The following is a 56920-nucleotide window of genomic DNA, read 5'->3' on the forward strand; positions in this document are numbered from 1 at the left end:
ACGGCAGAGGCTCTGCTTTACGGCGTGCTCCTGCTGCAGAAGAAGATCCGGCGCACCGGCACGATCGAGCGGTAAGGGTTAAGGACAAGACATATGAGCGAAGCCCTCACTGAGCTGTCGTCCTATATCTCGGAAGCGCGTGGCAACCTGGTTGCCGCGTCGCAGCTGAAGTTCGGCGAATTGACCCTGACGACGACGGGTGAAAACCTGATCGCGCTGCTGACGTTCCTGCGTGATGATGCCAAGTGCGGCTTCGTCAACATGATCGACATCTGCGGCGTCGACTGGCCGCAGCGCGAGCTGCGGTTCGATGTCGTCTATCACCTTCTGTCTCCGAAGCAGAACCTGCGCATCCGCATCAAGGTCGCGACCGACGAAGACACGCCGGTCCCCTCGGCCTGCGCCGTTTATCCGGGCGCCGACTGGTTCGAGCGCGAGACCTGGGACATGTATGGCGTTCTCTTCACCGGCCATCCGGATCTGCGCCGCATCCTGACCGACTACGGTTTCGAAGGACATCCGCTGCGCAAGGACTTCCCGACGACAGGTTTCGTCGAGGTTCGCTATGACGATGCCGCCAAGCGAGTCGTTTACGAGCCGGTGGAACTGAAGCAGGAATTCCGCAACTTTGACTTCATGTCGCCATGGGAAGGCACGGATTATGTGCTGCCGGGCGATGAGAAGGCGAAGCAGTGAGTAGTGATTAGTCGGTAGTGAATAGTCACAGGATGGCCAAGTGACGAACGGGAAAATAAGTTCCTATCGTGATTTGAAAGTCTGGCAGTTCGCCATCGATTTATCGGTTGTTTGTTACGAGGTGACGAGAACCTTCCCGCGGGAAGAGATTTATGGACTAACGAGCCAGATCCGGCGCTCGTCTGCTTCCGTGGCAGCCAATATTGCGGAAGGATACGGCAGGGAAAATCGAGGATCGTTCGCCCAGTTTCTCAAGATCGCGCAGGGCTCGTTGAAAGAGTTGGAGACGCATTTGATTATCGCCGGGAGGGTCGGTCTTTTAGACACTTCTGCGCTGAACCGAATGCTCGGCCAATGTGATGAAACGGGAAAGATGCTGGGTGCGCTTATTCGGAGCGTCCAGCGCAGAAAAGCTGATGGGTAGCGAGAGATGAAAACTAATCACTGCTCACTATTCACTAATCACTCTAATCGAGTTGATCGCCATGACAGAACATAACGTCCGCAACTTCAACATCAATTTCGGACCGCAGCATCCGGCGGCGCACGGCGTTCTTCGTCTTGTCCTGGAGCTTGACGGCGAAATTGTGGAGCGTGTTGATCCGCATATCGGCCTGCTGCATCGCGGCACCGAGAAGCTGATCGAGACCAAGACCTATCTGCAGGCCGTTCCCTATTTCGACCGTCTCGACTACGTCGCGCCGATGAACCAGGAACATGCTTTCGCGCTGTCCGTCGAAAAGCTGCTCGGCATCGATATTCCGATCCGCGGCCAGCTGATCCGCGTTCTCTACTCGGAAATCGGCCGTATCCTTTCACATCTCCTGAACGTCACGACGCAGGCGATGGACGTCGGCGCGCTGACGCCGCCGCTCTGGGGCTTCGAAGAGCGCGAAAAGCTGATGGTGTTCTATGAGCGTGCCTGCGGCGCGCGCATGCACGCTGCCTATTTCCGTCCGGGCGGCGTCCACCAGGATCTGCCGGAAGATCTCGTCGAGGATATCGGCAAGTGGTGCGACCAGTTCCCGGGCAAGCTCGATGACATCGATGATCTGCTCACCGGCAACCGCATCTTCAAGCAGCGTAACGTCGATATCGGCGTCGTCTCGCTGGAAGATTGCTGGGCTTGGGGTTTCTCGGGCGTCATGGTGCGCGGTTCGGGTGCTGCCTGGGACCTGCGCCGTTCGCAGCCCTACGAATGCTATTCCGATCTCGAATTCGATATCCCGATCGGCAAGAACGGCGACTGCTACGACCGCTACCTGATCCGCATGATCGAAATGCGCGAATCGGTCCGCATCATGAAGCAGTGCGTCAATCGCCTGCTTTCCGACGCGAAGACTGGTCCGTTCTCCTCCATCGACGGCAAGGTCGTGCCGCCGAAGCGTGGACAGATGAAGCGCTCGATGGAAGCGCTGATCCACCACTTCAAGCTCTACACCGAAGGCTATCACGTCCCGGCCGGCGAAGTGTACGCCGCTGTCGAAGCGCCGAAGGGCGAGTTCGGCGTCTACGTGGTCTCCGATGGCAGCAACAAGCCGTACCGCTGCAAGATCCGCGCCCCGGGCTATGCCCACCTTCAGGCGATGGACTTCATGTGCCGCGGTCACCAGCTGGCCGACGTTGCAGCCGTTCTCGGCTCGCTCGACATCGTCTTTGGTGAGGTTGACCGCTGATGAAGCTCACCGTGCTCTCGGTCGCCGCATTCCTCGTTGCCGCCTCGGCTTTCGCCCAGGACAACAACACGCAGGGATTCGGCCCGAAGCTCGGCGCTGATGAAGTAACGCCGCCAAGCGGTCGGGCCACGATGGGGGAGCTCTTGTCCAAGGGCTACCAGATCAAGGCTGCGGTACCGAATGGCAAGAAATTCGTAGTGTTTTTGCAGAAAGACCAGTCGGCCTACGCATGCGAGATGCAGTCATTGACCGCTTCGCAGTGTGGGACCCTAAACTGACAAGGCGTGAGGAAGAATGTCCGTTCGTCGACTAGCCGAAGATCAATTCCAGCCTGCCGCATTCGCCTTCAATGACGAAAACGCGGTCTGGGCGGATAAGACGATCCAGAAATATCCCGCAGGCCGTCAGCAGTCCGCGGTCATTCCGCTGCTGATGCGAGCGCAGGAGCAGGACGGTTGGGTCACGCGCGCGGCGATCGAGAAGGTCGCCGACATGCTTGACATGGCCTATATCCGTGTCCTCGAGGTCGCGACCTTCTACACGCAGTTCCAGCTGGGTCCCGTCGGTACGCGCGCTCACGTGCAGGTTTGCGGCACCACGCCCTGCATGCTGCGCGGTTCGGAAAAGCTGATGGGCGTCTGCCGCAGCAAGATCCACCAGCACCCGTTCGAGCGCAACGCCGAGGGCACGCTGTCCTGGGAAGAGGTCGAGTGTCTCGGGGCCTGCGTCAACGCGCCGATGATCATGATCGGCAAGGACACCTACGAGGATCTCACGCCTGAGCGTCTCGAAGAGATCATCGACACCTTCAACGCCGGCAACGGCGCCAGCATCACGCCTGGTCCGCAGATCGATCGTCACTTCTCGTCGCCGGAAGGTGGCCCGACGTCGCTTCTGACCGAAGAGCCGAAGGCGAAGGCAAAGACCTCTGCGAAGAAGGCCGATGCCGATGCCGTCAGCGTTCCGCCGTCGGAAGCCGCGCGTCCGAAGAGCACCGATGCAGAGACCAATGCCGCGCTGAAGACGCCTGTCACGGCGCCGAAGGCTGCTGCGAAGAACGCCGCCGCTGAAGCTGCACTCGCTGCCGCTGAAAAGCCTGCCAAGGCTGCCGCTGCTCCGGCCGCTGCCAAGCCGTCCCTGGAAGACAAGAACCGTCCGGCCGGCATCGCAAAGCCTGCTGCGCCTGACGATCTGAAACTGATCTCCGGCGTTGGTCCGAAGATCGAAGCTATTTTGAACGAACTCGGCATCTTCACCTTCGCGCAAGTCGGCGCGTGGAAGAAGGCTGAACGCGAATGGGTCGATGGATACTTGAATTTCAAGGGCCGCATCGAGCGCGACGACTGGGTCAAGCAGGCCAAGGCGCTCGCCAAGGGCGGTGAAGCGGAATATATCAAGGTCTTCGGCAAGAAGCCGCGGTAAGAGGTGAAGCATGTTACAAGATAAAGACCGCATCTTTACCAATATCTACGGCCTCAAGGACAAGTCCCTGAAGGGCGCGATGAGCCGCGGCCACTGGGATGGTACCAAGCAGATCCTCGAGAAGGGCCGCGACTGGATCATCAATGAGATGAAGGCTTCCGGCCTTCGCGGACGTGGCGGCGCAGGCTTCCCGACCGGCCTCAAGTGGTCCTTCATGCCGAAGGAATCCGACGGCCGTCCGCACTATCTCGTCGTCAACGCCGACGAATCGGAACCAGGCACCTGCAAAGACCGCGATATCATGCGCCACGATCCGCATACGCTGATCGAAGGCTGCGTTATCGCGAGCTTCGCCATGGGTGCCAACGCCGCCTATATCTACGTGCGCGGCGAATACATCCGTGAGCGTGAAGCCCTCCAGGCGGCGATCGACGAATGCTACGACGCCGGTCTGCTCGGCAAGAGCAACAAGCTCGGCTACCCGATGGACATCTACGTCCACCACGGCGCTGGCGCCTATATCTGCGGCGAAGAAACCGCGCTGCTCGAAAGCCTGGAAGGCAAGAAAGGTCAGCCGCGCCTGAAGCCGCCGTTCCCGGCGAACATGGGTCTCTACGGCTGCCCGACGACCGTCAACAACGTCGAATCGATCGCCGTTGCGCCGACCATCCTGCGCCGTGGCGCCGGCTGGTTCTCCTCGATCGGCCGTCCGAACAATGTCGGCACCAAGCTGTTCATGCTCTCGGGCCACGTCAACAAGCCGTGCACCGTTGAAGAAGAGATGGGCATCACCTTCCGTGAGCTCGTCGATCGCCACGCCGGCGGCATCCGCGGCGGCTGGGACAACCTGCTCGCCGTCATTCCGGGCGGCGCATCGTGCCCGATCGTGCCCGCCAAGGACATCATCGACTGCCCGATGGACTTCGACGGCCTTCGCGCCGTCGGCTCGTCCTTCGGTACGGCCGCCGCGATCGTCATGGACAAGTCCACCGACGTCATCAAGGCGATCGCCCGTATCTCTGCCTTCTTCAAGCATGAGAGCTGCGGCCAGTGCACGCCGTGCCGCGAAGGCACCGGCTGGATGTGGCGCGTCATGGAGCGCATGGCCAAGGGCAACGCCCAGAAGCGCGAAATCGACATGCTGTTCCAGGTCACTAAGCAGATCGAAGGCCACACCATCTGTGCGCTTGGCGACGCTGCTGCATGGCCGGTCCAGGGTCTGATCCGCAATTTCCGTCCGGAAATCGAAGCGCGTATCGATCAGTACACTGCAAGTGCCATGGATCACGGCGCTGTTCTGGAAGCCGCGGAGTAAGCGATGACGAAGGCATCGGGCAGAGAAGACAAGCAGGGGGCGGCCGATTTCTCGGCTGACTTTGGCCGTCTTGCTGCCGAGATGCTGAAAAATGCCAAGGCAATGCCGATCCACCCGCTGATGGCCCATCCGGCCGCGGCGATGGCAGCAGCGACCGCCGTCGGCATCGGTTTTTCGACGCAGATGGCCGGCGCCTTCTTCGGAGCGCTGCAGGGCGCCTTCGAGGCGACCAGCCGGATTGCCGAGGCGCTCGACGAAACGCCGCCGCAGGCCGCAAAGCCCGAGGTGCGCATCAAGCCGGAAAACATCCGTCCGGCGGCCGTGCGCAAGGCGAAGCTCTCGATCGTCGCGGCCGAGGAGCCCAAGGCTCTGGTTGCGAAAAAGCCGGTCAGCCGTGCGAAGAAGGCTGACGACCTGAAGCTGATTTCGGGCATCGGTCCGAAGCTGGAGCAGGTTCTGAACGCCAGGGGCATCCGCACGTTCGCGGCGATTGCCGCCTGGAGCGACGCGGAAGCGGCAGGCGTTGATGCCGATCTCGGCTTCGACGGCCGGATCGCCCGCGACGACTGGCGCGGCCAGGCAAAGGTGCTCGCGGCGAAGGGCCGCAAGCGAAGCTGAAATTTTCCGGCTGACCCAAGCGGCCGGAGGGAATAGGGCAGGCATGGCGGGGCAGGGGCCTCGTTCACGGCAGGCCGATCGGGTCTCGGGTTCCCCGGGGCCGGGGAAAGACAATTTGGGCGACGCCGATGCCTGCGGGGACGAAATCCCGCCTGGCAGCGGTCATGTTGCAGAATAGGTTTGTTTGCCGCCATCCGGCGAACGGGAAACAGGACTTGAGTGACGATGGCAAAACTGAAGATTGACGGCAACGAGATCGAGGTCCCGGATCACTACACGCTCATCCAGGCGTGTGAGGAAGCCGGCGCTGAAGTTCCGCGCTTCTGCTTCCATGAGCGGCTGTCGGTCGCCGGCAATTGCCGCATGTGCCTCGTCGAGGTGAAGGGTGGCCCGCCGAAGCCGCAGGCTTCCTGCGCCATGGGTGTTCGCGATATCCGCGGCGGCCCGAATGGCGAACTGCCTGAAGTTTTCACCAACACGCCGATGGTCAAGAAGGCCCGCGAAGGCGTGATGGAATTCCTGCTGATCAACCATCCGCTGGATTGCCCGATCTGCGACCAGGGCGGCGAATGCGATCTGCAGGACCAGGCGATGGCCTTCGGTATCGACACCTCGCGCTATCAGGAAGACAAGCGCGCCGTCGAAGACAAGTATATCGGCCCGCTCGTCAAGACGGTCATGAACCGCTGCATCCACTGCACGCGCTGCGTCCGCTTCACCACGGAAGTTGCCGGTATCTCCGAGCTCGGCCTGATCGGCCGCGGCGAAGATGCTGAAATCACCACCTATCTCGAGCAGGCGATGACCTCGGAGCTGCAGGGCAACGTTGTTGACCTCTGCCCGGTCGGCGCGCTGACCTCCAAGCCTTTCGCCTTCACGGCCCGTCCGTGGGAACTGAACAAGACTGAATCGATCGACGTCATGGACGCGCTCGGCTCGGCGATCCGCGTCGATACCCGTGGCCGCGAAGTCATGCGCGTCATGCCGCGCGTCAACGACCAGATCAACGAAGAGTGGATCTCCGACAAGAGCCGCTTCATCTGGGACGGCCTGAAGACGCAGCGCCTCGATCGTCCTTACGTCCGCAAGAGCGGCCGCCTGCAGCCGGCAACCTGGGCCGAAGCCTTCGGCGCCATCAAGACGGCAGTGGCTGGCACGACCGGCGAGAAGATCGGCGCGATTGCCGGCGACCTCTCCACAGTCGAAGAAATGTACGCGCTGCAGGAACTGGTAAAGTCGCTCGGTTCCGAGAACCTCGACTGTCGCCAGGATGGGGCGGCACTTGATCCGTCGCTCGGCCGCGCAAGCTACCTCTTCAACCCGACCATCCAGGGCATCGAAGAAGCCGACGCGCTGCTGATCATCGGCGCCAACCCGCGCTTCGAAGCGGCCGTTCTCAACGCCCGCATCCGCAAGCGCTGGCGCCGCGGCGGTTTCCCGATCGGTGTTATCGGCGAAGCCGGCGACATGCGCTACGATTACGAATATCTCGGCGCTGGCCCGGATACGCTGAAGGATTTGGTCGATGGCAACCACGCCTTCGCCAAGGTTCTCGCTGATGCCAAGAAGCCGCTGATCATTATCGGCCAGGGCGCGCTCTCGCGTGTTGATGGTGCCGGCGTTCTCGCCAGCGCTGCCAAGCTCGCAGGCACGGTCGGCGCCGTTGCCGACGGCTGGAACGGTTTTGCGGTCCTGCACACGGCAGCGGCCCGCGTCGGCGGCCTCGACCTCGGCTTCGTGCCGGGCGCCAAAGGCGTCAACGCTGCGGACATGCTGTCCTCCATGGACGTGCTCTTCCTGCTGGGCGCAGACGAACTTGATTTCACCAAGAAGGCCGCGAAGTTCACGGTCTATATCGGCTCGCATGGCGACCAGGGCGCGCATAACGCCGACGTCATCCTTCCGGCTGCTGCCTATACCGAAAAGTCCGGTACCTGGGTCAACACCGAAGGCCGCGTCCAGATGGGCAACCGCGCCGGTTTCGCACCGGGCGATGCCCGCGAAGACTGGGCGATCCTGCGTGCACTTTCCGACGTGCTCGGCAAGAAGCTTCCCTTTGATTCGCTTGGCGAATTGCGCGGCAAGCTCTATGCGGCATTCCCGCATTTCGCAGCCATCGATGAGATCGCCGAAAGCGACAGCGCCAAAATTGCCGCAGTTGCGAAAAAAGCCGGGAAGATGAACAAATCCGGGTTTGCTTCACCGGTCAAAGACTTCTATTTGACGAACCCGATCGCGCGCGCCTCGGCTGTCATGGCCGAGTGCTCGGCATTGGCCCGCAACAACTTCAAAGTCGCGGCAGAGTAAGGGCAGGGGACTATGGAATCGTTTGTTTCAACTTATGTCTTGCCTGGCCTCATCATGGTCGGTCAGTCGCTGCTCATGCTTGTCTGCCTGCTGGTCTTCATCGCATACATCCTGCTTGCCGACCGTAAGATCTGGGCTGCCGTTCAGCTGCGCCGTGGACCCAATGTGGTTGGTCCCTTCGGTCTTTTCCAGTCCTTCGCCGACCTTTTGAAGTTTGTCTTCAAGGAGCCGGTCATTCCGGCCGGCGCCAACAAGGTCGTCTTCCTGCTGGCCCCGCTGGTCACCGTGCTTCTGGCGCTGTCGACTTGGGCGGTCGTGCCGGTTGCCAACGGCTGGGTCATCGCCAACATCAATGTCGGCATTCTCTACATTCTGGCGATCTCGTCGCTCGAAGTGTACGGCATCATCATGGGCGGCTGGGCTTCGAACTCGAAGTACCCGTTCCTCGGCGCGCTCCGCTCTGCAGCACAGATGGTCTCATATGAAGTCTCGATCGGCTTCGTCATTGTCACCGTTCTTCTCTGCGTGGGTTCGCTGAACCTGACGGATATCGTCATGTCGCAGCAGACCGGTCTCGGCACCAAGCTCGGCCTGCCCAGCTCGTTCCTCGACTGGCACTGGCTGTCGTTGTTCCCGATGTTCATCATCTTCTTCATTTCGGCGCTTGCTGAAACCAACCGTCCGCCTTTCGACCTTCCGGAAGCGGAATCGGAACTGGTTGCCGGCTTCATGGTCGAATATGGCTCCTCGCCATATATGATGTTCATGCTCGGCGAATATGCTGCCATCTGCCTGATGTGCTCGCTGACGACGATCCTGTTCCTCGGCGGCTGGCTGCCTCCGGTCGATTTCTGGCTGATCAATTGGGTCCCGGGCATCATCTGGTTCATGCTGAAGTCGTGCTTCGTGTTCTTCATGTTCGCGATGGTCAAGGCTTTCGTGCCGCGCTACCGCTATGACCAGCTGATGCGCCTCGGCTGGAAGGTCTTCCTTCCGCTGTCGCTCGCCATGGTCGTCATTGTTGCATTCGTGCTGAAGCTGATGGGATGGGCGTGATCATGTCCTTCCTCGGTTCCAGCAAATTTGGAGGTTGAAGATGGCCAGCTTGTCCAACGCCGTCAGCTCGCTGTTCCTCAAGGAATTCGTCGGCGCATTCTTTCTGTCGATGCGCTACTTCTTCAAGCAGAAGGCGACGATCAACTACCCGTTCGAAAAGGGTCCGGTCTCTCCGCGTTTCCGCGGCGAACACGCACTGCGCCGTTATCCGAACGGTGAAGAGCGCTGCATCGCCTGCAAGCTCTGCGAAGCGATCTGTCCCGCTCAGGCGATCACCATCGAAGCCGGCCCGCGCCGCAATGACGGCACGCGCCGCACGGTGCGTTACGACATCGACATGGTGAAGTGCATCTATTGCGGCTTCTGCCAGGAAGCTTGCCCTGTCGATGCGATCGTCGAAGGCCCGAATTTCGAATTCGCCACGGAGACCCGCGAAGAGCTTTACTTCGACAAGCAGCGGCTTCTCGACAATGGCGACCGGTGGGAACGTGAAATCGCGCGCAACATCGCGATCGACGCTCCTTACCGTTGATTGAAATTTGAAATGCCGCAGGGCTGGCGTTTGCCGCCCGCGGTCAACATGCACCGGAGCTTTGCCGGCCCTTCAGGGGCGACGAAGCTTCATCGGGCAGGGAAACTCCCGGCTGCCCGGGGGAAGATGAAAAAGGCACCAACATGGGTCTGCAGGCTCTATTTTTCTATCTTTTCGCCTTCGTCGCGATAGCGTCGGCGTTCATGGTCATCTGGGCAAAGAACCCGGTTCACTCGGTTCTGTTCCTGATCCTGACCTTCTTTAACGCCGCGGGCCTCTTCCTGCTGCTCGGCGCCGAGTTCCTGGCGATGATCCTGCTCGTCGTCTATGTCGGCGCAGTGGCGGTTCTCTTCCTCTTCGTGGTCATGATGCTCGACATCGACTTCACGGAGCTGCGTGCGGGCGTTCTCGAATATGCGCCAATCGGCGCGCTGATCGGCCTGATCCTCGCAGCCGAGCTGATCGTCGTCGTCGGCGGCAGCGTGATCTCGCCCGAGATCGCCAAGACCGTCGCCATGCCGATCCCGGCGCTGACGGAACGCACCAATACGGCGGCGCTCGGCGACGTGCTCTATACGAATTACGTCTACTTCTTCCAGATCGCCGGGCTGGTGCTTCTGGTCGCCATGATCGGCGCGATCGTGCTGACGCTCAAGCATCGCACCAATATCCGCCGCCAGAATATTTCCCAGCAGGTTGCCCGCACGCCGGCGACCGCCGTCGAGGTGGTCACCGTCAAGCCGGGGCAGGGTGTCTAAGGACAGGTATAAGGAACAAAGAACATGGTCATCGGTCTTTCCCACTACCTGACGGTCAGCGCCATCCTCTTCACGCTCGGCGTCTTCGGCATCTTCCTGAACCGCAAGAACATCATCGTCATACTGATGTCGATCGAACTCATTCTGCTTGCGGTCAACATCAACATGGTCGCCTTCTCGTCGTTCCTCAACGACATCGTCGGCCAGGTCTTCGCACTTTTCATTCTGACCGTTGCGGCTGCAGAAGCGGCGATCGGTCTTGCAATTCTCGTTGTCTTCTACCGTAACCGCGGTTCGATCGCGGTCGAAGACGTCAATATGATGAAGGGCTGAGCGGCTCATGTTCCTCTATAAGGCTATCGTCTTTCTTCCCTTGATCGGCGCGATCATTGCCGGCCTTTTCGGCCGCGCGATCGGCGCCAAGGCATCGGAATACGTCACCAGCGGCCTGATGATCATCACCGCCGCTCTCTCCTGGTATGTGTTCTTCATGGTGGCGCTCGGCCATCCGGAAGGCGCCATCAAGGTGGAAGTGCTGCGCTGGATCCAGTCCGGCGGCATCGACGTCTCCTGGTCGCTGCGCATCGACACGCTCACCTCCGTCATGCTGATCGTCGTCAACACGGTCTCGACGCTGGTGCACATCTACTCGATCGGATACATGCATCATGATCCGCATCGCCCGCGCTTCTTCGCCTATCTGTCGCTCTTCACCTTTGCCATGCTGATGCTGGTGACCTCCGACAACCTGCTGCAGATGTTCTTCGGCTGGGAAGGCGTGGGTCTGGCCTCCTATCTCCTGATCGGTTTCTGGTTCAAGAAGCCGTCCGCTTCGGCTGCCGCGATGAAGGCTTTCATCGTCAACCGCGTCGGCGACTTCGGCTTCGTGCTCGGTATTGCCGGTGTCTTCGTGCTGTTCGGCGCCATCAACTTCGACACGATCTTCGCCAACGCTGCGAACTTCGCGCCGCATGAAGGTGCTGAAGCTGCCAGCGAAGTGGTTCTGAACCTCTTCGGCATGCAGCTCGACAAGACGCATGCGCTGACGGCCGTCTGCCTGCTGCTGTTCATGGGTGCCATGGGTAAGTCGGCGCAGTTCCTGCTCCACACCTGGCTGCCGGACGCCATGGAAGGCCCGACCCCGGTTTCGGCGCTCATTCACGCCGCAACCATGGTCACCGCCGGCGTCTTCCTCGTCGCCCGCATGTCGCCGCTGTTCGAGCTGTCGCATGATGCCCTGACCGTCGTCACCATCATCGGTGCGATCACCGCCTTCTTCGCGGCAACGGTCGGCCTCGTCCAGAACGACATCAAGCGCGTCATCGCCTATTCCACCTGCTCGCAGCTCGGCTACATGTTCGTGGCTCTCGGAGTGGGGGCTTACGGCGCCGCAATCTTCCACCTTTTCACGCACGCCTTCTTCAAGGCTCTGCTGTTCCTTTGCGCCGGTTCGGTCATCCACGCCGTCGATGGCGAACAGGACATGCGTTACATGGGCGGCCTGCGTCCGCACATCAAGGTAACGTTCTGGATGATGATGATCGGCACGCTCGCCATCACCGGCGTCGGCATTCCGTTCACGCCGTTCGGCTTTGCAGGCTTCTTCTCGAAGGACGTCATCATCGAAGCTGCCTACGCGTCGCATTCGCCGGCCGCAGGCTTTGCCTTCACGATGCTCGTCATCGCCGCGCTGTTCACCAGCTTCTATTCCTGGCGCCTGATCTTCATGACCTTCTTCGGCAAGCCGCGCGCTTCCCACGAAGTCATGCATCACGTCCATGAATCGCCGCAGGTCATGCTGGTGCCGCTCTATATCCTCGCGATCGGCGCCGTCTTCGCAGGCTTCCTCTTCGAGGGCCGCTTCTACGGCGAAGAATATGCCGAATTCTGGAAGGGCGCGCTGTTCACCTCCAAGGAGAATGAACTGCTGGAACACTTCCATCACGTTCCGGCCCTGGTGGCTCTGAGCCCCTTCATCGCCATGGTCGTCGGTTTCGTGATTGCCTGGTACATGTACATCAAGTCGCCTTCGACGCCGCGGGTTCTCGCCCAGCAGCATCGCGTGCTCTACCAGTTCCTCTTGAACAAGTGGTACTTCGACGAGCTCTACGACTTCCTCTTCGTCCGCTCCGCCAAGGCTCTTGGCAAGTTCCTGTGGCAGAAGGGTGATGTCGGCGTCATCGATACCTATGGTCCGAACGGCATTGCCGCCCGCGTCGTCGATGTGACGAACCGCGTGGTCCGCCTGCAGACCGGTTACCTCTATCACTACGCCTTCGCGATGCTGATCGGCATTGCAGCGCTCGTTACCTGGATGATGCTCGGGAGTTCCTTCTGATGACCGATTGGCCTATTCTTACAACGGTCACCTTCCTACCGCTGGTCGGCGTGGTGCTTCTGCTCTTGATGAATGAAAACGGCCCGAACGGCCGCCGGAACGTGCTCAACATCGCGTTGTTCACGACCATCGTCACGTTCCTGCTGTCGCTTCTGATCTGGATCGGCTTCGATAACGCCAATCCGGGCTTCCAGATGATCGAGAAGCATGCCTGGCTCGGCACCGGCATCGGCTACCATGTCGGTATCGACGGCATCTCGATGCTGTTCGTCATCCTGTCGACCTTCCTCATGCCCTTCTGCGTGCTGGCCAGCTGGCTCTCGGTCGAGAAGCGCCTGAAGGAATACATGATCGCCTTCCTCATCCTCGAAGTGATGATGGTCGGTGTCTTCGTGTCGCTCGATATCGTGCTGTTCTACGTGTTCTTCGAAGCAGGCCTGATCCCGATGTTCCTGATCATCGGCGTCTGGGGCGGCGCGAACCGCGTTTACGCAAGCTACAAGTTCTTCCTCTACACGCTGCTCGGCTCGGTGCTGATGCTGCTTGCCATCATGGCAATGTACTGGCAGGCCGGCACGACCGATATTTCGGCGCTGCTCGCCTACAAGTTCCCGCCGCAGATGCAGACGTGGTTATGGCTGGCCTTCTTTGCCTCCTTCGCGGTGAAGATGCCGATGTGGCCCGTCCACACCTGGCTTCCCGATGCGCACGTTCAGGCCCCGACGGCTGGCTCCGTCATCCTGGCAGGCGTGCTCCTGAAGCTCGGCGGCTACGGGCTCATCCGCTTCTCGCTCGGCATGTTCCCGGTGGCGTCCGACTTCTTCGCGCCGATGGTCTTTGCCTTGTCGGTGATCGCCATCATCTACACCTCGCTGGTGGCGATGATGCAGGACGACATCAAGAAGCTGATCGCCTACTCGTCGGTGGCGCACATGGGCTATGTCACCATGGGCATCTTTGCCGCCAACATGCAGGGCGTTCAGGGCTCGATCTTCCAGATGCTGTCGCACGGCATCGTCTCCGGCGCGCTCTTCCTCTGCGTCGGCGTTGTCTACGACCGCACCCATACCCGCGAGATCGCGGCCTATGGCGGCCTCGTCAACAACATGCCGAAATACGCGGTAGCGATGATGGTTTTCACCATGGCCAATGTCGGTCTTCCCGGCACCTCCGGCTTCATCGGTGAATTCCTGACCCTGATCGGCGTCTTCCGTGCCAACACCTGGGTTGCGCTGTTTGCTGCCACCGGTGTCATCCTTTCGGCCGCCTATGCTCTGTGGCTCTATCGCCGCGTGATCTTCGGCGCGCTGGAGAAGGAAAAGCTGAAGGCGCTTCTCGATCTTTCGCCGCGTGAGCAGCTTCTGCTCTACCCGCTGATTGCGCTGACCATCCTCTTCGGTGTCTATCCGGCACCGGTCTTCGATGCGACGGCCGCTTCAGTGGATCTGCTGGTGAATAACTATACGGCCGCCGTACACGCAGCGCAGAACGTTGCGCTGTCGATGAATTGATGACGGGACTATTTGGACATGACCGCTGAAACCATTCTTGCAAGTCTGCATCTCGCCGCGCCGGAGTTGATCCTCGCGGTAGGCGCCCTTGTCCTTCTGATGATCGGCGTCTTTGCGGGCGAGCGTTCCGGGCGCATGGTGAGCGTGCTCGCCATGATCCTGTTTGCCGCCTCGGCGCTCTGGCTGATCTTCATCCCGTCCACGGGCCTTGCCTTCGGCGGTGTGTATCAGGCGGACGGCTTCTCCCGCTTCATGAAGGTTACTGCGCTGACCGGCTCCTTCGTGGCGCTGTTCATGTCGCTCGGCCTTGCCAAGGAAAACCAGCTCGACAAGTTCGAGTTCCCGGTTCTCCTCGTGCTCTGCACGCTCGGCATCATGCTGATGATCTCGGCAAACGACCTGATCGCTCTCTATCTCGGCCTCGAGCTGCAGTCGCTGGCGATCTATGTCGTCGCTGCGATCAACCGCGACAGCGTCAAGTCGACTGAAGCCGGCCTGAAGTATTTCGTCCTCGGCGCGCTCTCCTCGGGCATGCTGCTCTACGGCATGTCGCTCGTCTACGGCTTCACCGGCCACACGCATTTCGCCGACATCGCCCAGGCGCTGAATGTCGAAGGTGCGCGTTCGCTGGGCTTGATCTTCGGTCTGGTCTTCATCCTCGCCGGTATCGCCTTCAAGATCTCGGCCGTGCCGTTCCACATGTGGACACCTGACGTTTATGAGGGTGCACCTACCCCGGTCACGGCCTTCCTGGCCAGCGCGCCGAAGGTTGCCGCCATGGCGATGATGACCCGCATCGTCATCACCGCCTTCCAGCCGATCATGGCGGACTGGCAGCAGGTCGTCGTCTTCATCTCGATCGCCTCGATGCTGCTCGGTTCCTTCGCCGCTATCGGCCAGAAGAACATCAAGCGACTGATGGCCTATTCGTCGATCGGTCACATGGGCTATGCGCTGGTCGGCCTCGCAGCCGGCAACCAGACGGGCGTCTCCGGCGTCATGCTCTATATGGTCATCTACATGGTCATGACGCTCGGCTCCTTCGCGATCATCATGTCGATGCGCCGCAAGGATGGCACCGTCGTCGAAGGTATCGATGATCTCGCAGGTCTCTCCAGCACCAACCCGTTCATGGCGACCGTGCTGACGATCCTGATGTTCTCGCTGGCCGGCATTCCGCCGATGGCAGGCTTCTTCGCGAAGTACTTCGTCTTCGTCGCCGCCATAGAAGCCAAGCTCTATGCGCTGGCGATCATCGGCGTTCTGGCTTCGGTCGTTGGCGCTTACTACTACCTGCGCGTCATCAAGCTGATGTGGTTCGATGAAGCCAAGGGTGAGTTTGCCCGCGTCTCCGGCGCTCTCAAGCTGGTCTACGGTCTCTCCGGTCTGTTCGTTCTCGCCTATGTTCTCATCGGCGGTCCGATCGGCGGTGCGGCTGAGCTCGCGGCAGCGACGCTGTTCTGATGGTGTCTCCCATGCGCCGCCGGATATCGCTCGGCGATTTCCGGCATGAAGCGCTGCCGGAGACCCCGTCGACCAATACGGAATGCCTTGCCCGGGCTCGGGCAGGGGACAGCGGCTTCCTCTGGGTGACCGCCGTCAGGCAGACAGGCGGCCGCGGCCGCCGTGGACGCCCCTGGGTTTCCGAACCCGGCAATCTCTACGCCTCTCTTCTTCTTATCGATCCGGCGCCGATGGAGCGCATGGGCTCCCTGCCGCTGGCGATTGCGGTTGCCGTGCATCAGGCCGTTCGCATGGTGCTGCCGCCAGCCGCCGAGCCGCTCGAAGTCAAGTGGCCGAACGACATCCTGATCGGCCGCAAGAAGACCTGCGGCATCCTCGTCGAGGGCGAGCAGCTGCCGGATGGCCGCTATGCGCTGGTGATCGGCATCGGCATCAATGTTTCCGTCATGCCTGATAATCCGATGTATCCGGTGACCTGCATCAGGGAGCAGGGTGGCAGGGCTTCCCCTGAGGAATTGTTTGCGCATCTCTATGCCTCGATGGCCGAAGTTCTGGATATCTGGAACGAGGGCCGCGGCATCCGGGAGATTACCGCACGCTGGCGCGATGTCGCCTGCGGCATTGGCGAGAAGATTACGGTGAATTTGCCGGACAGGTCGATTTCCGGCCAATTCGCCGGAATTGATGATAATGGGCTGTTGATGCTCGATACCGGCGCAGGCAGGATACTGCAGATCGCTGCCGGTGATGTTTTCTTTGGATAGTAGGACCTAATGGCGAAACAGGACGAACTGGTATTTCTTCCGCTGGGCGGCGTCGGCGAGATCGGCATGAATCTCGCGCTGTACGGCTACGGCCCCGCGGATCATCGCCAGTGGATCATGGTCGATTGCGGCGTGACCTTCCCGGGTCCCGATCTGCCGGGTGTCGATCTGGTGCTCCCCGATATCCGCTTTCTCGCCAAGGAGCGAAAGAGCCTCAGGGCCATCATCATCACCCATGCCCACGAAGACCACTACGGTGCACTGGCCGATCTCTGGCCGGGCCTGAACGTCCCGGTCTACGCCTCGCCGTTCACGGCCGGGCTTCTCGAAGCCAAGCGCAATTTCGAGAAGGACGCGATCGGCGAAGTGCCGGTGACGATCTTCAAGGCGGGCGATACGATCAATGTCGGCCCCTTCAGCATCGAAGGCGTCGCCGTCAACCACTCGATCCCCGAGCCGATGTCGCTGATGATCCGCACGCCGCTCGGCAATGTCATCCATACCGGCGACTGGAAGATCGACCACGAGCCGTCGCTCGGGCCGTTGACCGACGAGACCCGCTTCCGCCAACTCGGCGACGAAGGCGTCCTGGCGCTGATGTGCGATTCCACCAACGCGCTGCGCGATGGTGTCTCGCCATCCGAAAAGGATGTTTCCGCCAGCCTGCGCAAGATCATCGAGAATGCCGAAGGACGCGTGGCGATTACCACTTTCTCCTCGAATGTCGGCCGTATCCGCACCGTCGCCGAGGCAGCCGAGGCCGCCGGCCGCGAGATCCTGCTGCTCGGCAGTTCGCTGAAGCGTGTCGTCGATGTCTCCCGCGAGCTGGGCCTGATGGAAGGCATCAAGCCGTTCATCGCCGAAGACGAATACGGCTATATCCCGCGTGACAAGGTCGTGGTGATCCTGACCGGCAGCCAGGGCGAGCCGCGTGCCGCTCTCGCCAAGCTGTCGCGGGACGAGATGCGCAACGTGGCGCTTGCCGCCGGCGACATCGTGGTCTTCTCCTCGCGCGCCATTCCCGGCAACGAGAAAGCCATTCAGGACATCAAGAACGGCCTCGTCGAGCAGGGCATTCACATCATCACCGACAGTGAAGCGCTGGTTCACGTTTCCGGCCATCCGCGCCGCAACGAACTGCAGAAGATGTACCAGCTGGTGCGGCCGAAGATTCTCGTGCCTGTGCACGGCGAGGCGACGCATCTGACGGCGCATAAGGAACTTGCCGAACAGTCGGGCATCGCCAGCGTTCCCCGTGTGCGCAACGGCGACGTGCTGCGCCTGGCGCCGGGTCCGGCCCAGGTCATCGATGAAGCCCCGCATGGCCGGATCTACAAGGACGGCTCACTGATCGGCGATTTCGAGGAAATGGGCATCGGCGATCGCAAGAAGCTCTCCTATGTCGGCCATGTCGCCGTCAACGTGCTGCTGGACAGCCGCTTCGACATCATCGGCGAGCCGGATGTCGTGGCGATCGGCCTGCCTGTTTACGACGACGAAGGTGATGAACTCGAGGATACGCTTTATGACGCTGTCGTCGGCGCCATCGAGAGCATTCCGCGCGCCCGTCGCAAGGATCTGGACATGGTGCAGGAGGCCGCGCGCCGCGCTGTGCGCTCGGCGGCAAACCATGCCTGGGGCAAGAAGCCGGTTGTGACTGTCTTCCTCAGCAAGGTCTGACCTTATGCTCGGCCGCGTCAATCACATCGCGCTTGCCGTCCCCGATCTCGCTGCGGCGAGCGCCAGCTATCGTGATACCCTGGGTGCCAGGGTATCACAGCCGCAGGCCCTGCCTGACCACGGCGTCACCGTCGTCTTCGTCGAGCTCGAGAACACCAAAGTCGAACTGCTGGAGCCGCTCGGCGATGCCTCGCCGATTGCAGCCTTCCTCGAAAAGAACCCTGCCGGCGGCATGCACCATATCTGCTACGAGGTGGCGGATATCATTGCTGCCCGTGATCAGTTGCTGACATCAGGGGCTAGGGTGCTGGGCAACGGCGAACCGAAAACCGGCGCCCATGACAAGCCGGTTCTGTTCTTGCACCCCAAGGATTTCTTCGGGACGCTGATCGAGCTGGAGCAGGTCTGACCGCCACTCGAAGCACAACCCGATATTCATATTGAATATTTACCTAGGGTTGCTATTCCTCTCGAAGGTGGAGGAACGCAAATGTCGGTCAGATCAATAGGGATCGCCTGTGCTATTTGTCCAGCCGTGCCTGCCGGCGCCCATGCGCAAGCGGCGGTCGATGGCAATGCCCTTACCGCGAGGGCGAGGCATCAGCTCGAATGCTCCGCAGTCTTTCGTCTTCTGGTCGAGGCCTATCCCAGGAACTGGCAAACCCGCCAGCGCGAGCGTATGTATGACGCATTCTTGGTGTTGAGCAGCGCAGGCGAACAAAATCTCGTGCGCGCAGGTCAGCCCAAGCCTGCCGCGGAGGCGATCGTGCAGGCCCGTGTCGATGAGCTGATCAGGCAATTGGAAGACGGCATGCCACCGGAACAGTTCAGCGCGGCCTTGAAGGACTGCACGAGACTCCGTAGTGAGACGCTTCGCGACTGATAGGGCCCGCTGCGGCAGAGTGACCTATTCCCCAGCTGAGCGCGCGGCGTGATTTGAGCTTCGCGCCAATCCACTCTATAAGGCGCGGCGTTGCGATGGTCGCAACGCGATTTGGAACCCACCATGCTGCAGATTTTCTTACAGGGCTTCGCCGTCTATTTCATCGTCTGGTGGATCACGCTTTTCGCCGTCCTGCCGATCGGTCTGCGCACGCAGGCGGATGACAACGAGATCGTGCTCGGCACCATTCCAAGTGCGCCGACACGCTTCCGCGCGCTCTTCGTATTCTCGACGACGACGGTGGTTTCAGCGATCGTCTATGGCGCGTGGTATTTCTCGTCGACCTACTTCGGCTGGGGGTTCGACGCCCTGCCGCAGATCGGCCCAGCCTTCAACATCGAATAGGGCTTTTGCTCAATCTTTGAGCATATGCGTTAGTTCTCTCGAAAATGCCGTCATACGGCTGTCATCAAGATGATGCAAAGAGCTCACGCGGCGGCAAGAGCATCTGCCGCGACGTCAATTCTCTGATGTTTACGTTAGGGAAGGGGCTGAAAAACCAAAAAAAAACAAGGCTAAAAGCCTTGTTTTAAGTATCGCGTGATCCGTAACCGTTACCGGGGCTGCGACAAGCGCGCCTAAGATCTGATCCTCCCAAGACTTGACCGCGAGTTGGCAAGAATTTATCTCCTTGCCTGTTTTGTGAGCTGAAACTAGCTCAAAGAATGGGCTTTGTCACCAGCTTTTTTTGCATTTTTGCTACAGTCGGGTAAAAAATTCCTGTTGACAAGATTTTGATGCAAGCCCTTATAAACACGCGATTTTTTCTGCATTCGCATTTTCCGGACGTTAACTTGCGTCTGCGGAAGGCTGCTTGCGTATCGCGCGGGTTTCTTTCCGGCTGCGAAGCAGATATGAACGCTGCCACTGTTAACGATTGCCGTCGATTCCGCGATTGATGTGGAATCCCAACTGCTCTGGAATCCGTCATGCGTCTGTCCCGCTACTTCCTGCCCATCCTGAAGGAAAACCCCAAGGAGGCGGAAATCGTCTCCCACCGGCTGATGCTGCGCGCCGGCATGATCCGCCAGCAGTCGCAGGGCATCTATTCCTGGCTGCCGCTCGGCAAGCGCGTCCTCGACAAGGTCAACAATATCATCCGCGAGGAGCAGAACCGCTCCGGCGCCATCGAGCTGTCGATGCCGACGCTGCAGTCTGCCGAGCTCTGGCAGGAAAGCGGCCGCTACGACGCCTATGGCAAGGAAATGCTGCGCATCAAGGACCGCCAGGACCGTCCGATGCTCTACGGCCCGACCAACGAAGAGATGGTCACCGACATCTTCCGGTCCTACGTCAAGTCCTACAAGGACCTGCCGCTGAACCTCTATCATATCCAGCTGAAGTTCCGCGACGAGATCCGTCCGCGTTTCGGCACCATGCGCTCGCGCGAGTTCATGATGAAGGATGCCTATTCCTTCGACCTGACGCGCGAAGGCGCCGAGCACTCCTATAAGAAGATGTTCGCCGCCTACCTGCGCACCTTCGATCGTCTCGGCCTGCGCGCCATTCCGATGCGTGCCGATACCGGCCCGATCGGCGGCGATCTCAGCCACGAATTCATCATCCTGGCCGACACCGGCGAATCCGAAGTCTACAGCCACAAGGACTTCGTGAATTTCGACATCCCCTCTGTCGATACCGATTTCGACGACGTCGCCGGTTTGGATGCGATCTTCAAGAAGTGGACGTCGGTCTACGCCGCCACCTCGGAAATGCATGACGAAGCCGCTTTCGACGCCATTCCCGAGAGCGACAGGCTTTCGGCGCGCGGCATCGAAGTCGGTCATATCTTCTATTTCGGCACGAAATATTCCGACCCGATGGGCGCCAAGGTGCAGGGACCTGACGGCAAGGAACACAATGTTCACATGGGTTCTTACGGGATCGGTCCGACACGCCTTGTTCCCGCCATCATCGAAGCATCGCATGATGAGAACGGAATCATCTGGCCGGCCTCCGTCGCGCCGTTCGATGCGATCGTGATCAACATGAAGGCCGGCGACGCCGCTTGCGACAGCGCCTGCGAAAAGATCTATGCCGCGCTCTCCAAGGCCGGCAAGGACGTCCTTTATGACGATACCGACGATCGCGCCGGAACGAAATTCGCGACGGCAGACCTGATCGGTGTTCCGGTTCAGATCATTGCCGGCCCGCGTGCGGTCGCGAACGGCGAAGTCGAAGTCAAGGACCGCAAGACGGGCGCCCGCGAAACGATGACGATCGACGCGGCGATCAACAAGCTCTTGGGCTGATATCGGAGGCGAAATGGCAGACGCAGCAGTGGACCAGCGGGGTTCCAAATCCGGTTTCGGTTCGGCGAGTAAGCCATTTTCCACCTTCGAACGCATGGTCGCCTGGCGCTATCTGCGCGCCCGGCGAAAGGAAGCCTTCATTTCGGTGATCGCCGGCTTCTCCTTCGTCGGCATCATGCTCGGCGTCGCGACGCTGATCATCGTCATGGCCGTGATGAACGGGTTCCGCACCGAGCTGATCTCGCGCATTCTCGGCATCAATGGCCATATGATCGTCCAGCCGGTCGATGCGCCGTTCACCGACTATGCGGCGCTGACGGAGAAATTCGCCGCCGTGCCCGGTATCCGCATGGCTCTGCCGCTGGTCGAGGGCCAGACGCTGGCGTCAGGCCAGGGTGGGGCGGGCAGCGGCGCGCTGGTGCGCGGTATTCGCTCCGAAGACCTGACCAAGCTGAAAACCGTCTCCGACAACATTAAGTCCGGCGATCTCGTCGGCTTCATGTCCGGGCAGGGCGTGTTGATCGGCTCCGGCATGGCCAACCAGCTGGGGCTGCAGGCAGGCGACACGATCACGCTGATTTCGCCGGAAGGCGATGTGACGCCGATGGGCGTCAATCCGCGCGTCAAGTCCTACACCATATCGGGTATCTTCGAGATCGGCATGTCGGAATATGATTCCGCCATCATCTACATGCCGCTCGAGGAGGCGCAGCTCTATTTCAATTCGGAAGGGCTGGTGCAGTCGATCGAGCTCTTCGCCAATAATCCCGATGATATCGACAATCTGAGGCCGAAGGTGGAGGATGCCGCTGGCCGCCAGATCGCCATCACCGACTGGCGCCAGCGCAACCAGACCTTCTTCTCCGCGCTACAGGTCGAGCGCAATGTCATGTTCATGATCCTGACGCTGATCGTTCTGGTCGCGGCGCTGAACATCATCTCCGGCCTGATCATGCTGGTGAAGGACAAGGGCAGCGATATCGCCATCCTGCGCACCATGGGCGCCAGCTCCGGTGCGATCATGCGCATCTTCTTCATGACCGGCGCCGCAATCGGTATCGTCGGCACGCTGGCAGGCGTTCTGCTCGGCGTTGTCGTCTGCATCAATATCGAGTCGATCCGCCAGTTCTTCTCCTGGATCACCGGCACCATTCTCTTCAATCCGCAGCTCTATTTCCTGAGCCAGCTGCCGGCCGAGATGAGCGTCAGCGAGACGACCTCTGTCGTGATCATGGCGCTGACGCTGTCCTTCCTTGCGACCATCTTCCCGGCCTGGCGCGCCTCGCGCCTCGATCCGGTGCAAGCGCTACGTTACGAATAAGGAATGCTGAACTCCATGAAACGCAATGTCGTTCTCAAGCTTTCCGGCGTCGAGCGTCACTACGGGCAGGGCGATACGGTGCTCTCGATTTTGAAGGGCGCGGATTTCACGCTGCATAGCGGCGAAATCGTCGCGCTTGTCGCGCCCTCGGGTACCGGCAAGTCGACGCTGCTGCATCTGGCGGGTCTGCTGGAGCACCCTGATGACGGCGAGGTCAGCATCAACGGTCATGCCTGCAACGGGCTCTCCGACGACAAGCGAACCGCGATCCGCCGCAGCGAGATCGGCTTCGTCTATCAGTTTCATCACCTGCTGCCGGAATTCTCGGCGCAGGAAAACATCATGATGCCGCAGATGATATCAGGCCTGGCGCGCAAGGAAGCTGCCGTGCGCGCCCAGCAGCTCCTCGAATACATGCGCATCGGCCATCGCGGCGCCCATCGCCCGGGCGAGCTCTCCGGCGGCGAGCAGCAGCGCGTGGCGATCGCCCGCGCTGTTGCCAATGCGCCGTCGCTGCTTCTCGCCGACGAGCCGACCGGCAATCTCGATCCGGAAACCGCCAACTACGTCTTCGACGCGCTGGAAGCGCTGGTTCGCCAGTCCGGTCTCGCGGCACTGATCGCCACCCACAATCACGATCTCGCCGCGCGCATGGACCGCCGCGTGACGATCACCGACGGCAAGGTCGTCGAGTTCTAAAGGCGGATCAGACCGCCGCGATAATCGAGCTCGTAAGCGCGCCGTTCTTCAACGACAATCATCTCCATGCCGCGGAAATGGCCGCAATCACCCTCGCTTCGGTCGATATACAGGCCGAACTCGTGCTCATATTCCATGCCGCCGAGAAAGCGTTTTTCACCGCCATAAAGCGCCGAGAGTGCTGCCTTGATCACGGCCCCGGCGCGGCTGCCGTCGATCAGCCGCGGCTCGATGATGTGGCCGAAGTAGTTCATCGCCCAGACGGGCTCGCCGTTCAGCCAGACGGTTTCCTGGCCGGCGAAATCGGTGCCGCCGAAATAGCTGTCGAGATAGCGCCATTCGCCGCGCTCATAGCCGATATCCTGCGATCCCGACCGGCAGGCCGCTATCTTTGCTCCGCCGCCGACATAGGTCTGCGATTTTGCCTCGACGATGAAGTCGTTCAAGAAAGTGAGATACATGCCGCGCCTCCTGCGATATGTCTCGCAGACGCAACGATATTTGTAAAGAACAAAAAGAGAACAAGCGTCAGTTGCCGCAGATCGACTGGCCGGTTTCGTCCTTCCAGTCGGTAATGGCGATAACGCGCGGCTCCGATGTCTGATCCTTGCCTCCTTTCTGCAATTTGCCCGTCAGCGCATTGTAGTCGCAGGTGCCACCGGCATCCGGGTCGAGCGTGTCGTAATCGCTGTAGGTATAGCCGGCGACGACGAACTGGCCGTTGCGATAGGCGAGCGTCAGCGTCTGCTCCCAGCGGTCCCGGCCGATGGCGCTGTTCTGCGAATGGACGGCGATCGACGATTTTCCGGCGGCCTTGATCGACGGCTCCTGGCCGTAGATCCCGTCCACAGCCGTGCTGCCCCAGATCTTGCCGGGTGCGCTGGCAGCGAGCCGCAGCAGATCGTGGTCGTCGCGCAGATAGATGTAGATGCCGAGCTGATCGTCTTCGGCATCCGCCGCGGCCTCGGCAAGCACTGCCAGATCGGGCTTCCCATCGCCGTTCCAATCGCCCACGGCCGCATCGACGATGCGGGCGGGGCCGGTGTCTGCGGCAATAGCGGCCTGGGCCGAAAGCAGGGCGGCGGCAAGGATTGTGAGGCGCATGTTTCTCTCCTGTTCCGCGTTAACCAAACAGAAAACAATTCTGTTGACAACGGAACAATAGCGGAACAAACTAAAAACATAACGAGTAAAGGAGAGCCAAATGACTGACATGATCCGTGACGTCGCAGCATTCACCTCCATCGCAATGTTTGTTGCCAGCTTCTCTCTGATCCTGATGGCGATGTAATTTTTCAGGGGACCGCATGGCTGCCATGCGGTTCCGGGCAGGGACTTCTTCTGGACATCTCCACGGCCAGGACCGACAATGGCACCGATTCATACGGGCGATTGAAGGGACGTGTCATGGCGGATGCAGAGGGCGGATTTATCGGCGGGACGCCGGGTTTCGTTCATCTGCGCGTACACTCGGCCTATTCGCTGCTCGAGGGTGCGCTGCCGCTGAAGAAGATCCTCTACAAGGCTTCGGGCGACAGCCAGCCGGCGATTGCCATCACCGATACCAACAATCTCTTCGTCGCCCTCGAATTCGCCCAGAAGGCGATGGACGAGGGGCTGCAGCCGATCATTGGCTGCCAGATCTCCGTTGATATGGAAGACGGGCTCGAAGTTGAAAAGCGCGGCGGCCAGCAGATGATGGGCAAACTGCCTGCGATCGTCGTGCTGGCCGCAACAGCTGCCGGTTACGAGCGCCTCGTCGATCTGGTGAGCCGCGCCTATCTCGGCGGTGAAGACAACCAGGCGGTCCACGTCCGCGCCTCCTGGCTGGAGGAGGCCGGCACCGAGGGTCTGATCGCGCTCACCGGTTCGCTTGGCGGCCCCATCGATATGGCTCTCAAGCAGGGGCATATGGCGCCGGCTGTGTCGCGCCTGTCGCGTCTCAAGGCGCTGTTCGGCGACCGGCTCTATGTCGAGCTGCAGCGCCACGGCACCTATGACAAGCGCCACGAGCAGAAGATGATCGGCCTTGCCTATGAGCACGATCTGCCGCTGGTAGCGACCAACGAGGCCTTCTTCCCGGCGCGGGACGATTATGACGCGCATGACGCCCTGATGGCCGTGGCGCACAACGCCATCGTCTCCGACGACAGCCGCTTCCGACTGACTCCGGATCACTATCTGAAGAGCCGGGCGGAGATGGCCAAGCTGTTTGCCGATCTGCCGGAGGCGCTGGAAAGCACGCTGGAGATCGCAAGACGCTGCTCCTTCGTGCTGCAAACCCGCAAGCCGATCCTGCCGCGCTTTACCGGCGCCAGCGACGACGCCGACGAGGCCGATCGCGCCGAATCCGGAGAGCTGCGCCGCCAGGCCGTGGAAGGCCTCGACATGCGTCTGGCGACGCTCGGCATGTCGCCGGGCTATGAGGAAAAGGACTATCGCGACCGGCTCGAATTCGAGCTCAGCGTCATCGAAAAGATGAAGTTCCCCGGCTACTTCCTGATCGTTGCCGACTTCATCAAATGGGCCAAGCTGCAGGACATCCCGGTCGGCCCGGGCCGCGGTTCCGGTGCGGGCTCGCTGGTTGCCTACGCCCTGACGATTACCGACGTCGATCCGCTGCGCTTCTCGCTGCTGTTCGAACGCTTCCTCAATCCCGATCGCGTGTCGATGCCCGACTTCGATATCGACTTCTGCCAGGATCGCCGCGAAGAGGTGATCCGCTACGTGCAGAAGAAATACGGCCGCGAGCAGGTGGCGCAGATCATCACCTTCGGTTCGCTGCAGGCGCGCGCCGCCCTTCGAGACGTCGGCCGCGTGCTCGAAATGCCCTATGGCCAGGTCGACAAGATCTGCAAGTTGGTGCCGAACAACCCGGCCAATCCGACGCCGCTGTCGAAGGCGATCGAGGAAGAGCCGAAGCTGCAGGAAGAGGCGGCCAAGGAACCTGTCGTCGCCCGTCTGCTCGACATCGCCCAGAAGATCGAAGGCCTCTACCGCCATGCCTCGACCCATGCCGCCGGTATCGTCATCGGCGACCGTCCGCTGTCGAAGCTGGTGCCGATGTATCGCGATCCGCGCTCAGACATGCCCGTCACCCAGTTCAACATGAAGTGGGTGGAACAGGCCGGCCTGGTGAAGTTCGACTTCCTCGGCCTGAAGACGCTGACCGTTCTGAAGGTCGCCGTCGATTTCGTCGCCAAGCGCGGCATCAAGGTCGATCTGGCCTCGATCCCGCTCGATGACAAGAAGACCTACGAGATGCTGGCGCGCGGCGAAACGGTCGGCGTGTTCCAGGTGGAAAGTGCCGGCATGCGCAAGGCGCTGATCGGCATGAAACCCGACTGCATCGAGGACATCATCGCGCTGGTGGCGCTCTACCGCCCGGGCCCGATGGAAAACATCCCGACCTACAACGCCCGCAAGCACGGCGAGGAAGAGGTCGAGTCGATCCATCCGACCATCGACTACCTGCTGAAGGAAACCCAGGGCGTTATCGTCTACCAGGAGCAGGTCATGCAGATCGCTCAGGTGCTCTCCGGCTACTCGCTGGGTGAAGCCGACCTTCTGCGCCGCGCCATGGGTAAGAAGATCAAGGCCGAGATGGACCAGCAGCGCGAGCGCTTCGTCAGCGGCGCCGTCAAGAATGGCGTGTCGAAGCCGCAGGCCGACAACATTTTCGAACTGCTCGCCAAGTTTGCCAATTACGGCTTCAACAAGTCGCATGCCGCCGCCTACGCCATCGTCTCGTACCAGACGGCCTATATGAAGGCGCATTATCCGGTCGAGTTCCTCGCCGCCTCGATGACGCTCGATATGTCGAACACCGACAAGGTCAACGACTTCCGTCAGGATGCCAAGCGCCTGGGCATCGACGTGATCGCGCCCTCGGTCCAGACGTCGTTCCGGCATTTCGAGACGGGCGAGGAGCGGATCTATTACGCGCTGGCAGCGCTCAAGGGCGTCGGCGAAAATGCTGTCGAACACATCGTCTCGGTGCGCGGCGACAAGCCCTTTTCCAGTATCGAGGATTTCTGCCTGCGCATCGATCCGCGCCAGGTGAACCGCCGCGTGCTCGAAAGCCTGATCTATGCCGGCGCCTTCGACTGCTTCAATCTCGATCGGGCGCAGCTTTCGGCTGGTCTCGATCGCGTGCTCGGCTATGCGCAGCGCGCCCAGGAAAACAAGCTGAGCGGCCAGTCCGATATCTTCGGTGGCGCGCTGTCGTCGGGCCCGGAAAAGATCGCCCTGCCGCCCTATTCGCCCTGGCTTGCTTCGGAGCGGCTGCTGAAGGAATTCCAGGTTCTCGGTTTCTATCTGACGGCACATCCGCTCGACAGCTACAACAGCCTGCTGGACAAGATGCGCGTGCAGACTTTTGCGGATTTCTCGGCAGCCGTCAGGCAGGGGGCGGCCAATGGCCGTCTGGCCGGTACCGTGATTTCCAAGCAGGAGCGCAAGACGCGCACCGGCAACAAGATGGGCATCATCGTCTTCTCGGATTCGTCTGGCCAATACGAAGCCGTGCTGTTTTCCGAGATGCTGAACCAGTATCGCGATATCCTGGAATCCGGAAAATCCTTCGTCATCACCGCCACCGGCGAAGAGCGCCCCGAGGGTATCGGGCTGCGGATCCAGACCATCCAGTCGCTGGAAGAAAAGTCGCTGCAGATGCAGAAGACGCTGCGCGTCTATGTCCGCGATTCCGGCCCGCTGAAGGCGGTTGCCGCCCACCTGAATGCCAAGGGCGAGGGGCTGGTGTCCTTCATCGTCATCAAGGAGGATGGCAAGCGCGAGGTCGAGGTGGCGCTGCAGCAGAAATACCGCATCACGCCGGAGATCGCCGCGGCGCTGCGCGCAGCACCCGGCATTGTCGATGTCGAGCTCGTCTAGCGCGTTACGGTGATGAAGTCGGTTCCGGCGCCGGTCTCCGGGCCGAGGCCGGTATCGGAAATCGTCATCGTCGAACCGGCGGCCAGCATCATGTCCACCTTGCGCCTGGTGTCGTCGGGGATCTGGATCCGCGACAGCGCGTTGGTGATCGGGCTGCCCATGATGATCGAGCCTTCCTGCGTCTTGATGCCGAGGCGCTTCATCGTCTGGGACGGCAGGTTGTTATCAAGCGTCAGGCCCAGCCAGTCTGCCGTGCCGTTTTCCTGATCCACCTTGTGCAGCGTGAAGAAATGCGTTCCGAGCGCCAGTTCCGGGTTCTCGATGGTAACGGGAGCCTCGAAGACAGGCTTGAAATCCTGGCGGATCATCAGCACGCCGTTCGGCGGCTCGCCTTTGCCTACCGCTGCGTAAACTTCCCTAAGGAGAGTATCGCTGGTGAGCGTTCGGTCGCCCTTGAACGCAGTCGGGCGCAAGGCCTTGAAAGCATTGATCGCCTGCACCGTCGAGGGGCCGAGCAAACCATCCGGATTGCCGGCATTGAAGCCTAGCTGGTTGAGGAAGGTCTGGATGTCGATGATCGTTTCCCGCTGGGCGCGGCGGGTGATCAGGATGCGGATCGGCTCGAGGTTCTCAGCGGGCGCTGCCGTTGGCGGGATCAGCGATGCAGACACGGTGTTCATGGCCAGCTGCACTGGCTCGCCATCGGTGCTGCCGATCGATGGGCGTAGCTGGACGTCGGAAAGCAGCAATGCCGGTTCCGGCGCATTCGGGCGGAACAGCGACGGGTGGTCGATCAGTTCAGGCACGACGGCCGCGTTGCTGATGATGACGGGGACGCTGAGATCCGTCATCTTGTAGAGCTCTTTGGCGAAGGCGGCGGGCATGCGCACGCAGCCATGCGAGGCCGGATAGCGCGGCACCGAATTCGACTCGTGCAGCGCGATGCCGGACCATGTCAGCCGCTGCATCCATGGCATCGGTGCTGCCGAATAGAGATTGGACTCGTGATATTTCTTCTTCTCGAGCACCGAGAAGATGCCGCTCGGCGTCGTGTGGCCAGGCTTGCCGGTCGAGACTTTCGAGGTCGCCACGACCTCGGTGCCGTCATAGACCGCAAGCGATTGCTTGTCCTTGGAGACGATGATTTGCAGCGTCCTGGCATCCGCTGCCAGAGCAGGGTTCACCAGTGCGGTTGCCGACAGCAAGCCGAGGCCGAAAACAAAACGCGAGAACATGTTACCCAACCAATACGCAATACTCGAGGGGAACAATATTCAACGAAGTTTAAGGAAGGCTTGATCGCGAGCCTCCGGGGTGGACGTCACGCACTCGTGATCAAGCGACCGCTTATTGTAGTGGGCGCGAATGTATGCAAATCTCGACGCCGTGGCGGTTGGGGAGCCCGGCTATGCACGTCGATATTGTGTCTGCGTTCGACGAACTCGAGAAATTGCAGGGCGACTGGGAGGCGGTCTATGACGCCGATCCGGAATCGAACTATTTCATGTCCTGGAACTGGATGCGGCGCTATTTGCAAACGCGCGCCAACTGGCATGTCCTGGCGGCAAAGCGCACGGAAGCGGATGAGCATTACATCGCATTCCTGCCACTGCAGATCCGCCTGGATTTCGAGCCGGGGAAGGGTTTCTTCAATGCCATACATATGGCGGGCATGCCCTTCTCCGTTTACAGTGGCATTCTTTCCCGCCCCGAATGGTCCGACGAGGCGATGGCGGCTTTCGCAGCCAGTCTGCAGACCTTCAACTGGCGCCGGTTCAATCTCGATGAGATCTATCTGTCGGACCAGCGTCTTTCCGCACTGATCGGCAGTTTTCCGCGCCAGGAATTTGTACCGGCCAAGGTCGTCCGGGCTGACCATATCACCGATGCCGGCGAGAGCATCGATCACGACGCCTATGTGTATATTCCGTTGGCGGATGACTTCGAGACATTCCTCAGTACCCGCCTCAGCTCCAAGGCGCGCCGCAACGCCCGGGTCGCCCTGCGCGATTTGGCGAGCGGCAAGCATGGGCTGCACGTCACGCATACGACCGCCGAGACATTCGAGCAGAATCTCGAGACCTTCTATGCGATGTGGAATGCGCAATGGGGCGTGCGTCAGCCGGATTATGCCGCCGGGATCATTGCTGGTTGCCGCAAGATGCTGCCCGGTTCGCTTGATGACGGATCGCTTCTGGTGCCTGTGCTTTGGGAGGGCGACAGGCCTGTCGCCATGCAGGTCCTCTATCTCGATCACAAGAAGAAGACGATGATCTGCTTCATCGGCAGCCGGGATAGCAACGCGGCCTCTCACAGCCCGGGCTTCACGCTGCATTGTTATTGCCTGCGCTGGGCAATCGAGAACGGCTACCGGAACTACGATTTCGGTACCGGAGATTTTGCCTACAAGTTCACTTTCGGCGGCGAACAGCAGCTGGTGGAGCGTCGCAGGGTGATGACGGTCTCCGAGCGCAATATCGGCGATCGTCTCGACCCACGCTCGCTGGACGCGGCCTGTTACCGCGCCGCCCAGATGGCAGCGAAAGGCGATATCGAAAATGCCGATCTCTGCTGCCGCCAGATCCTCGCCACCGATCCTTCTCATTCCCAGGCGCTGGCGCTGGCTGAAAGCCTCGAAGCGGCACGGCGCCGGCCTGCTGCGGATGTCGAGCTGGAGGCGCTGATGCGCACCGCGATCGCAGATCACCGTGAGGGCGCCCTGGCGCGCGCCGAATCCGGCTATCGCCGCATCATCGAAGCGGTGCCCGGGCACTTTGCGGCCCTGCATCAGCTGGCGCTCGTGCTGTTGCAGCAGGGCCGCCTCGATGCCGCAAAGTCGTCGATCCTTGAGGCGCTGGCCGCCGGGCCTGGCAATGCGGCGGCCCATTGCACCTGCGGCAATATCCTTGCCGCTCTGTCCGAGGATGCTGCGGCTATCGCCAGCTATGAGCGCGCCATCGCCCTCTCGCCGTCCTATGCCGCGGCCTTTAACAATCGCGGCAATGTTCTGCGCCGGATGGGCCGGTTGGAGGATGCGGCGGAAAGCTATTCGCGAGCCCTCGAACTGGCGCCCGATCACGCACAGGCGGCGCTGAACAAGGCGGCCGTGCTGGCGCAGATCAACGCGATGGCCGTCGCCTAACGGTCGCGCTTGCCGCTGCCGAACGTGTAACCGGTCTCGACGGTGTTCTTGCCGAACTTTTCGCGCAGCTTGTCCATCGCCGCTTCGGCGGCCGCGCGGCGGGTCGATTGCTCGTCGATCAGATCGGGCGGATCGGCGCGGCCGGGATCGCAAAGATCGGTGACGCCGATGCCGAGCAGCCGAAACTTAGTGCCGTCGGTCTCCCGTTCAAGCAGCTCAACGCCGGTGCGGAAGATCCGGTCGGCAAGCTGCGTCGGGTCTTCCAGCCGCCTGTTGCGCGTCCGTAGCTTGAAATCCGCCGTCTTCATCTTCAGCACGACGGTATGGCCGGCGATGTCATCCTTCTTCAGCCGCCAGGACACCTTCTCGGAGAGGTTCCGCAGGATCGGCACGAGATCCTCGTGACGGGAAATGTCTTCGAAGAAGGTGGTTTCCGACGAGACGCTTTTCGCTGCCTCGTTGAGATGCACCTCGCGGTCGTCGACGCCGCGGGAGAGCCGCGCGAGGCGCTGGCCCATGCTGCCATAGCGGCGCATCAGGTCCGTCTCTTCCATCTGCTGCAGCTGACCGATCGTCCGGATGCCATCGGATTCGAGCGTGGCCGCGAATGCCTTGCCGACGCCCCAGATGGTCGTCACCGGGCGCGGCGCCAGGAACTCGACAGCCTCTTCACGCCCGATGACCGAAAAGCCGCGGGGCTTCTGCAGGTCGGAAGCAACCTTGGCGAGGAACTTGCAGTAGGAAAGCCCGACCGACACGCTGATGCCGATCTCCTTCTCCACCCGCCGTACGAATTTCGCCAGCGTCCGGGCAGGGGGATCGTTGTGCAGGCGCTCGGTGCCGCCGAGTTCCAGGAAGGCTTCGTCGATCGACAGCGGCTGCACCAGCGGCGTCAGCTCCTGCATCATCGACCTGACCTCGCGGCCGACCCTGACATATTTCTCCATGTCGGGCCGGATGACGATCGCCTGCGGGCAGGCTTCCAGGGCCTTGAACATCGGCATGGCGGAGCGCACGCCATGAATGCGGGCGATATAGCAGGCGGTGGAAACCACGCCGCGCTTGCCGCCGCCGATGATCACCGGCTTGTCGGCGAGTTCGGGATTGTCGCGCTTTTCGACTGCCGCATAGAAGGCGTCGCAGTCGATATGCGCCAGCGTCAGGCCATAGAGCTCCTTGTGCCGGACAAGCCGCGGGCTTCCGCAGCTGACGCAACGGCGCGTCTCCGCCTTCTGCTCGGCAAGGCAGTCGCGACAGAAGCCGGGTGTCTTGTCAGGTGCAGCTAAAGTCATCACGGGAACAAATATTGAACATCGCGACATTACGCTCTAAGTTCTTGAGTCTCAAGACAGAGGAGCGCCGTGGCGTTGGATAACAAACGGCATTTTGGGGCCGTTGGATCGATGAAGACAGCGGATCAGCCGCGGCCACTGCCGCCGGAGGCGCCAAAGTGTTCGCCGATATGAACAGATGCCTCCTCCCAGCCCTTCACCCGGGCGATGCCTTCCATGGCCGAAGGGGCAAAGCGATGAACGTCCGACTCCGGCATCAGATGCAGCAGCAGGCAATCCTCGACATGGTCATGGACCGAATGAAGGTTGCGCACCATGTCGTCGATGAACACGACAGGCACATCGCGGGTGCCGTGCAGCGCCTTGACGATCGGCCCCTTGGGCTGCAGCGAGGCGAGCAGCGGGTAATGCAGCTCGAAGCGGTCGAGCAATCTGCGGCGCTGGTCGCGATAGACGGGCGGCATGGCCGTCAGGAGCACGATGTCGGCGGTGCCGGAAAGGCGCGCCAGAGTTTCTTCGGCAAGCAGAAGCGGCGCCTGCCACTCTTCCTGCCGCTCGAAAAAGGTTTCGATCAGCCGGCTGACCGTGCCTTCGTCAGCCGCTGTCCCGTCCGGCGTTTCGATGTTTCCGTGCAGCTTGAACGACCGCGGCACCAGCCGGTAGCCCTCGCTCTCAAGAAAGCGCTCGAACGGCACGATGAATTGCAGCACGACGTCATCGACGTCGCAGACGATCAGCGGCCGGTCGGCGAGCCGCACATGCGATGTGTCGAGGTGCTCGATCTCGGCCACGGTCAATACTGGCCCGAATCGAGACCGGGCGACGAGAAATGCTGCCAGGCAGCCGTCAGCGCCTCGGGTGGCGTGCCGCTCGCCTGGCAAAAAGCCAGGGCCGTCGGCTCATGCTGCATGACGAAGTCGAGCATGCCGGAAAGGAAGGCCGTATCGTTGATCGCGTTGCGCACCTGGGCCGGTTCAATGCCGGTCAGAGCAAGAAAACGCGAAAACATGTCGGGTTCATTTGCAAGCCAGCCGAGTACGGCGATCGCCGTTTCATACGGATCCCTGGCCAGTTGTTTAGAGGTCTTGAAGTTGCTTTGCATTTCGCTGGGTAAGTTACCTTTTTTTCAACCAAATACCGGTAGCTTGCCGCTATCGGTTTCGTCGAGCCGCGCGTTCGCAGGTCGCTTCTTGTCAAGCGGACATTTGCAGGGACGGAACATAGGAACGAGCTTGCCATGCCCAAACAGGTGATGATTGTAGAAGATAATGAGCTCAACATGAAGCTCTTTCGCGACCTGATCGAGGCCTCGGGATATACGACCATCCAGACCCGGAACGGCATGGAAGCGCTTGATCTTGCTCGAAAACACCGTCCGGATCTGATCCTCATGGACATTCAGCTGCCGGAAGTTTCCGGTCTCGAGGTGACCAAGTGGCTGAAAGAGGATGACGAACTACATGTCATTCCCGTCATCGCCGTCACGGCCTTTGCCATGAAGGGCGACGAGGAACGGATTCGTCAGGGCGGTTGCGAGGCCTATGTCTCAAAACCGATCTCGGTTCCCAAATTCATCGAAACGATCAAGACCTATCTCGGCGATGCTTAGTGCATCGGAAAGAAGCTCATGACTGCGCGCATTCTGGTTGTTGACGATATTCCGGCGAACGTGAAGCTGCTCGAAGCGCGGCTCGTCGCCGAGTATTTCGACGTGCTGACCGCTGCCGATGGCTATGAGGCGCTGGCGATCTGTGATCGCAACCAGGTCGATATCATTCTTCTCGATGTCATGATGCCGGGTCTCAACGGCTTCGAGGTCTGTGAGCGCCTGAAGGCCAATCCGAAGACCTCGCATATTCCGGTCGTCATGGTCACCGCGCTCGATCAGCCGGCCGACCGCGTGCGCGGACTGAAGGCTGGCGCCGACGACTTTCTGACCAAGCCGGTCAACGACCTGCAGTTGATCTCGCGGGTCAAAAGCCTGCTACGCCTGAAGACGCTGAGCGACGAACTGCGCATCCGCGCCGAAACGGCGCAGACCATGGGCATGGACGATCTGCTGCGGGCAGGCGAGGGACGGGCCGAGGACGCAGGCCAGATCCTGCTTGTCGATGGCCGCGCCAATTCGCAGGAACGCATCATCAAGACGCTGAAGCCGATCGCCGATGTGACGGCGATCTCCGATCCGCAGGCGGCTCTCTTCGAAGCGGCGGAAAACGCGTTCGAGCTGGTGATCGTCAATACCAATTTCGACGACTACGATCCGCTGCGGCTTTGCTCGCAGTTCCGCTCACTGGAGCGCACGCGCTTCCTCCCGATCCTGATCATCACCGAGCAGGGCGCCGACGACATGGTCATCCGGGCGCTGGATCTCGGCGTCAACGACTACATCATCCGTCCGCTCGATCCGAACGAGCTTGTCGCCCGCAGCCTGACGCAGATCCGCCGCAAGCGCTTCAACGACCGTCTGCGCGCCAGCGTCAAGCACACGATCGAGCTCGCGGTTACCGACGCACTGACTGGGCTGAATAACCGCCGCTATCTCGACAATCACCTGAACGTGCTCTTCAACCGCTCGATGGCGCGGGGTAAGCCGCTCTCGGTGCTGATCACCGACATCGATCGATTCAAGCAGGTCAACGATACCTACGGGCATGATGCCGGCGACGAAGTCCTGAAGGAGTTTGCCAACCGCATCCGTTCGACCGTGCGCGGCGCCGATCTCGCCTGCCGCTATGGCGGCGAGGAATTCGTCGTCGTCATGCCCGATACTTCTCCGGAGGTCGCGGCAGCCGTGGCGGAGCGCCTGCGGGCCTCGATCGAAGACAATGGCTTCACGTTGAAATCGGCAGGCGAGGAGCTGAAGGTCACGGCCTCGTTCGGCATCGCTTCGCGCCAATCGAGCGTATTGACGCCTGATCAGCTGATGAAGCAGGCTGATCTCGCGCTTTACGAAGCCAAGAACACCGGCCGCAACCGAGTCGTCGCCGCGGCGGCCTGACGATACCGGGCCTGTTTAGCGGGTGGTTTTCCCAGTTTTCCACCGGCAGCAGTGAAAGATTAACAAATTTTAATGATGTCGCTGCCATATCGCAGGCTGTTTTTCAACTAAGACCCCAAAAATGGAGAGCCGATACAATCGTCCAATTTGAGGGGGATTTGTGTTCGTTTTAACGAATAGAATCGTTATCAAAAGTCAGCGTCAAGCATAAATGGTTTTGCGCCAAGAGTTGTGGTGATGTTACTATTCGCGTGAGCGTAAATCGGCTACCTAACGTAACGGAAGTGCGCGATAATTGTACTGATATATATTTCCGGTGTTCTTTGATCGCGTTTTTCTTCATCAAGTAAAGAAACGTGATTCGTTCATTTCGCACCTGCCCCAAAATTGGACTTTTAACCATAGGGACAAGCTCACAAATCTAATCATTAAGAATTTGTTGATTTTCTTTCATTTTCGGGCAAATTATCGAGCCATAAGAAAAGCGCTCCCGAACATGGGATGCCGAGATACCCCATGATGCTCAGGTCCGCCGCATCTCCTGGGTCGTGGGGTCGGTCGGCTAGTTCGCAACTTTAAGCGGTTCCTCGTGCCGCGTTGCTTGCTGGCCGACCCCCTTTCGTAAAAACACCGCCCTTGCCGATAAATCGGTAGGGCGGTGTTTTTGTTTGCGCTAACATTTATCGTGACGGTAGACCGGAAAACGAAAAAGGCGCGCAGCCGTTGGGCGCGCGCCTTTTTCAAAACCCAGGGATCAAGAATTACTTGATCTTGGTTTCCTTGAACTCGACATGCTTCTTAGCAATCGGGTCGTACTTGGTCTTGGTCATCTTGTCGGTCATCGTACGGCTGTTCTTCGTCGTGACGTAGAAGAAGCCGGTGTCGGCCGTCGACAGCAGCTTGATCTTGATTGTGGTAGCCTTAGCCATGGTCGTCCTGCCTTTAATAAAATGAATGCCGTGGCAAGCCGGATGGGCTCCACGGCAAATTCTGGCGCGAAAATACGAATCTCGCCCGAAATGTCAACCTCGCTTTCGAATGAAAAGCAGTCTTATGCCTGAAAGCAGGGCATAAATGCCGAAGAAGCCGGCGATTGCCCAGGCAAATCCGTTATTGCCGGCAACATCGATCGCCGCACCGATCACCTGCGGACCAGCAACGGTGCCAACGGCATAACAGAAGACGAAGGCGGCATTGGCGGCGGCGAGGTCGGAGCCCGTCAGCCGCGAGCCGAGATGGTTGAGCCCGACCGTGTACAGACCGGCCACACAGCCGCCCCAGAAGAGCAGGACGCCTGCCATGAGTACCCAGCTATGCACGAGCAGCGGCAGCATCAGTGAGCCGATACAGCCCATGAAAGCCATAGCTGCGAGCAGGGGGCGCTTGTCCTTCATCTTGTCGGACAGCAGGCCGACGGGAATCTGGAAGATCACGTTGCCGATGCCCATCACCGTCAGCAGCAGGGCAGCCTGCGATTCGGTAAAGGCGGCGCGGGTCGCGTAGATCGGAAACAGCGCCAGGCCGCCGGCTTCGACAGCTCCGAAGATGAAGACGGCGGCGGTCGCCGTCGGCACCAGGAAGACGTAGCGCATGAAATGCAGCTCCGGCTTCTCTTCCAGCACCGGGCTTTCGTAGCGGGCGATGAAGATAGGGATCGCGGCAAGCAGGATGGCGACAGCGCCGACGGCAAAGGGAAGTACGCCGTCGCTGCCGAGGATCGAGAAGAGCAGGGGCCCGGCGGCAAAGCCAAGCGATAGCACTGTCGCGTAGATGCCGAGCACGAAGCCGCGTTTCGATCGCGGCGATGCGGCGTTGATCCAGAACTCGGATAGGATGAAGAGCGTTGTCGTCGCGCCATGAAAGGCGAAGCGCAACGGGAACCACATCCAGAAGTCCTGGGCGTAGTAGAAGCCGATGGCGCTGAGTGCCGAGATCACCACAGCCCACAGCATGGTGGAGGCAACGCCGTATTTATGCGCCAGCTTCGTCGTGATCGGTGCGGCAGCCATGGCGGCAACGCCGGCCATCGCGGTGTTCAGTCCGATCAGCGTCGATGAAATCCCGCGCTTCTCGAGGATGATGCTGAGCAGCGGAAGACCAAGGCCGATCGCTATACCGACGGCAGAGATCGACGAGACGGCGGCAACGAGCGACGGCCAATGGATTTCTTCAACATCGCCCGGCGTGCCGTTTCTCGGCTGAGACATATATCCATCCTTGAATGACTGAAACGAATCACCCGTCTCGTGCCACACAGAAGCGCACAGACATGCCAAATCCAGGTGACGGGCAGAGCTTTAAGGGAAGTCCAGCGCTGATGGCAAGAGATCGAATCGTCGAACATCAGATCAGTCAAGAAAACGCGCACCACTTTATTCGCCGGACAAAGACACAGGCAGGCAAAAAAGCCCGCCATGCGCATGAGCGTTGCCCAATACAAGCGAATTATGTCTGGATGGTGAAGGTGCTTCGAAACGCGCCCTAAGGCTTGTCCCTGCCGGGGATCTCATAGACATCGTGGTCGTCGCTATGACCGCCGAAGCCGTGCAGGCGCAGCGCCCATTGCAGGCTGATGACGCCGCCCTTGATCGGCTGGATGATGAGGAGCGCCGAGAGCAGCGTCGCCGGCGCCCAGATGGCGAAGGTCAGCCACATCGGTAGCGGCCAGACGAGATCGGTCAGCATGTAGCCGCCAAGAATGACGTGGCCGATGACGAAGATCGTCAGATAGGGTGGCAGGTCGTCGGAACGGTGATGATGCATCGCCTCGCCGCAGGCCGCGCAATTGTCCACCGGCTTCAGAAACGCCCGGAACAGCTTGCCGCTGCCGCAGTTCGGGCATTTGTTCAGCATGCCGCGGATGATCGAGCGCGTCAGCGGACGTTCGGCCGCGTCTGTGCCGCCGAATTGGACCGGGTGATCGGGTGCAGGCGTCATCATCGCAGTCTTCCTCTGGCGTTAGCGCCGCCCGCGCGGCGGTCTCGTGCCTGCCTTCTTGCGGGCCTGCATGTTATCGCGGCGGCCGGACTTGTGGAACGAGCGCACCGCCGTCGGCATTGCCCGTCCTTCGCTGACCATCTCGAAGCGCAACGCGCCGGCCAGCGGAATGGCCTCGGCAAGCTTGACCGTGACGGTGTCGCCGAGACGGTAGCCGAGCCCGGTCCGCTCTCCCGACAGCGCCTGATGCGCTTCGTCGTAGATGAAATAGTCGCTGCCCAGTGTAGATATAGGGATGAAGCCGTCAGCTCCATACTCGGGCAGGGCGACAAATAGTCCTGACTTGGTCACGCCCGAAACCCGTCCCTCGAACTCCTCGCCGACGCGGCCGGCAAGATGGTGGGCGATCAGGCGGTCGACTGTCTCGCGTTCGGCAGCCATCGCCCGGCGCTCGAAGGTCGAGATTTCGGCGGCGATATCGTCGAGCGCGGCCTCTTCCTCGGGCGTGATCCCGCCCTCGCCGAAGCCCAGCGAGCCGACCAGGGCGCGATGGACGATCAAGTCGGCGTAGCGCCGGATCGGCGAGGTGAAATGTGCGTATTTCATCAGGTTCAGGCCGAAATGCCCGATATTCTCGGGGCTGTAGATCGCCTGGCTCTGCGAGCGCAGCACCATTTCGTTGACCATCGTCTGATGCGGCGTCCCATCGGCCTTCGCAAGGATACCGTTGAAATTGTTGGCGCGCATGTTGCCGCCCTTGGCGAGCGAGATGCCGAGCGTCGCCAGGAACTCGCGCAGGATCTCCTGCTTGGCAAGCGTCGGGCCGTCATGCACGCGATAGATCAGAACCTGCTTCTTCTTCTCCAGCGTCTCGGCAGCCGAAACGTTGGCCTGGATCATCATCTCCTCGATGAGCTTGTGCGCGTCGAGCCGCGGCGGCACGAAGACGCGGTCAACGGTGCCGTCACTCTTCAGCAGGATCTTGCGCTCGGGCATGTCGAGTTCGAGCGGCTGGCGCCGCTCGCGGCCGCGCGTCATCACCGCATAGGCGTTCCACAGCGGCTTCAGGATCGGCTCCAGCATCGGGCCGGTCTTGTCGTCGGGCTTGCCGTCGATGGCCGCCTGCGCCTGTTGGTAGGAGAGCTTCACCGCGCTCTTCATCATGATGCGGTGGAAAGTGTGGCCGATCTTGCGGCCTTCCTTCGAAAACACCATGCGCACCGCAAGTGCCGGACGATCGACGCCTTCGCGCAAAGAGCACAGATCGTTGGATATGCGCTCCGGCAGCATCGGCACGACGCGATCCGGGAAATAGACCGAATTGCCGCGTTTCAGCGCCTCGCGGTCGAGTTGCGATTTCGGCCTGACATAATAGGAGACGTCGGCGATCGCCACGGTAACGATGACGCCATCAGCATTGTCAGGCGAGGAGTCGGTCTCGGAATAGACGGCGTCGTCGTGATCCTTGGCATCGGCGGGGTCTATGGTGATCAGCGGAACGTCGCGCCAGTCCTCGCGATGCGACATCGAAGCAGGCTTGGCAGCCTCCGCCTCATCGATGACGGCCTGCGGGAAGACATGCGGAATGCCCTGGGCGTGGATGGCGATCATCGAGATCGCCTTCTCGGAGCCAACCGAGCCGACAACCGAGAGAATCTTGGCGCGCGGCAGGCCGAAGCGGCCGAGACGGGCGATTTCGACCTCGACCAGGTCGCCGTCCTTGGCGCCGCCGGTATATTCAGGGTCGATCACCATTTCCTCGCCGCGCCGCTCGATCGGCAGCAGGCGTCCGGCGCCGCCGGGTGCCGCGCGGAACACGCCCATGCTAGCGCCGCGGCGCTTGTCGAGAACCTTGATGATGCGGGCGGTATAGGAGGGGCCACCGCGATCGGCAGCCGGAAAGATTTTCGCGAGAACCCGGTCGCCCATGCCGGCAACGGGTGCCTTGCCCTTGCCCTGGCGTCCTGCCGGTGACGACTGGCGGATGGCGACGGCAGGCGCCACACCCTGGTCATCGGGCCATTCGGCCGGGCGGCCTATCAGCTCGCCATCCTTGTCGCGCGTAGTGATGTCGAGAACGGTCACCGGCGGCAATGCGCCCGGGCGGATCAGCGACTTGCGGGTCTTCTGCAGCATTCCCTCTTGCTCGAGGTCACGCAGCAGATGCTTGAGTTCGACGCGCGTATCGCCCCTGAGGCCGAATGCCTTGGCGATCTCGCGCTTCGATGCCTTCTGCGGATGGTCGGCGATGAAGCGCAGTATGACTTCGCGCGACGGCATGGCGCCGTGGGTGATATCCAATGCTGCAGGCGGGGCTTCGCTGCCCGCACGGCCAACCTTGCCCGGACGCTTGCCCGGGCCTCTTGTCTTCTCGCGCGGTATCTTGCTCACACTCAGCTCTTCTTCGCTTTGGCAGGCGCCTTGGCCTTCGCCGCTTTCGGTTTCGCGGCAGCCTTGGTCTTGGCTGCGGCCTTCGGCTTGGCGGCAGTCTTGGTTGCCTTGCCTTCGGCAGCGGCTGCCTTCGGCTTGGCCTTGCCCTTTGGAGCCGGTGCCTTGCCGGCCTTGGCGGTGATCAGCTCGACGGCTTCCTCGACGGTGATCGCCTGCGGATCCTTGCCTTTCGGCAGCGTCGCGTTGACCTTGCCCCAATTGACATAGGGGCCGTACTTGCCGTCGCGCACGGTAATCGCGCCGCCGCCATCCGGATGCTCGCCGAGTTCCTTCAGCGCTGCCGGCGTTCCACGGCCGCGGCCGCCCGGTCCCTTGGCGGCCTTTTCGGCAATCACGGTGACGGCACGGTTGAGGCCGACGGAGAACACGTCCTCGACGGTTTCGAGGTTCGCGTAGCCGCCGTCATGCAGCAGGAACGGTCCGTAGCGGCCGATGCCCGACGAGATCATCTTGCCGGTTTCCGGATGCTTGCCGATATCGCGCGGCAGCGAGATCAGCGCCATGGCCTTCTCGTAGTCGATATCTTCAGGCTTCCAGCCCTTCGGCAGCGAGGAGCGCTTCGCATCCTTGCCGTCGCCGCGCTGGATATAGGGTCCGAAGCGGCCCGAGCGCAGCGTCAGCTCTTCGCCGGTCGTCGGGTCGGTGCCGAGATTCTTCGGCTCGTTCAGCGCCGTGCCTTCGCCTTCGCCATTGTTTTCCGAGGATAGCTGGCGGGTGTAGTTGCATTCCGGATAGTTCGAGCAGCCGACGAAGGCGCCGTATTTGCCGAGCTTCAGCGACAGGTTGCCGGTGCCGCAGACCTGGCAGATACGCGGATCGCTGCCGTCCTCGCGCTTTGGAAACACCAGCGGCGCCAGCGATTCATTCAGCGAGTCGAGCACGTTGGTGACGCGCAGTTCCTTGGTGTCTTCGATCTGGGCGAAGAAATCCTTCCAGAAGTCGCGCAGAACCTGCTTCCAGTTCAGCTCACCTGCCGAGATGCGGTCGAGCTTCTCTTCGAGATCGGCCGTGAAGTCGTATTCGACATATTTGGTGAAGAAGCTTTCGAGGAAGGCCGTCACCAGCCGTCCCTTCGAATGCGGGATCAGCTTGCGCTTGTCGATCGTCACATATTCGCGGTCACGAAGCGTGGCGAGCGTTGCGGCATAGGTGGACGGGCGGCCGATGCCGAGCTCTTCCATCTTCTTGATCAGCGAGGCTTCGGAATAGCGCGGCGGCGGTTCGGTGAAGTGCTGCGTCGAATTGATCTTCTGCTTCGCGAGGTTCTCGCGGGCATTGATCTCGGGCAGGCGGCCATCTTCATCGTCGTTGTCGTCGCTCTGCTCGCCGTCTTCCTTCTGGTCCGTATAGGCGGCGATGAAACCGTCGAAGCGGATCACCGAGCCGACGGCGCGAAGACCTGCCTTTTCGCCGCCCTTGTCGGCGGTGATTTCGGCGGTCGTGCGCTCGATCTCGGCCGAGGCCATCTGGCTGGCGATGCCGCGCTTCCAGATCAGGTCGTAAAGGCGGATCTGATCGGCATCCAGGTACTTGCGCACCTCGTCAGGCGTGCGGTTGAAATCGGTCGGCCGGATCGCTTCGTGGGCTTCCTGGGCGTTCTTCGCCTTGGTGGAGTAGAGGCGGGCCTTGTCGGGAACGTAACGGCTGCCGAACTGATCAAGGATGGCGCTGCGCGCCGCATCGATCGCTTCAGGCGCCATCTGCACGCCGTCGGTACGCATATAGGTAATGAGACCGACGGTCTCGCCGCCGATGTCGACTCCTTCATAGAGCTTCTGCGCTACCTGCATGGTGCGCGATGCCGAGAAGCCGAGCTTCGAGGAGGCAGCCTGCTGCAGCGTCGACGTCGTGAACGGCGGCGACGGGTTGCGCTTGACGGGCTTTGCCTCGACGCTGTCGACGACATAGGAGGCACCGTCGAGCAATGCCTTCAGCTTGCCCGCTTCCTCACCGTTGCCGATGGCGCGCGGCTGCAACCGCTTGCCATTGGCCGCAACCAGCTTGGCTTCGAACTCATCGCCGCGCGGCGTCTTCAAGAGCGCCGAGATGTTCCAGTATTCTTCCGAAATGAAGCGCTCGATCTCGGATTCACGATCGCAGACGAGGCGCAAAGCCACCGACTGCACGCGCCCTGCCGAGCGGGCGCCCGGCAACTTGCGCCAGAGGACCGGCGACAGGTTGAAACCGACGAGATAATCGAGAGCACGGCGCGCCAGATAGGCGTCGACCAGCGGCACGTCGATATCGCGCGGATCGGCCATCGCGTCGAGCACGGCCTTCTTGGTGATGGCGTTGAAGACCACGCGCTTGACGGTCTTGCCGCCGAGCACCTTCTTCTTGTTGAGCATGTCGAGGACATGCCAGGAAATCGCTTCGCCTTCGCGATCAGGGTCGGTTGCCAGGAACAGGCCGTCGGAGGATTTCACCGCATCGGCAATATCCTTCATACGCTTGGCCGAGGCCCCATCGACCTCCCAAAGCATTTCGAAATCCTGATCGGGCAGAACCGATCCGTCCTTTGCAGGCAGATCGCGAACGTGACCGAAGGAGGCGAGCACCTTGTATCCAGGACCCAGATACTTGTTGATCGTCTTTGCCTTCGCAGGCGATTCTACCACGACTACATTCATGATGATTCTCTAAAAACTGCCGCGTCCGGCGGGAGGATGAGCGCAATACTTGCCGCTTGCAGATTGCCGGTTCTCCGACATGGACAGGGAAATCGCTTCGGTCAAGGGGTTTGCTTCAATTTTACGTTTTGCAACGTGATGCAACCTAAGAGGGATTATAAACGTATTGCAATTTAAGATAATTGCGTTATCGTTTTTCAGGTGTGGTCAAGGCCCCTCCCAAGCCGCCGTCCGTCATTCAGAGACTGTCCATGTCGCCCAAGGGTTTCAACAAGAGAACCGACAAATCGGCTTCGCGCGAAAACATCGCCTTTGTCAGGCAGATGCTGGCGGAGTTGCGTCAGGTTGCCGAAAAGGAAGACGCCAGCATGCTCTGCTATCTGATCGAGATGGCCTAATGTTGAGGCCGGCGAACTTCACAACCGCATGTAGTGCGCTCAATCTCCCATCGCAAGGGAGACCATGCCGCCGGGATGCCGGTGCAGCCGCCCGGCAATATCCAGCTCCAGCAGAACCAGATAGACCGAAGGCGCCGGAAGTCCGGTGTGGCGGATGATGTCGTCAACCTCGACCGGCGCCGGACCGAGCGCATCGGTGATCCGCGCCCGCTCGGAATCGTCGGGCGGCGATAGGCCGGGGCCGTTACTGGCAGGTTCCTCCGCCATCGGTGCCGAAAACAGGTCGAGCTGCGAGAGCGGCGCCAGCGCCTCGATGACGTCGCTGGGCGAAGTGACAATCATCGCTCCGTCTTTCAAGAGGCCGTTGGTGCCCTGGCAGCGCGGATCGAGCGGCGAGCCGGGCACGGCAAAGACCAGGCGCCCGAATTCGCCGGCCAGACGCGCCGTGATCAGCGAGCCTGATCGCGTGGCCGCCTCGACGACGACGAGCCCAAGCGCGATACCGGCAATCAGCCGGTTGCGGCGCGGGAAGTCACGGGCGCGGGGTTCCCAGCCGAACGGCATTTCGCTGATCGCCAGTCCGTTGCCGCTGCAGATCTCATCGAGCAGCGGCACATTCTCCGGCGGGTAGGGCTGGTCGAGACCACCAGCGAGAGCAGCTATGGTGCCGGTATCGAGACTGGCGCGGTGGGCGGCGGTATCGATGCCGCGGGCAAGGCCGGATACGACGGCATATCCCGCGCGGCGCAGTCCCTGGCGATCATCGCTGCAAACTTGGCGCCGCTGATCGAGGCATTGCGCGAGCCGACGATGCCGGTTGCCGGACGATGCAGAACGGAGACGTCGCCCTTGACGGCAATCAGCGGCGGGGCGCCATCGATCTGGCGAAGGGCTTGCGGATAGTCGGGTTCGCCGATGCCGATGAAGCGGGCGCCGAAACGGCTGGCCGTTTCCAGCTCGCGATGCGCTTCAGCCTCGGTGGCGATCTTGATCGCCCGCGTGGCGCCGCCGCGGGCCGAAAGCTCGGGCAGGGCGGCAAGTGCCGCCTCGGCGGAACCGAAATGATTGATGAGTCCACGAAAGGTGGCCGGCCCGACATTGTCGGAGCGGATCAGCCGAAGCCAGGCGATCCGTTGCCGGTCCGAAAGCGCAATTCCCTTTGGCCTTGCGCTTCCGACGTCCATCCTATCCCTTCGCCCCGATCTTGCTTTCCGTCCCGCCGATGAGCCGGGAGATGTTGGCCTTGTGTTTGTAATAGGAGATGACCGACATGATCGCCATGACGGCTGCAACCTTTTCGTATCCAAATATCCACAATGCAACCGGAATGACAAGCATTGCCGTGAGCGCTGCCAGCGACGAGTAGCGGAAGATGAAGGCCATGGTCAGCCAGACAGCGGCAAAGACCAGAACGAAGAGCGGTGCAACGCCGAGAAGCGTGCCGATGTAGGTGGCGACACCCTTGCCGCCCTTGAAGCCCAGCCAGACCGGGAAGAGGTGACCGAGGAAGGCGAAGAGGCCAGCAATGGCGCCGGCTTCAGGGCCTGCGACATAGGCCATGATCCAGGCTGCGACTGTCGCCTTCAGCGCGTCGAGCAGCAGGGTTGCCGCAGCAAGCTTCTTGTTGCCGGTGCGCAGCACGTTGGTGGCGCCGATATTGCCAGAACCGATACTGCGAACGTCACCGAGACCGGCTGCCCGCGTCAGGATCAGGCCGAATGGAATGGAGCCGAGCAGATAGCCGGCAACGGCTGCAGCAAGCGCCATGGGCAGAGTGATCTGCCAGTTGGTGAGTTCCGAAATCATGTCCCCTCCACCTTATATTCTACGGCCTTGTCCCGAAGCCGCTGTCTTAACCGTTCTCGAAGACCCAGATTTCCGCGCCACCGAGCAGCAGCGCGGCCAGCGTGCAGAGCGTCACGAATACGGTGCTCAGCACGATGGTCGACGAATAGTGCTTTGAGCCTCGTTGCTTCCGGATCGGGGCGCCATGATGACTGTCGTTCTCGTTCTCATTCATGCCGCTACCTCCTCAGTCCAGCGAATGCACCTTGACCCCACCCACATAAGTCGCAACCGCCCGGCCCGAGAAACGGGCGTCCTCGAAAGGCGTATTCTTCGAGCGCGACAGAAGCATGTCTTTCGAAACGAGCCAAGGCTCTTCGAGGTCGATCAGCGTGATGTCCGCCTTGGCGCCGGGCTTCAGCGTTCCGGCGTCGAGGCCGAAGATCTGCGCCGGGCGGGTCGACATCGCATCGATCAGCCGCATCAGGCTGACACGGCCGCTGTGGTGCAGGCGAAGGGCCGCTGCCAGCATGGTTTCGAGACCGACGGCGCCATCGGCCGCTTCGCCGAGGGGGAGGCGCTTGGTATCGACATCCTGCGGGTCATGCGAGGAGACGATGATATCGATCTGGCCCTTCGCCAGCGCATCGACCATCGCCACGCGATCGTCTTCGGTGCGCAGCGGCGGGTAGAGCTTGAAGAAGGTGCGGTACTCGCCGATGTCGTTCTCGTTGAGCGCCAGATTGTTGATCGAGATGCCGCAGGTGACCTTCGCGCCGCGGCGCTTGGCAAGCTGGATCGCCTCGACCGACTCAGGCACCGAGATCATCGCCGCATGATAGTTGCCGCGGGTCAGCTGGGCGATGCGCAGATCGCGCTCGAGCGGGATCAGCTCGGCTTCCTTCGGAATGCCCCCGAGACCGAGCCAGCTCGCAAACAGGCCTTCGTTCATCACGCCTGTCGCGCCGAGATATTTGTCGCGGGTCTCGCAGGAGATGACGGCGCCGAACTCGCGGGCATAGGTCATCACCCGGCGCAGCACCTGGGTATCATGAATGCTGGAGCGGCCATCGGTAAACGCGACGGCGCCGGCTTCCATGAGAAGGCCGATTTCGGTCATCTCCTCACCAGCCAGATGCTTGGTGATCGCCGCTGCCGGGTAGACATTGACGAGCGCCTTGTCCTTGGCGGTCTTCTTGACGAACTCGACCAGCGCGATGTCGTCGATCACGGGGTCTGTATCCGGCATCATGATGATGGAGGTGACACCACCGGCTGCGGCGGCACGGCTGGCGGAAGCGATCGTCTCGCGGTGCTCGGCACCCGGCTCGCCGATATGGACGCGGGCATCGACGAGACCGGGTACGGCAACGAGGCCGTTGCAGTCACGGACTTCGGCGCCATCAGGGGCGCCCTGGTTCAGCGCGTCCTTGCCGGCGGCAACGATCACGCCGTCCTTGACGACGATGGTGCCTCTTTCATCGAGATTGCGCGAGGGATCGATGATGCGGACATTGGTGAGGACGAGATTGCTCATGCGCCCACTCCTTCGGTCCGTGGCCCCTGGTTCTGAGAAACAAGCAGGGTCTCCATCACCGCCATGCGCACCGCGACACCCATCTCGACCTGTTCGGCGATCACGCTTTGCGGGCCGTCCGCGACCTCGGATGCGATCTCGACGCCGCGGTTCATCGGGCCCGGATGCATGACAAGGGCATCTTCCTTCGCGGATTTCAGCGTTTCGGCATCGAGGCCGTAGAAATGGTAATACTCACGCACCGATGGCACGAAGGCGCCGGACATGCGCTCGCGCTGCAGGCGCAGCATCATCACGACGTCGGCATCCTTCAGCCCTTCCTTCATCGAATGGAAGACCTCGACGCCCATGTCGGCGATGCCGGCGGGAAGCAGCGTTGCCGGAGCGACGACGCGCACCCGGGCGCCCATGGCGTTCAGAAGCAGGATGTTGGAGCGCGCGACGCGCGAATGCAGCACGTCGCCGCAAATCGCCACGATGATGCGCGACAGCTTGCCCTTGGCACGACGGATCGTCAGCGCGTCGAGCAGTGCCTGGGTCGGATGCTCATGCTGCCCGTCACCGGCATTGACGACCGAGCAGGAGACTTTCTGTGCGAGGAGCGCGGCGGCACCCGCGCTCGAATGGCGGATCACCAGCACATCGGGGCGCATCGCGTTCAGCGTCATCGCCGTATCGATCAGCGTCTCGCCCTTCTTCACCGACGAATTGCCGACCGACATGTTCATGACGTCGGCGCCAAGCCGCTTTCCGGCCAGTTCGAAGGAGGCCTGCGTGCGTGTCGACGCTTCGAAGAAGAGGTTGATCTGCGTCAGACCTCTCAGCGTCGACGTCTTCTTTTCTCTCTGTCGGCTGATCTTGACGGCCTCGTCGGCCTTGTCGAGGAGAAGGGTGATATCCTGCTCGGTGAGACCTTTGATACCGATGAGGTGGCGGTGGGGGAAAAAGACCATGAACCTGCCTCTTGCTGTGTCGGTGGGTCTATAATGAGTGCCGTCCGCGGCTGCAAGCTTGTGCTGTGGGCAAAGCTCTGTGTCCCCATGCAATTTTGCCGCAAATCCGCTAGAGCTGGAGTTGAAATCGTCAAGTTCCGGTTTCCATTTATCTGGCTCATGCAATAGAAGCGACTCATGACTCCCGCTGAAGAAAAACTCGCCGAGCTGAACCAGCCAGGCCTCTGGTCCGGTATCAATGCCTACCGCTCCGATCCGCTGATCGTCGACCTGACGGCAACGCTGCCGCGCGGCACGCGCGAAGACCTGGAAAACATGGGCCGCTATGTCACCTCACCGGAGGCGCAGGAACTCGCGCGCATGGCGAACGAGGGCGTGCCGAAGCTGCGCACCCATGGGCCGCGCGGCGAGCGTCTCGATGTCGTCGAGTTTCATCCGGCCTGGCACGCGCTGATGCGCCGATCGATGTCCGTCGGCTTGCATTCTTCCGTCTGGGATCCGCAGGCCGATGCCGATGCCAAGGACCAGTCGCACAAGATCCGCGCCGCGCGCTTCTATCTGACGGCGCAGCTGGAATCCGGCCATCTCTGCCCGCTGACGATGACCAGTGCCTCAGTGGCCGCACTCTCGGCGTCGCCTGCTGTCCAGAAGGACTGGGCGCCGAAGATCCTCTCGCGCAAATACGATTCCTCGAACAAGCCCGCCATGCAGAAGTCTGCCGTGACCATCGGCATGGGCATGACCGAGAAACAGGGCGGCACCGACGTCCGTTCCAACAAGACGACCGCCGAAAAGGTCAGCGAAGGCATCTACCGTCTCTCGGGCCACAAGTGGTTCATGTCGGCGCCGATGAGCGACGCCTTCATTATGCTGGCGCAGACCAAGGACGGCATGGGCTGCTTCCTGGTGCCACGCCTGCTGGAGGACGGCTCGGCCAACGGCCTGCAGTTCCAGCGCCTGAAGGACAAGGTCGGCAATCGCTCGAACGCCTCCTCGGAAGTCGAGCTCAACGATACGTTCGGCTTCCTGCTCGGCGGCCCAGATGCCGGCATCCGCACCATCCTCGACATGGTGACGCTGACGCGGCTCGATTGCGCGCTGGCATCCTCGGGCATCATGCGCGCTTCGCTCGCCGAAGCCGTGCACCACACCCGCGGCCGCAGCGTCTTCGGCAAGATGCTCGTTCACCAGCCGATCATGACCCGCGTTCTCGCCGACATGGCGCTCGACGTGGCGGCGACGACGGCGCTTTCCTTCCGCTTAGCCGATGCCTTCGACAAGGCACGCAACAACGCAGAAGAGGCCGCCTACGCCCGCGTCATGACACCGGTAGCCAAATACTGGTGCTGCAAGATCGCCCCGGCGCTGATCTATGAAGCGATGGAATGCATCGGCGGCAGCGGCTACATCGAGGAGCGCCCGATCGCCCGGCACTACCGCGAAGCTCCGGTCAATGCGATCTGGGAAGGCTCCGGCAACGTCATGGCGCTCGATCTTCTCAGGGTTCTCTCGCGCGGCAAGGATCTGTTCGAAACGGTCTTCGCCGGTCTTGCCCGCGATCTCGGCCCGGCCGGCAAGAAGACCATCGACGTGCTGCGCGCGGCGATGGCGCTTTGCGAGCGCGACGAGGGCGCTGCCCGCCTGCTGATCGAGCAGCTGGCGCTTGCTGCCGCTGCCGCAGAGCTCTATCGCCTCGGTGCGGGCCGGATCGCCGATGCCTTTATCGAGACACGTCTGGCAGGCGGCTGGCGCGCCACCTACGGCATGCTCGATGCCCGCTTCGACGCGAGCTATATCGTCGATCTGCTGTATCCGCCGGCAAGCTGACCGATGGCAACGATCCGCAACGCACGCCCCGATGATCTCGAGGCGATTTACGAGATTTCATTGCTGACGGGAGAGGCCGGGCAGGATGCCTCGGCGCTCTATCACGATCGGAAGATGATCGGTCACATCTATTCGGCGCCTTACGTGACGCTGAGCCCGGAGACGTCCTTCGTCGTCGAGGATACCGATGGTGTTGCCGGCTACGTCGTTGGCCCCTACGATACGCCTGCGTTCGAAGACCGTCTTGAAAGCGAATGGTGGCCCGCCTTGCGCGCCCGCTATCCGGCGCCGCAAGGCGATCCGGAAGGCTGGAATGCCGACCAGCGCCGCAGTTTCACCATCCACAATCCGCAGCGCGCTTTCGCGGCGCGCGCCGCCGAGTTCCCAGCCCATATCCATATGAACATGCTGCCGCGGCTGCAGGGGCAGGGGCTTGGCACCAGGCTTCTCAATCGCTGGATGACGTCGGCCCGCCAGGCCGGGATCAAAGGCGTCCATCTCGGCACCAATGCGGGCAATATCGGCGGGCAGCGCTTCTGGGCCTCGCGCGGCTTCGAACGCCTCGCCCAGCCCTTCGTCGATCCCACGGATCGCTCGATCTGGTTTGGTCAGTATCTTTGATGTCTCCGGATGGAGACTTACGCCGTCAGGCGTAGGGCGTTCCCGCCATCGCGGCTTTCACGCCGGTGCTTCCCCGATCGATCATGGCAAGGAAGAGGGCGGTCGCCTTCTCTGAATTCCCGTCCTGCCGGAATGCCCGATGTGCCTGAAGGAAGGCGACGCTCCAGGTTGCCAGCAGCAAGTTGGCGGCGAGATCGGCATCCGGGTCGGATAACTCGCGCCCCACGGTCTCCGCCAGTCCAGCTGCCACCGCTTGCGCCAGCTCGTCGCGGATCGCCCGGGCACGCGCTTTCAGCGTCTCGCTGCGCTCGACCGTTGCAATGAAGCTCTGGCTGCGGTTGGAAAATTCCACATAGGGCCGCTGTTCGGCCACCAGTTGGTGCGCAAGCAGGCGCAAGGCCTCGACCGGCGGGACGGATGGATCCCGGTTTTGCAATGCATGGCGCAACGTCTCCCGCCCTTCCTCATCGCGGTCGAAGAACATGTCCTCCTTGCGCGGGAAGTGATTGAACACCGTCATCCGCCCGACATCGGCCGCAGCCGCGATGTCATCGACCGTCACATGATCGAAGCCCCGCTCGAGAAACAGCCGGTCGGCGGCAAGAGAGATGGCCCGCCGGGTGGCGAGGCGTTTGCGGGATCGCCTGTCGTCAAGCGGATTGGAATCGAAAGTCGCGTTCATGTCCGCATCATAGCGCAGTTTGTATACTGAGTACATATTTGCATTGACAGTCTGCATTAGCAAGATTTATATACTGAGTACATTTTAAAACTCGGTATAGCGCAGCCTGCCATGAACAAGGCACTCGTCGTCATCTTCACCACCATCGGCCTCGACGCGGTCGGGATCGGTCTGATCTTCCCCATTCTTCCGCGGTTGATCGCGGAAGTGACGCATGCAGGCAATGTCGCGACCTATATCGGCATCATGACCTCGCTATACGCGGCGATGCAGTTCATCTGCGCGCCGGTGCTCGGCGCTCTCAGCGACAGGCTCGGCCGGCGGCCGGTGCTGCTGATCTCGATGACAGGCGCTGCCGTCAACTATCTGATATTGGCCTTCGCGCCTCATCTGTGGATGCTGCTGATCGGCCGTGCCGTCGCCGGGCTGACAAGCGCCAACATCTCGGTCGCCAGCGCCTACATCACCGATATCTCTGCGGAGGAGACACGCGCCCGCCGCTTCGGATTGTTCAACGCCACCTTCGGCATCGGCTTTATCGTCGGCCCGGTTCTCGGCGGCATCCTTGGCGATTACTGGCTGAGGCTGCCGTTCATAGCTGCCGCAGTTTTCAACGCCAGCAATCTGCTCCTGGCGCTACTGGTGCTTCCGGAGTCGCGCAAACCGAGCCGCGAGCGGATCGATCTCGCCGCCCTCAACCCGCTTCGCCCGTTCCGCTGGTTGATCTCGATGCGCGGCTTGCTGCCGATCATCACTGTCTTCTTCATTTTCAGCGGCGTCGGCGAGGTCTACGGCACCTGCTGGGCTTTGTGGGGGCATGACGTGTTCGGCTGGAACGGCCTGTGGATCGGCCTCTCGCTCGGCACCTATGGCGCCTGCCAGGCTCTGGCGCAGATGTTCCTGCCGGGGCCCGCCGTGAAACTGCTCGGCGAGCGCGCTACCATCCTGACCGGCCTTGCCGGCACCTCACTGGCGCTTGCTGTCATGGCCTTCACCACGCAGGCGTGGATCGTCTTTGCCGTCATGCCGGTCTTTGTGTTGGGCGGCATCGGCGTGCCGTCGCTCCAGTCCATGGCAACACGGATGGTGAGCGGCGAACAGCAGGGGCAGTTCCAGGGCCTGCTCGCCTCGGTCGTCAGCCTCTCGTCGATCGTCGCGCCGCTTGGCTTCTCCAGCTTCTATTTCGTCGTGCAGCAGCAATGGCCGGGCGCAATCTGGCTGTCGGCGATTGCCGTTTACGCGATAACGGTACCGATCGTCCTCGCCCTCAACATTCCCCGAATGAAGACGGCCGAGGCCGTCTGAGGGCAGACGAGGCCGTGATCGTTGCATCACGGTCTCCGCAATCTGCCGAAAAACCTTGGGACTATCCACAATCTATCAAGGCCTTGTCCGTTGCCGGGGCAGGGTGCCGTTGTTACTCACCTTGTAGTGACAAGAACGGAATCGGCTTCGATATGCTTGACGACACCATGGTTTTGGCACCCGTTGCCGCCGAACCCGAGAAGCGCATCCGCGACCGCGGCGCGACCGAAAAGACAATTCTGAAGGCCGCCAAGGCTCTGCTGGCCGAAGAGGGCTTTCAGAATTTCGGCATCAACGCCGTCGCCCGCCGCGCCGGCTGCGACAAGCAGCTGATCTACCGCTATTACGGCGGCCTCAACGGACTGGTCGAGGCAATCGGCGCCGATCTCGGCACCTGGGTCAAGGACCGCATCCCCGAAGATACTGGCGGCATGTTCCTGCTGACCTATGGCGATCTGATGGAGCGGCTGTCGCTGCTCTTCCTCGAAGCGCTACGCGACGACCCGCTCGTCCGCCGCATCGTCGCCTGGGAAGTTTCGGAAAATACCGAGCAGGTGAGGCGCCTCTCGGAGGCGCGTTCCAAGGCGCTGGCGCAGTGGCTGGAGCGCATGCGCGGTTCGCTGACCCCGCCGAAGGGCGTCGATCCCGTCGCCACCAATGCGATTCTCTTCGCCGCGATCCAGCATCTCGTCCTTTCTGCCTCGGCTGGCGGACAGTGCGCCGGGCTGGCGCTGAAGACCGCCAAGGACTGGGACAAGGCGGCGACGGCGCTGAAGCGCATCGTTCGCGGCGTCTACGGCTGACGGGCGGCCGGCTCATCCACAGGCACCCGCCCCGCTGTTAACCTTAACAAATGGTTTACGTTGCGCCCTCGGCGTTAAGGCGACAGGGTACGGGCAGTTAAATTCTTAGCTGTCAGGACCCATGATGGGAACCAGAGCCGCCAAAGCTGCGTTGCTTGTTGCCGCGATGATGTTTTTCGCGGTGCTCGCCCTTGATATCACCGTTCCCGCGGTCGTCCTGAGCGTGATGGCATTGTCGACCTGGGTTGTCGGTCTCGAAAGTCCGGCTGCCTGGCGTCACCGAGGGGAGGCCGCATGAAGTGGTTCCTGATCTTCTGGTTGGGCCCGATCGTTTTCCTGAGCGGCTGGTACTGGCTTTCCTATTACGACATGAATTTCGGCATCTTCATGCTGAGCCGTCAGGTCCATGACCTGACCTTCGAAGTCTATGGCCAGGTTCTGGGCGTGCCGCCGGAAAGCATTCCGCCGCTCGTTGCCCGCGCCATTGCCGTCGACAGTCTCGTGGTTCTGGCGATCATCGCGTTCCGCAAGCGCAAGAAGATTGCCGCCTGGTGGGCCGCCCGTCAGGCGTCGAAATCATCCGCTCTCGAAAGCGCCGACAGCCTGTCCAGGGCGCCCTGAAGAATGAAGCTCGCCGCAGCGGAGTCGATCCGCTCGGCCCGCTTGGCGCGCGACACGTCCATCTCCAGCAAGGCCCGTTCAGCCGCGACCGTCGACAGCCGTTCGTCCCAATAGACGAAGGGAAGGGCGGTCTTCTGCTCCATGTTGCGCACGAAGGCGCGCGTTGCCTGCACGCGCGGACCCGCGGACCCGTCCATGTTCATCGGCAGGCCGATAACGAAGCCGGCAACCTTTTCCTTCTCGGAAAAAGCCAGCAGCACCTCGGCGTCGATGGTGAATTTCTCGCGGCGGATGACGGGACGTGGCGTCGAGAAGCGCCGTCCGAGATCCGACATCGAAAGGCCGATCGTCTTGGTACCGAGATCGAGCCCGGCGATCGCCTGTCCGGGCTGCAGGAATGCAGCCATCTCTTCGATCGTCATCACCGTCATCGGCGTTTCATCCCGTCAAAACAAATTGAAGCCTGTGGCGGCTTTTCTTTGCAGCCATATCGGCTATGTCCATAACAATCGAGACCTGCTTTTGCATCACATAATAAAGGGACGCTTTTCATGAAGATCACCTGGCTTGGCCACTCCGCCTTCCGCATCGAAACCGGCAAGGCAAAAATCCTCCTCGACCCCTTCCTGACCTACAATGCCTCCTTCGAGGGCCAGGACATCAAGGATGTGTCGGCAGGCATCACCCATATTCTGCTGACCCACGGCCACGGCGACCATGTCGGCGACACCATCGCGCTCGCCAAGGAAACCGGCGCCACCGTTCTCGCCAATGCCGATCTCGCATCCTGGCTTGCCGCCAAGGGCGTCTCGAAGATCGAAATGGGCAATACCGGCGGCACGATTGCGCTCGGCGGCTTCTCGGCCACCTTCACCAATGCGCTGCATTCCTCGGCGCAGGTCACCGAAGACGGCATTGCCCATGCGCTCGGCAACGCCAACGGCCTGATGCTGCATTTCGACGACGAAGCCTCGATCTTCGCGATGGGCGATTCCGACATCTTCTCCGACATGGCGCTGATCAACGAGCTGCACCAGCCGGATATCGGCCTCGTTCCTGTTGGTGACCGCTTCACCATGGGCGGCGCGGTGGCGGCACTCGCCTGCCAGCGCTACTTCAACTTCAAGACCGCCGTCCCCTGCCATTACGGCACCTTCCCGATCATCGACCAGACCGCCGACAAGTTCGTCTCCGGCATGGAAGGTTCGAAGACGGAAGTGAAGGCGATCAAGCCTTCCGAGAGCTTCTCGATCTGACGAAAGCCCGTTGCACAAGGCGGACATGGTCTTTATAGCGAGTGGGAAATTTCCCTTTCGGAGTATGCCATGTCCGTCGATCTTGCCACCGTTAAGCGCGTTGCGCGCCTTGCCCGTATTGCCGTCTCCGAAGACGAGGCAAATCGCATGGTCGGCGAGCTGAATGGCATTCTGGGCTTCGTCGAACAGCTGTCCGAAGTGAATGTCGAAGGCGTCGAGGCCATGACCTCGGTCACGCCGATGGCGATGAAGAAGCGGACCGACCAGGTGACCGATGGCAACAAGGCGGACGACGTCGTCGCCAACGCTCCCGTCACCGACCACAATTTCTTCCTGGTACCGAAAGTCGTCGAATAAGCGCTGCCGCTTTTTCCGATCCCCGCTGCCATCAAAACGATCCGAGTAAACACTATGAGCGAACTCACCAGCCTGACCATTGCCGAAGCCCGCGAGAAGCTGCGCGGCAAAGAGATCACCGCCACCGAACTGACCGAAGCCTATATCTCGGCGATCGATGCGGCGAACGGCGCGCTGAACGCCTATATCAAGACCACGCCCGATCTCGCCCGCGTCATGGCCAAAAAATCCGATGAGCGCATCGCGGCCGGCCAGGCAGGCGATCTCGAAGGCATCCCGCTCGGCATCAAGGATCTGTTCGCCACAGTCGGCGTCCACACCCAGGCCTGCAGCCATATTCTCGACGGCTTCGAGCCGCGCTATGAATCGACAGTCACCCAGAACCTCTGGAACGACGGCGCCGTCATGCTCGGCAAGCTGAACATGGACGAGTTCGCCATGGGTTCGTCGAACGAAACCTCGCATTACGGTGCGGTGATCAACCCCTGGCGCGCCTCCGGCTCCAACCAGCAGCTCGTTCCGGGCGGCTCGTCCGGCGGTTCGGCAGCTGCCGTTGCCGCCCATCTCTGCGCCGGTGCGACCGCCACCGATACCGGCGGGTCGATCCGTCAGCCTGCCGCCTTCACCGGCACCGTCGGTATCAAGCCGACCTACGGCCGCTGCTCGCGCTGGGGCACGGTTGCCTTCGCATCCTCGCTCGATCAGGCCGGTCCGATCGCCCGCGACGTGCGCGACGCCGCAATCCTCCTGAAGTCGATGGCCTCCGTCGACGCCAAGGACACGACCTCGGTCGATCTGCCCGTTCCGGATTACGAAGCCGCACTCGGCAAATCGCTGAAGGGCATGAAGATCGGCATTCCGAACGAATACCGCGTCGACGGCATGCCCGAGGAGATCGAAACGCTCTGGCAGCAGGGCATTGCCTGGCTGAAGGATGCCGGTGCCGAGATCGTCAACATCTCGCTGCCGCACACCAAATATGCGCTTCCGGCCTATTACATCGTCGCCCCCGCCGAGGCCTCCTCGAACCTCGCCCGCTACGACGGCGTCCGCTACGGCCTGCGCGTCGACGGCAAG

54 protein-coding genes and 2 pseudogenes (2 of these 56 running past the window's edge) are annotated in these 56920 nt (G+C 61.3%); 38 read left to right on the top strand and 18 right to left on the bottom strand.

Annotation, left to right across the window (positions count from 1 at the left end; translation table 11 throughout):
* The 24 genes from J2X43_RS24270 to J2X43_RS24385 all read left to right on the top strand — a co-directional run.
* On the top strand, window positions 1–75 hold the end of the coding sequence (locus J2X43_RS24270; protein WP_112389670.1) for an NADH-quinone oxidoreductase subunit B family protein. The gene continues 510 nt to the left of window position 1, outside the view; the window shows 75 of its 585 coding nt (coding positions 511–585); the start codon falls outside the window, past its left edge; it ends in the stop codon at window positions 73–75.
* Between the two features lie 18 nt (window positions 76–93).
* Entirely contained in the window at window positions 94–696 is a 603-nt protein-coding gene (locus tag J2X43_RS24275; protein WP_112389671.1) for an NADH-quinone oxidoreductase subunit C, read from the top strand.
* A 40-nt stretch (window positions 697–736) separates the two neighbouring features.
* Complete coding sequence (locus J2X43_RS24280) at window positions 737–1120, top strand: four helix bundle protein (RefSeq protein ID WP_310298442.1); 384 nt, start codon at window positions 737–739, stop codon at window positions 1118–1120.
* Between the two features lie 61 nt (window positions 1121–1181).
* The gene (locus tag J2X43_RS24285) at window positions 1182–2372 is read left to right on the top strand and encodes an NADH-quinone oxidoreductase subunit D (protein ID WP_310298445.1); all 1191 of its coding nucleotides are present in this window, start codon (window positions 1182–1184) and stop codon (window positions 2370–2372) included.
* Window positions 2372–2650, top strand: a complete 279-nt coding sequence (locus tag J2X43_RS24290; RefSeq protein ID WP_310298448.1) for a hypothetical protein — start codon at window positions 2372–2374, stop codon at window positions 2648–2650. Before J2X43_RS24285 ends, J2X43_RS24290 begins: the two co-directional genes overlap by 1 nt.
* 16 nt (window positions 2651–2666) lie before the next feature.
* The gene (locus J2X43_RS24295) at window positions 2667–3794 is read left to right on the top strand and encodes an NADH-quinone oxidoreductase subunit E (RefSeq protein WP_310298450.1); all 1128 of its coding nucleotides are present in this window, start codon (window positions 2667–2669) and stop codon (window positions 3792–3794) included.
* 10 nt (window positions 3795–3804) lie between these two features.
* The gene (gene nuoF / locus J2X43_RS24300; RefSeq protein WP_112389675.1) at window positions 3805–5109 is read left to right on the top strand and encodes an NADH-quinone oxidoreductase subunit NuoF; all 1305 of its coding nucleotides are present in this window, start codon (window positions 3805–3807) and stop codon (window positions 5107–5109) included.
* A gap of 3 nt (window positions 5110–5112) precedes the next feature.
* Window positions 5113–5727, top strand: coding sequence for a 5' DNA nuclease (locus tag J2X43_RS24305; RefSeq protein WP_310298454.1), 615 nt, complete (start codon window positions 5113–5115; stop codon window positions 5725–5727).
* A gap of 225 nt (window positions 5728–5952) precedes the next feature.
* Window positions 5953–8034, top strand: a complete 2082-nt coding sequence (nuoG, locus tag J2X43_RS24310; protein WP_310298457.1) for an NADH-quinone oxidoreductase subunit NuoG — start codon at window positions 5953–5955, stop codon at window positions 8032–8034.
* A 12-nt stretch (window positions 8035–8046) separates the two neighbouring features.
* Window positions 8047–9090: an NADH-quinone oxidoreductase subunit NuoH gene (nuoH, locus tag J2X43_RS24315; RefSeq protein ID WP_112389678.1), complete on the top strand. Its 1044-nt coding sequence runs from the start codon at window positions 8047–8049 to the stop codon at window positions 9088–9090.
* A gap of 40 nt (window positions 9091–9130) precedes the next feature.
* Window positions 9131–9622 carry an NADH-quinone oxidoreductase subunit NuoI gene (nuoI, locus tag J2X43_RS24320; RefSeq protein ID WP_112389679.1) on the top strand — a complete coding sequence of 164 codons (492 nt, stop codon included), beginning with the start codon at window positions 9131–9133 and terminating at the stop codon, window positions 9620–9622.
* Between the two features lie 143 nt (window positions 9623–9765).
* Complete coding sequence (locus tag J2X43_RS24325) at window positions 9766–10380, top strand: NADH-quinone oxidoreductase subunit J (RefSeq protein WP_112389680.1); 615 nt, start codon at window positions 9766–9768, stop codon at window positions 10378–10380.
* Window positions 10381–10404: 24 nt separating this feature from the next.
* Complete coding sequence (gene nuoK / locus J2X43_RS24330) at window positions 10405–10713, top strand: NADH-quinone oxidoreductase subunit NuoK (protein WP_018900202.1); 309 nt, start codon at window positions 10405–10407, stop codon at window positions 10711–10713.
* 7 nt (window positions 10714–10720) lie between these two features.
* Window positions 10721–12718: an NADH-quinone oxidoreductase subunit L gene (nuoL, locus tag J2X43_RS24335; protein WP_310298464.1), complete on the top strand. Its 1998-nt coding sequence runs from the start codon at window positions 10721–10723 to the stop codon at window positions 12716–12718.
* On the top strand, window positions 12718–14229 hold the full coding sequence (locus J2X43_RS24340; RefSeq protein WP_310298467.1) for an NADH-quinone oxidoreductase subunit M: 1512 nt from the start codon (window positions 12718–12720) through the stop codon (window positions 14227–14229). Before nuoL ends, J2X43_RS24340 begins: the two co-directional genes overlap by 1 nt.
* Before the next feature lie 18 nt (window positions 14230–14247).
* Window positions 14248–15693 carry an NADH-quinone oxidoreductase subunit NuoN gene (nuoN, locus tag J2X43_RS24345; protein WP_112389751.1) on the top strand — a complete coding sequence of 482 codons (1446 nt, stop codon included), beginning with the start codon at window positions 14248–14250 and terminating at the stop codon, window positions 15691–15693.
* A complete protein-coding gene (locus tag J2X43_RS24350; RefSeq protein WP_310298472.1) occupies window positions 15693–16457 on the top strand; it encodes a biotin--[acetyl-CoA-carboxylase] ligase in 765 nt (254 codons plus the stop codon). Before nuoN ends, J2X43_RS24350 begins: the two co-directional genes overlap by 1 nt.
* A 9-nt stretch (window positions 16458–16466) precedes the next feature.
* Complete coding sequence (locus J2X43_RS24355) at window positions 16467–18137, top strand: ribonuclease J (RefSeq protein WP_310298475.1); 1671 nt, start codon at window positions 16467–16469, stop codon at window positions 18135–18137.
* A gap of 4 nt (window positions 18138–18141) precedes the next feature.
* A complete protein-coding gene (mce, locus tag J2X43_RS24360) occupies window positions 18142–18546 on the top strand; it encodes a methylmalonyl-CoA epimerase (RefSeq protein ID WP_310298478.1) in 405 nt (134 codons plus the stop codon).
* Between the two features lie 81 nt (window positions 18547–18627).
* On the top strand, window positions 18628–19020 hold the full coding sequence (locus J2X43_RS24365) for a hypothetical protein (RefSeq protein WP_310298481.1): 393 nt from the start codon (window positions 18628–18630) through the stop codon (window positions 19018–19020).
* A gap of 123 nt (window positions 19021–19143) precedes the next feature.
* Window positions 19144–19425, top strand: a complete 282-nt coding sequence (locus J2X43_RS24370) for a DUF1467 family protein (protein WP_310298484.1) — start codon at window positions 19144–19146, stop codon at window positions 19423–19425.
* A gap of 584 nt (window positions 19426–20009) precedes the next feature.
* A complete protein-coding gene (gene proS, locus J2X43_RS24375; protein WP_112389687.1) occupies window positions 20010–21332 on the top strand; it encodes a proline--tRNA ligase in 1323 nt (440 codons plus the stop codon).
* Between the two features lie 13 nt (window positions 21333–21345).
* Window positions 21346–22653 (top strand): lipoprotein-releasing ABC transporter permease subunit, encoded by a 1308-nt coding sequence (locus tag J2X43_RS24380; RefSeq protein ID WP_310298488.1) that lies wholly within the window; start codon window positions 21346–21348, stop codon window positions 22651–22653.
* 15 nt (window positions 22654–22668) lie between these two features.
* The gene (locus J2X43_RS24385; protein WP_310298492.1) at window positions 22669–23352 is read left to right on the top strand and encodes an ABC transporter ATP-binding protein; all 684 of its coding nucleotides are present in this window, start codon (window positions 22669–22671) and stop codon (window positions 23350–23352) included.
* On the opposite strand, the gene J2X43_RS24390 is transcribed toward J2X43_RS24385, so the two are convergent.
* Together J2X43_RS24390 and J2X43_RS24395 are read right to left on the bottom strand one after the other, a co-directional pair.
* Window positions 23349–23813: a DUF5680 domain-containing protein gene (locus J2X43_RS24390; RefSeq protein WP_310298493.1), complete on the bottom strand. Its 465-nt coding sequence runs from the start codon at window positions 23811–23813 to the stop codon at window positions 23349–23351. The genes J2X43_RS24385 and J2X43_RS24390 overlap by 4 nt on opposite strands.
* 67 nt (window positions 23814–23880) lie before the next feature.
* The gene (locus J2X43_RS24395) at window positions 23881–24456 is read right to left on the bottom strand and encodes a hypothetical protein (protein ID WP_310298496.1); all 576 of its coding nucleotides are present in this window, start codon (window positions 24454–24456) and stop codon (window positions 23881–23883) included.
* 303 nt (window positions 24457–24759) lie between these two features.
* On the opposite strand from J2X43_RS24395, the gene dnaE reads away from it, so the two are divergent.
* Window positions 24760–28245 (top strand): DNA polymerase III subunit alpha, encoded by a 3486-nt coding sequence (gene dnaE / locus J2X43_RS24400; RefSeq protein WP_310298499.1) that lies wholly within the window; start codon window positions 24760–24762, stop codon window positions 28243–28245.
* Here dnaE and J2X43_RS24405 read toward each other — a convergent pair.
* Window positions 28242–29480, bottom strand: coding sequence for a L,D-transpeptidase family protein (locus tag J2X43_RS24405; protein WP_310298502.1), 1239 nt, complete (start codon window positions 29478–29480; stop codon window positions 28242–28244). The genes dnaE and J2X43_RS24405 overlap by 4 nt on opposite strands.
* A gap of 173 nt (window positions 29481–29653) precedes the next feature.
* On the opposite strand from J2X43_RS24405, the gene J2X43_RS24410 reads away from it, so the two are divergent.
* Complete coding sequence (locus J2X43_RS24410) at window positions 29654–31387, top strand: GNAT family N-acetyltransferase (RefSeq protein WP_310298505.1); 1734 nt, start codon at window positions 29654–29656, stop codon at window positions 31385–31387.
* Here J2X43_RS24410 and J2X43_RS24415 read toward each other — a convergent pair.
* The 3 genes from J2X43_RS24415 to J2X43_RS24425 form a co-directional block, all read right to left on the bottom strand.
* Entirely contained in the window at window positions 31384–32709 is a 1326-nt protein-coding gene (locus J2X43_RS24415; protein ID WP_405049638.1) for a DNA polymerase IV, read from the bottom strand. The genes J2X43_RS24410 and J2X43_RS24415 overlap by 4 nt on opposite strands.
* Window positions 32710–32804: 95 nt before the next feature.
* Window positions 32805–33470: a hypothetical protein gene (locus J2X43_RS24420; RefSeq protein WP_310298511.1), complete on the bottom strand. Its 666-nt coding sequence runs from the start codon at window positions 33468–33470 to the stop codon at window positions 32805–32807.
* 2 nt (window positions 33471–33472) lie between these two features.
* Window positions 33473–33781 (bottom strand): DUF3572 domain-containing protein, encoded by a 309-nt coding sequence (locus tag J2X43_RS24425; RefSeq protein ID WP_310298514.1) that lies wholly within the window; start codon window positions 33779–33781, stop codon window positions 33473–33475.
* A gap of 135 nt (window positions 33782–33916) precedes the next feature.
* Between J2X43_RS24425 and J2X43_RS24430 the strand changes: the two genes are divergently transcribed.
* Both J2X43_RS24430 and J2X43_RS24435 read left to right on the top strand, forming a co-directional pair.
* Window positions 33917–34288 carry a response regulator gene (locus J2X43_RS24430; RefSeq protein ID WP_003547430.1) on the top strand — a complete coding sequence of 124 codons (372 nt, stop codon included), beginning with the start codon at window positions 33917–33919 and terminating at the stop codon, window positions 34286–34288.
* A gap of 18 nt (window positions 34289–34306) precedes the next feature.
* Window positions 34307–35680: a PleD family two-component system response regulator gene (locus J2X43_RS24435; protein WP_112516946.1), complete on the top strand. Its 1374-nt coding sequence runs from the start codon at window positions 34307–34309 to the stop codon at window positions 35678–35680.
* Between the two features lie 761 nt (window positions 35681–36441).
* On the opposite strand, the gene rpmG is transcribed toward J2X43_RS24435, so the two are convergent.
* From rpmG to topA, 5 genes are all read right to left on the bottom strand, one after another.
* Complete coding sequence (gene rpmG / locus J2X43_RS24440) at window positions 36442–36609, bottom strand: 50S ribosomal protein L33 (RefSeq protein WP_003587245.1); 168 nt, start codon at window positions 36607–36609, stop codon at window positions 36442–36444.
* A gap of 93 nt (window positions 36610–36702) precedes the next feature.
* Window positions 36703–37887 (bottom strand): MFS transporter, encoded by a 1185-nt coding sequence (locus J2X43_RS24445; protein ID WP_310298567.1) that lies wholly within the window; start codon window positions 37885–37887, stop codon window positions 36703–36705.
* Between the two features lie 274 nt (window positions 37888–38161).
* Window positions 38162–38620, bottom strand: a complete 459-nt coding sequence (locus tag J2X43_RS24450; RefSeq protein ID WP_405049639.1) for a DUF983 domain-containing protein — start codon at window positions 38618–38620, stop codon at window positions 38162–38164.
* A gap of 18 nt (window positions 38621–38638) precedes the next feature.
* Complete coding sequence (rnr, locus tag J2X43_RS24455; RefSeq protein ID WP_310298570.1) at window positions 38639–41008, bottom strand: ribonuclease R; 2370 nt, start codon at window positions 41006–41008, stop codon at window positions 38639–38641.
* 2 nt (window positions 41009–41010) lie between these two features.
* Entirely contained in the window at window positions 41011–43698 is a 2688-nt protein-coding gene (gene topA, locus J2X43_RS24460) for a type I DNA topoisomerase (protein ID WP_112537397.1), read from the bottom strand.
* A gap of 251 nt (window positions 43699–43949) precedes the next feature.
* On the opposite strand from topA, the pseudogene J2X43_RS24465 reads away from it, so the two are divergent.
* Window positions 43950–44130, top strand: a pseudogene (locus tag J2X43_RS24465) (hypothetical protein).
* Between the two features lie 5 nt (window positions 44131–44135).
* Here the strand turns inward: J2X43_RS24465 and dprA are convergent.
* The 5 genes and pseudogenes from dprA to J2X43_RS24490 all read right to left on the bottom strand — a co-directional run bounded on the left by dprA (window position 44136) and on the right by J2X43_RS24490 (window position 48371).
* Window positions 44136–45280 (bottom strand): annotated as a pseudogene (gene dprA / locus J2X43_RS24470) (DNA-processing protein DprA).
* Between the two features lies 1 nt (window position 45281).
* Window positions 45282–45902 carry a glycerol-3-phosphate 1-O-acyltransferase PlsY gene (gene plsY / locus J2X43_RS24475; RefSeq protein WP_310298576.1) on the bottom strand — a complete coding sequence of 207 codons (621 nt, stop codon included), beginning with the start codon at window positions 45900–45902 and terminating at the stop codon, window positions 45282–45284.
* A 46-nt stretch (window positions 45903–45948) separates the two neighbouring features.
* Window positions 45949–46116 carry a hypothetical protein gene (locus tag J2X43_RS24480; protein WP_310298580.1) on the bottom strand — a complete coding sequence of 56 codons (168 nt, stop codon included), beginning with the start codon at window positions 46114–46116 and terminating at the stop codon, window positions 45949–45951.
* A 12-nt stretch (window positions 46117–46128) separates the two neighbouring features.
* Window positions 46129–47418 (bottom strand): dihydroorotase, encoded by a 1290-nt coding sequence (locus J2X43_RS24485; RefSeq protein ID WP_310298584.1) that lies wholly within the window; start codon window positions 47416–47418, stop codon window positions 46129–46131.
* Complete coding sequence (locus J2X43_RS24490) at window positions 47415–48371, bottom strand: aspartate carbamoyltransferase catalytic subunit (RefSeq protein ID WP_112389705.1); 957 nt, start codon at window positions 48369–48371, stop codon at window positions 47415–47417. The genes J2X43_RS24485 and J2X43_RS24490 overlap by 4 nt, the downstream gene beginning before the upstream one ends.
* Window positions 48372–48548: 177 nt before the next feature.
* On the opposite strand from J2X43_RS24490, the gene J2X43_RS24495 reads away from it, so the two are divergent.
* Together J2X43_RS24495 and J2X43_RS24500 are read left to right on the top strand one after the other, a co-directional pair.
* The gene (locus tag J2X43_RS24495; RefSeq protein ID WP_310298587.1) at window positions 48549–50198 is read left to right on the top strand and encodes an acyl-CoA dehydrogenase family protein; all 1650 of its coding nucleotides are present in this window, start codon (window positions 48549–48551) and stop codon (window positions 50196–50198) included.
* Between the two features lie 3 nt (window positions 50199–50201).
* Window positions 50202–50819: a GNAT family N-acetyltransferase gene (locus J2X43_RS24500; protein WP_310298590.1), complete on the top strand. Its 618-nt coding sequence runs from the start codon at window positions 50202–50204 to the stop codon at window positions 50817–50819.
* 25 nt (window positions 50820–50844) lie between these two features.
* Here J2X43_RS24500 and J2X43_RS24505 read toward each other — a convergent pair whose 3' ends face one another.
* Window positions 50845–51501, bottom strand: a complete 657-nt coding sequence (locus J2X43_RS24505) for a TetR/AcrR family transcriptional regulator (protein WP_310298705.1) — start codon at window positions 51499–51501, stop codon at window positions 50845–50847.
* Window positions 51502–51612: 111 nt separating this feature from the next.
* Here J2X43_RS24505 and J2X43_RS24510 point away from each other — a divergent pair, with 111 nt between their 5' ends.
* The 4 genes from J2X43_RS24510 to J2X43_RS24525 all read left to right on the top strand — a co-directional run bounded on the left by J2X43_RS24510 (window position 51613) and on the right by J2X43_RS24525 (window position 54230).
* Entirely contained in the window at window positions 51613–52806 is a 1194-nt protein-coding gene (locus J2X43_RS24510; RefSeq protein ID WP_310298593.1) for a TCR/Tet family MFS transporter, read from the top strand.
* A gap of 152 nt (window positions 52807–52958) precedes the next feature.
* On the top strand, window positions 52959–53609 hold the full coding sequence (locus tag J2X43_RS24515; RefSeq protein WP_112537391.1) for a TetR/AcrR family transcriptional regulator: 651 nt from the start codon (window positions 52959–52961) through the stop codon (window positions 53607–53609).
* Window positions 53610–53733: 124 nt separating this feature from the next.
* Complete coding sequence (locus J2X43_RS24520; RefSeq protein ID WP_310298596.1) at window positions 53734–53907, top strand: hypothetical protein; 174 nt, start codon at window positions 53734–53736, stop codon at window positions 53905–53907.
* On the top strand, window positions 53904–54230 hold the full coding sequence (locus tag J2X43_RS24525; protein ID WP_310298600.1) for a DUF6105 family protein: 327 nt from the start codon (window positions 53904–53906) through the stop codon (window positions 54228–54230). Before J2X43_RS24520 ends, J2X43_RS24525 begins: the two co-directional genes overlap by 4 nt.
* Here J2X43_RS24525 and ruvX read toward each other — a convergent pair.
* Window positions 54173–54661 (bottom strand): Holliday junction resolvase RuvX, encoded by a 489-nt coding sequence (gene ruvX, locus J2X43_RS24530; protein WP_112516933.1) that lies wholly within the window; start codon window positions 54659–54661, stop codon window positions 54173–54175. The two genes, J2X43_RS24525 and ruvX, sit on opposite strands and share 58 nt — an antisense overlap.
* Before the next feature lie 120 nt (window positions 54662–54781).
* On the opposite strand from ruvX, the gene J2X43_RS24535 reads away from it, so the two are divergent.
* The 3 genes from J2X43_RS24535 to gatA all read left to right on the top strand — a co-directional run.
* Window positions 54782–55486 (top strand): metal-dependent hydrolase, encoded by a 705-nt coding sequence (locus J2X43_RS24535; protein WP_310298604.1) that lies wholly within the window; start codon window positions 54782–54784, stop codon window positions 55484–55486.
* Window positions 55487–55555: 69 nt separating this feature from the next.
* A complete protein-coding gene (gatC, locus tag J2X43_RS24540) occupies window positions 55556–55843 on the top strand; it encodes an Asp-tRNA(Asn)/Glu-tRNA(Gln) amidotransferase subunit GatC (RefSeq protein WP_112389713.1) in 288 nt (95 codons plus the stop codon).
* Window positions 55844–55897: 54 nt separating this feature from the next.
* A protein-coding gene (gene gatA / locus J2X43_RS24545; protein ID WP_310298607.1) for an Asp-tRNA(Asn)/Glu-tRNA(Gln) amidotransferase subunit GatA crosses the window boundary here: on the top strand, window positions 55898–56920 show its 5' portion. The gene runs 459 nt beyond the window's last position; 1023 of the gene's 1482 nt are visible here — the first part of the coding sequence; it begins with the start codon at window positions 55898–55900; the stop codon falls past the right edge of the window.

The sequence above is a fragment of the Rhizobium sp. BE258 genome (assembly GCF_031457345.1).
GTDB lineage: Bacteria > Pseudomonadota > Alphaproteobacteria > Rhizobiales > Rhizobiaceae > Rhizobium.

Coding starts and splice junctions, on each gene's coding strand:
- J2X43_RS24490 (WP_112389705.1), bottom strand. CDS start 48,371: ATGGTCTTTTTCCCCCACCGCCACCTCATCGGTATCAAAGGTCTCACC.
- proS (WP_112389687.1), top strand. CDS start 20,010: ATGCGTCTGTCCCGCTACTTCCTGCCCATCCTGAAGGAAAACCCCAAG.
- J2X43_RS24450 (WP_405049639.1), bottom strand. CDS start 38,620: ATGATGACGCCTGCACCCGATCACCCGGTCCAATTCGGCGGCACAGAC.
- nuoG (WP_310298457.1), top strand. CDS start 5,953: ATGGCAAAACTGAAGATTGACGGCAACGAGATCGAGGTCCCGGATCAC.
- J2X43_RS24305 (WP_310298454.1), top strand. CDS start 5,113: ATGACGAAGGCATCGGGCAGAGAAGACAAGCAGGGGGCGGCCGATTTC.
- J2X43_RS24325 (WP_112389680.1), top strand. CDS start 9,766: ATGGGTCTGCAGGCTCTATTTTTCTATCTTTTCGCCTTCGTCGCGATA.
- J2X43_RS24390 (WP_310298493.1), bottom strand. CDS start 23,813: ATGTATCTCACTTTCTTGAACGACTTCATCGTCGAGGCAAAATCGCAG.
- nuoF (WP_112389675.1), top strand. CDS start 3,805: ATGTTACAAGATAAAGACCGCATCTTTACCAATATCTACGGCCTCAAG.
- mce (WP_310298478.1), top strand. CDS start 18,142: ATGCTCGGCCGCGTCAATCACATCGCGCTTGCCGTCCCCGATCTCGCT.
- J2X43_RS24505 (WP_310298705.1), bottom strand. CDS start 51,501: ATGAACGCGACTTTCGATTCCAATCCGCTTGACGACAGGCGATCCCGC.
- plsY (WP_310298576.1), bottom strand. CDS start 45,902: ATGATTTCGGAACTCACCAACTGGCAGATCACTCTGCCCATGGCGCTT.
- J2X43_RS24340 (WP_310298467.1), top strand. CDS start 12,718: ATGACCGATTGGCCTATTCTTACAACGGTCACCTTCCTACCGCTGGTC.
- J2X43_RS24510 (WP_310298593.1), top strand. CDS start 51,613: ATGAACAAGGCACTCGTCGTCATCTTCACCACCATCGGCCTCGACGCG.
- nuoL (WP_310298464.1), top strand. CDS start 10,721: ATGTTCCTCTATAAGGCTATCGTCTTTCTTCCCTTGATCGGCGCGATC.
- J2X43_RS24350 (WP_310298472.1), top strand. CDS start 15,693: ATGGTGTCTCCCATGCGCCGCCGGATATCGCTCGGCGATTTCCGGCAT.
- J2X43_RS24405 (WP_310298502.1), bottom strand. CDS start 29,480: ATGTTCTCGCGTTTTGTTTTCGGCCTCGGCTTGCTGTCGGCAACCGCA.
- J2X43_RS24520 (WP_310298596.1), top strand. CDS start 53,734: ATGGGAACCAGAGCCGCCAAAGCTGCGTTGCTTGTTGCCGCGATGATG.
- J2X43_RS24410 (WP_310298505.1), top strand. CDS start 29,654: ATGCACGTCGATATTGTGTCTGCGTTCGACGAACTCGAGAAATTGCAG.
- J2X43_RS24395 (WP_310298496.1), bottom strand. CDS start 24,456: ATGCGCCTCACAATCCTTGCCGCCGCCCTGCTTTCGGCCCAGGCCGCT.
- J2X43_RS24415 (WP_405049638.1), bottom strand. CDS start 32,709: ATGTCGCGATGTTCAATATTTGTTCCCGTGATGACTTTAGCTGCACCT.
- J2X43_RS24385 (WP_310298492.1), top strand. CDS start 22,669: ATGAAACGCAATGTCGTTCTCAAGCTTTCCGGCGTCGAGCGTCACTAC.
- J2X43_RS24515 (WP_112537391.1), top strand. CDS start 52,959: ATGCTTGACGACACCATGGTTTTGGCACCCGTTGCCGCCGAACCCGAG.
- J2X43_RS24295 (WP_310298450.1), top strand. CDS start 2,667: ATGTCCGTTCGTCGACTAGCCGAAGATCAATTCCAGCCTGCCGCATTC.
- topA (WP_112537397.1), bottom strand. CDS start 43,698: ATGAATGTAGTCGTGGTAGAATCGCCTGCGAAGGCAAAGACGATCAAC.
- nuoK (WP_018900202.1), top strand. CDS start 10,405: ATGGTCATCGGTCTTTCCCACTACCTGACGGTCAGCGCCATCCTCTTC.
- J2X43_RS24290 (WP_310298448.1), top strand. CDS start 2,372: ATGAAGCTCACCGTGCTCTCGGTCGCCGCATTCCTCGTTGCCGCCTCG.
- J2X43_RS24445 (WP_310298567.1), bottom strand. CDS start 37,887: ATGTCTCAGCCGAGAAACGGCACGCCGGGCGATGTTGAAGAAATCCAT.
- dnaE (WP_310298499.1), top strand. CDS start 24,760: ATGGCGGATGCAGAGGGCGGATTTATCGGCGGGACGCCGGGTTTCGTT.
- J2X43_RS24370 (WP_310298484.1), top strand. CDS start 19,144: ATGCTGCAGATTTTCTTACAGGGCTTCGCCGTCTATTTCATCGTCTGG.
- J2X43_RS24525 (WP_310298600.1), top strand. CDS start 53,904: ATGAAGTGGTTCCTGATCTTCTGGTTGGGCCCGATCGTTTTCCTGAGC.
- nuoN (WP_112389751.1), top strand. CDS start 14,248: ATGACCGCTGAAACCATTCTTGCAAGTCTGCATCTCGCCGCGCCGGAG.
- J2X43_RS24285 (WP_310298445.1), top strand. CDS start 1,182: ATGACAGAACATAACGTCCGCAACTTCAACATCAATTTCGGACCGCAG.
- nuoI (WP_112389679.1), top strand. CDS start 9,131: ATGGCCAGCTTGTCCAACGCCGTCAGCTCGCTGTTCCTCAAGGAATTC.
- J2X43_RS24435 (WP_112516946.1), top strand. CDS start 34,307: ATGACTGCGCGCATTCTGGTTGTTGACGATATTCCGGCGAACGTGAAG.
- rpmG (WP_003587245.1), bottom strand. CDS start 36,609: ATGGCTAAGGCTACCACAATCAAGATCAAGCTGCTGTCGACGGCCGAC.
- J2X43_RS24365 (WP_310298481.1), top strand. CDS start 18,628: ATGTCGGTCAGATCAATAGGGATCGCCTGTGCTATTTGTCCAGCCGTG.
- ruvX (WP_112516933.1), bottom strand. CDS start 54,661: ATGACGGTGATGACGATCGAAGAGATGGCTGCATTCCTGCAGCCCGGA.
- J2X43_RS24485 (WP_310298584.1), bottom strand. CDS start 47,418: ATGAGCAATCTCGTCCTCACCAATGTCCGCATCATCGATCCCTCGCGC.
- J2X43_RS24275 (WP_112389671.1), top strand. CDS start 94: ATGAGCGAAGCCCTCACTGAGCTGTCGTCCTATATCTCGGAAGCGCGT.
- J2X43_RS24355 (WP_310298475.1), top strand. CDS start 16,467: ATGGCGAAACAGGACGAACTGGTATTTCTTCCGCTGGGCGGCGTCGGC.
- J2X43_RS24500 (WP_310298590.1), top strand. CDS start 50,202: ATGGCAACGATCCGCAACGCACGCCCCGATGATCTCGAGGCGATTTAC.
- nuoH (WP_112389678.1), top strand. CDS start 8,047: ATGGAATCGTTTGTTTCAACTTATGTCTTGCCTGGCCTCATCATGGTC.
- J2X43_RS24425 (WP_310298514.1), bottom strand. CDS start 33,781: ATGCAAAGCAACTTCAAGACCTCTAAACAACTGGCCAGGGATCCGTAT.
- gatC (WP_112389713.1), top strand. CDS start 55,556: ATGTCCGTCGATCTTGCCACCGTTAAGCGCGTTGCGCGCCTTGCCCGT.
- J2X43_RS24495 (WP_310298587.1), top strand. CDS start 48,549: ATGACTCCCGCTGAAGAAAAACTCGCCGAGCTGAACCAGCCAGGCCTC.
- J2X43_RS24480 (WP_310298580.1), bottom strand. CDS start 46,116: ATGAATGAGAACGAGAACGACAGTCATCATGGCGCCCCGATCCGGAAG.
- J2X43_RS24380 (WP_310298488.1), top strand. CDS start 21,346: ATGGCAGACGCAGCAGTGGACCAGCGGGGTTCCAAATCCGGTTTCGGT.
- J2X43_RS24430 (WP_003547430.1), top strand. CDS start 33,917: ATGCCCAAACAGGTGATGATTGTAGAAGATAATGAGCTCAACATGAAG.
- J2X43_RS24535 (WP_310298604.1), top strand. CDS start 54,782: ATGAAGATCACCTGGCTTGGCCACTCCGCCTTCCGCATCGAAACCGGC.